The 47,500-nt window shown below is 36.6% G+C and carries 49 protein-coding genes, 2 tRNA genes and 2 rRNA genes (2 of these 53 cut by a window edge); 52 read left to right on the plus strand and 1 reads right to left on the minus strand.

Annotated elements, in window-relative coordinates; genetic code table 11:
- The 11 genes from NSS97_RS00165 to rsmI all read left to right on the plus strand — a co-directional run.
- Positions 1–1,097: ribosomal RNA gene (locus NSS97_RS00165) — 23S ribosomal RNA — on the plus strand; it begins 1,825 nt to the left of the window's first position.
- A 49-nt stretch (positions 1,098–1,146) separates the two neighbouring features.
- Positions 1,147–1,262: ribosomal RNA gene (rrf, locus tag NSS97_RS00170) — 5S ribosomal RNA — on the plus strand.
- 199 nt (positions 1,263–1,461) lie between these two features.
- Positions 1,462–1,641, plus strand: a complete 180-nt coding sequence (locus NSS97_RS00175; protein ID WP_341111187.1) for a sigma factor G inhibitor Gin — start codon at positions 1,462–1,464, stop codon at positions 1,639–1,641.
- A 79-nt stretch (positions 1,642–1,720) separates the two neighbouring features.
- Entirely contained in the window at positions 1,721–3,142 is a 1,422-nt protein-coding gene (locus tag NSS97_RS00180) for an aminotransferase class I/II-fold pyridoxal phosphate-dependent enzyme (protein ID WP_044444389.1), read from the plus strand.
- Position 3,143: 1 nt separating this feature from the next.
- The gene (gene tmk, locus NSS97_RS00185) at positions 3,144–3,770 is read left to right on the plus strand and encodes a dTMP kinase (RefSeq protein WP_002130202.1); all 627 of its coding nucleotides are present in this window, start codon (positions 3,144–3,146) and stop codon (positions 3,768–3,770) included.
- Between the two features lie 35 nt (positions 3,771–3,805).
- Complete coding sequence (gene holB, locus NSS97_RS00190) at positions 3,806–4,789, plus strand: DNA polymerase III subunit delta' (protein ID WP_002009636.1); 984 nt, start codon at positions 3,806–3,808, stop codon at positions 4,787–4,789.
- Positions 4,790–4,794: 5 nt separating this feature from the next.
- Positions 4,795–5,622, plus strand: coding sequence for a PSP1 domain-containing protein (locus NSS97_RS00195; RefSeq protein WP_002009637.1), 828 nt, complete (start codon positions 4,795–4,797; stop codon positions 5,620–5,622).
- Positions 5,623–5,636: 14 nt separating this feature from the next.
- Positions 5,637–5,987 carry a DNA replication initiation control protein YabA gene (yabA, locus tag NSS97_RS00200; RefSeq protein WP_002009639.1) on the plus strand — a complete coding sequence of 117 codons (351 nt, stop codon included), beginning with the start codon at positions 5,637–5,639 and terminating at the stop codon, positions 5,985–5,987.
- A 120-nt stretch (positions 5,988–6,107) separates the two neighbouring features.
- On the plus strand, positions 6,108–6,848 hold the full coding sequence (locus tag NSS97_RS00205; RefSeq protein ID WP_002029328.1) for a tRNA1(Val) (adenine(37)-N6)-methyltransferase: 741 nt from the start codon (positions 6,108–6,110) through the stop codon (positions 6,846–6,848).
- Positions 6,835–7,125, plus strand: coding sequence for a GIY-YIG nuclease family protein (locus NSS97_RS00210; RefSeq protein ID WP_002130207.1), 291 nt, complete (start codon positions 6,835–6,837; stop codon positions 7,123–7,125). Before NSS97_RS00205 ends, NSS97_RS00210 begins: the two co-directional genes overlap by 14 nt.
- Positions 7,094–7,969 carry a 16S rRNA (cytidine(1402)-2'-O)-methyltransferase gene (gene rsmI / locus NSS97_RS00215; RefSeq protein ID WP_002130208.1) on the plus strand — a complete coding sequence of 292 codons (876 nt, stop codon included), beginning with the start codon at positions 7,094–7,096 and terminating at the stop codon, positions 7,967–7,969. Before NSS97_RS00210 ends, rsmI begins: the two co-directional genes overlap by 32 nt.
- 20 nt (positions 7,970–7,989) lie before the next feature.
- Here rsmI and NSS97_RS00220 read toward each other — a convergent pair whose 3' ends face one another.
- Complete coding sequence (locus tag NSS97_RS00220; protein ID WP_000843037.1) at positions 7,990–8,274, minus strand: AbrB/MazE/SpoVT family DNA-binding domain-containing protein; 285 nt, start codon at positions 8,272–8,274, stop codon at positions 7,990–7,992.
- Positions 8,275–8,793: 519 nt separating this feature from the next.
- On the opposite strand from NSS97_RS00220, the gene metG reads away from it, so the two are divergent.
- From metG to dusB, 41 genes are all read left to right on the plus strand, one after another.
- Entirely contained in the window at positions 8,794–10,776 is a 1,983-nt protein-coding gene (metG, locus tag NSS97_RS00225) for a methionine--tRNA ligase (RefSeq protein WP_002009643.1), read from the plus strand.
- A 165-nt stretch (positions 10,777–10,941) separates the two neighbouring features.
- Positions 10,942–11,709 carry a TatD family hydrolase gene (locus NSS97_RS00230; protein WP_002009645.1) on the plus strand — a complete coding sequence of 256 codons (768 nt, stop codon included), beginning with the start codon at positions 10,942–10,944 and terminating at the stop codon, positions 11,707–11,709.
- Positions 11,710–11,969: 260 nt separating this feature from the next.
- Positions 11,970–12,527, plus strand: a complete 558-nt coding sequence (gene rnmV, locus NSS97_RS00235; RefSeq protein WP_002029323.1) for a ribonuclease M5 — start codon at positions 11,970–11,972, stop codon at positions 12,525–12,527.
- Positions 12,524–13,402, plus strand: coding sequence for a 16S rRNA (adenine(1518)-N(6)/adenine(1519)-N(6))-dimethyltransferase RsmA (gene rsmA, locus NSS97_RS00240; protein ID WP_002091590.1), 879 nt, complete (start codon positions 12,524–12,526; stop codon positions 13,400–13,402). The genes rnmV and rsmA overlap by 4 nt, the downstream gene beginning before the upstream one ends.
- Positions 13,403–13,519: 117 nt before the next feature.
- A complete protein-coding gene (gene yabG / locus NSS97_RS00245) occupies positions 13,520–14,383 on the plus strand; it encodes a sporulation peptidase YabG (protein ID WP_044444390.1) in 864 nt (287 codons plus the stop codon).
- Between the two features lie 238 nt (positions 14,384–14,621).
- On the plus strand, positions 14,622–14,885 hold the full coding sequence (gene veg, locus NSS97_RS00250) for a biofilm formation stimulator Veg (RefSeq protein ID WP_002009653.1): 264 nt from the start codon (positions 14,622–14,624) through the stop codon (positions 14,883–14,885).
- 91 nt (positions 14,886–14,976) lie between these two features.
- Positions 14,977–15,156, plus strand: coding sequence for an acid-soluble spore protein SspF (gene sspF / locus NSS97_RS00255; protein ID WP_002094215.1), 180 nt, complete (start codon positions 14,977–14,979; stop codon positions 15,154–15,156).
- 196 nt (positions 15,157–15,352) lie between these two features.
- On the plus strand, positions 15,353–16,222 hold the full coding sequence (gene ispE, locus NSS97_RS00260) for a 4-(cytidine 5'-diphospho)-2-C-methyl-D-erythritol kinase (RefSeq protein ID WP_012260164.1): 870 nt from the start codon (positions 15,353–15,355) through the stop codon (positions 16,220–16,222).
- Between the two features lie 54 nt (positions 16,223–16,276).
- Entirely contained in the window at positions 16,277–17,125 is an 849-nt protein-coding gene (gene purR, locus NSS97_RS00265) for a pur operon repressor (protein ID WP_002091587.1), read from the plus strand.
- A 123-nt stretch (positions 17,126–17,248) separates the two neighbouring features.
- On the plus strand, positions 17,249–17,623 hold the full coding sequence (locus NSS97_RS00270; protein ID WP_000869819.1) for a RidA family protein: 375 nt from the start codon (positions 17,249–17,251) through the stop codon (positions 17,621–17,623).
- Between the two features lie 152 nt (positions 17,624–17,775).
- Positions 17,776–18,069: a septation regulator SpoVG gene (gene spoVG / locus NSS97_RS00275; protein ID WP_000454042.1), complete on the plus strand. Its 294-nt coding sequence runs from the start codon at positions 17,776–17,778 to the stop codon at positions 18,067–18,069.
- Positions 18,070–18,394: 325 nt separating this feature from the next.
- Positions 18,395–19,774, plus strand: coding sequence for a bifunctional UDP-N-acetylglucosamine diphosphorylase/glucosamine-1-phosphate N-acetyltransferase GlmU (glmU, locus tag NSS97_RS00280; RefSeq protein WP_002091584.1), 1,380 nt, complete (start codon positions 18,395–18,397; stop codon positions 19,772–19,774).
- Positions 19,775–19,792: 18 nt separating this feature from the next.
- Positions 19,793–20,746: a ribose-phosphate diphosphokinase gene (locus NSS97_RS00285; protein ID WP_002091580.1), complete on the plus strand. Its 954-nt coding sequence runs from the start codon at positions 19,793–19,795 to the stop codon at positions 20,744–20,746.
- A gap of 72 nt (positions 20,747–20,818) precedes the next feature.
- Positions 20,819–21,379, plus strand: coding sequence for an aminoacyl-tRNA hydrolase (gene pth / locus NSS97_RS00290; protein ID WP_087943057.1), 561 nt, complete (start codon positions 20,819–20,821; stop codon positions 21,377–21,379).
- 70 nt (positions 21,380–21,449) lie between these two features.
- Positions 21,450–21,674, plus strand: coding sequence for an anti-sigma-F factor Fin family protein (locus NSS97_RS00295; protein ID WP_002091576.1), 225 nt, complete (start codon positions 21,450–21,452; stop codon positions 21,672–21,674).
- Positions 21,675–21,779: 105 nt separating this feature from the next.
- Positions 21,780–25,310, plus strand: a complete 3,531-nt coding sequence (gene mfd / locus NSS97_RS00300) for a transcription-repair coupling factor (protein ID WP_002130216.1) — start codon at positions 21,780–21,782, stop codon at positions 25,308–25,310.
- Between the two features lie 135 nt (positions 25,311–25,445).
- Positions 25,446–25,982, plus strand: coding sequence for a stage V sporulation protein T (gene spoVT / locus NSS97_RS00305; RefSeq protein WP_002009670.1), 537 nt, complete (start codon positions 25,446–25,448; stop codon positions 25,980–25,982).
- A gap of 231 nt (positions 25,983–26,213) precedes the next feature.
- The gene (locus tag NSS97_RS00310; protein ID WP_044444392.1) at positions 26,214–27,815 is read left to right on the plus strand and encodes a putative polysaccharide biosynthesis protein; all 1,602 of its coding nucleotides are present in this window, start codon (positions 26,214–26,216) and stop codon (positions 27,813–27,815) included.
- Positions 27,816–27,827: 12 nt separating this feature from the next.
- The gene (gene mazG, locus NSS97_RS00315) at positions 27,828–29,288 is read left to right on the plus strand and encodes a nucleoside triphosphate pyrophosphohydrolase (protein ID WP_002009675.1); all 1,461 of its coding nucleotides are present in this window, start codon (positions 27,828–27,830) and stop codon (positions 29,286–29,288) included.
- Between the two features lie 14 nt (positions 29,289–29,302).
- On the plus strand, positions 29,303–29,578 hold the full coding sequence (locus NSS97_RS00320) for an RNA-binding S4 domain-containing protein (protein WP_002009677.1): 276 nt from the start codon (positions 29,303–29,305) through the stop codon (positions 29,576–29,578).
- Between the two features lie 58 nt (positions 29,579–29,636).
- Positions 29,637–29,945, plus strand: a complete 309-nt coding sequence (gene yabP / locus NSS97_RS00325) for a sporulation protein YabP (RefSeq protein ID WP_001059101.1) — start codon at positions 29,637–29,639, stop codon at positions 29,943–29,945.
- Positions 29,942–30,595, plus strand: coding sequence for a spore cortex biosynthesis protein YabQ (yabQ, locus tag NSS97_RS00330; RefSeq protein WP_002091573.1), 654 nt, complete (start codon positions 29,942–29,944; stop codon positions 30,593–30,595). The genes yabP and yabQ overlap by 4 nt, the downstream gene beginning before the upstream one ends.
- Positions 30,592–30,951 carry a cell division protein DivIC gene (gene divIC, locus NSS97_RS00335; RefSeq protein ID WP_002091572.1) on the plus strand — a complete coding sequence of 120 codons (360 nt, stop codon included), beginning with the start codon at positions 30,592–30,594 and terminating at the stop codon, positions 30,949–30,951. Before yabQ ends, divIC begins: the two co-directional genes overlap by 4 nt.
- Before the next feature lie 87 nt (positions 30,952–31,038).
- The gene (locus NSS97_RS00340) at positions 31,039–31,524 is read left to right on the plus strand and encodes a S1 domain-containing RNA-binding protein (protein ID WP_002009683.1); all 486 of its coding nucleotides are present in this window, start codon (positions 31,039–31,041) and stop codon (positions 31,522–31,524) included.
- Between the two features lie 159 nt (positions 31,525–31,683).
- Positions 31,684–31,757, plus strand: a tRNA-Met gene (locus NSS97_RS00345).
- Positions 31,758–31,770: 13 nt separating this feature from the next.
- Positions 31,771–31,842: transfer RNA gene (locus NSS97_RS00350), tRNA-Glu, on the plus strand.
- A gap of 261 nt (positions 31,843–32,103) precedes the next feature.
- Positions 32,104–34,575 (plus strand): stage II sporulation protein E, encoded by a 2,472-nt coding sequence (gene spoIIE / locus NSS97_RS00355; RefSeq protein ID WP_002091571.1) that lies wholly within the window; start codon positions 32,104–32,106, stop codon positions 34,573–34,575.
- A 203-nt stretch (positions 34,576–34,778) separates the two neighbouring features.
- Complete coding sequence (gene tilS, locus NSS97_RS00360; RefSeq protein WP_002107305.1) at positions 34,779–36,209, plus strand: tRNA lysidine(34) synthetase TilS; 1,431 nt, start codon at positions 34,779–34,781, stop codon at positions 36,207–36,209.
- A complete protein-coding gene (hpt, locus tag NSS97_RS00365; RefSeq protein ID WP_002124550.1) occupies positions 36,206–36,748 on the plus strand; it encodes a hypoxanthine phosphoribosyltransferase in 543 nt (180 codons plus the stop codon). The genes tilS and hpt overlap by 4 nt, the downstream gene beginning before the upstream one ends.
- 85 nt (positions 36,749–36,833) lie before the next feature.
- Positions 36,834–38,735, plus strand: a complete 1,902-nt coding sequence (ftsH, locus tag NSS97_RS00370; protein WP_002091565.1) for an ATP-dependent zinc metalloprotease FtsH — start codon at positions 36,834–36,836, stop codon at positions 38,733–38,735.
- A gap of 222 nt (positions 38,736–38,957) precedes the next feature.
- On the plus strand, positions 38,958–39,746 hold the full coding sequence (locus tag NSS97_RS00375) for a type III pantothenate kinase (protein WP_002009692.1): 789 nt from the start codon (positions 38,958–38,960) through the stop codon (positions 39,744–39,746).
- 6 nt (positions 39,747–39,752) lie between these two features.
- Positions 39,753–40,628, plus strand: coding sequence for a redox-regulated molecular chaperone HslO (gene hslO, locus NSS97_RS00380; RefSeq protein ID WP_002009693.1), 876 nt, complete (start codon positions 39,753–39,755; stop codon positions 40,626–40,628).
- Between the two features lie 117 nt (positions 40,629–40,745).
- Positions 40,746–41,669 (plus strand): cysteine synthase A, encoded by a 924-nt coding sequence (gene cysK / locus NSS97_RS00385; protein ID WP_002130221.1) that lies wholly within the window; start codon positions 40,746–40,748, stop codon positions 41,667–41,669.
- Between the two features lie 223 nt (positions 41,670–41,892).
- Positions 41,893–43,290, plus strand: coding sequence for an anthranilate synthase component I (trpE, locus tag NSS97_RS00390; RefSeq protein WP_044444394.1), 1,398 nt, complete (start codon positions 41,893–41,895; stop codon positions 43,288–43,290).
- Between the two features lie 5 nt (positions 43,291–43,295).
- A complete protein-coding gene (pabA, locus tag NSS97_RS00395) occupies positions 43,296–43,883 on the plus strand; it encodes an aminodeoxychorismate/anthranilate synthase component II (RefSeq protein ID WP_044444395.1) in 588 nt (195 codons plus the stop codon).
- Entirely contained in the window at positions 43,877–44,749 is an 873-nt protein-coding gene (gene pabC / locus NSS97_RS00400) for an aminodeoxychorismate lyase (protein ID WP_044444396.1), read from the plus strand. The genes pabA and pabC overlap by 7 nt, the downstream gene beginning before the upstream one ends.
- Positions 44,724–45,584 carry a dihydropteroate synthase gene (gene folP, locus NSS97_RS00405; protein ID WP_002167275.1) on the plus strand — a complete coding sequence of 287 codons (861 nt, stop codon included), beginning with the start codon at positions 44,724–44,726 and terminating at the stop codon, positions 45,582–45,584. Before pabC ends, folP begins: the two co-directional genes overlap by 26 nt.
- A complete protein-coding gene (gene folB / locus NSS97_RS00410) occupies positions 45,585–45,947 on the plus strand; it encodes a dihydroneopterin aldolase (protein WP_044444397.1) in 363 nt (120 codons plus the stop codon).
- On the plus strand, positions 45,944–46,459 hold the full coding sequence (gene folK / locus NSS97_RS00415; protein WP_002130229.1) for a 2-amino-4-hydroxy-6-hydroxymethyldihydropteridine diphosphokinase: 516 nt from the start codon (positions 45,944–45,946) through the stop codon (positions 46,457–46,459). The genes folB and folK overlap by 4 nt, the downstream gene beginning before the upstream one ends.
- Entirely contained in the window at positions 46,411–46,614 is a 204-nt protein-coding gene (locus NSS97_RS00420; protein ID WP_002009706.1) for a helix-turn-helix domain-containing protein, read from the plus strand. The genes folK and NSS97_RS00420 overlap by 49 nt, the downstream gene beginning before the upstream one ends.
- Positions 46,615–46,637: 23 nt before the next feature.
- Positions 46,638–47,500, plus strand: partial view of a tRNA dihydrouridine synthase DusB gene (gene dusB, locus NSS97_RS00425; RefSeq protein WP_341111204.1) — the 5' portion only. It continues 136 nt past the right edge of the window; the window shows 863 of its 999 coding nt (coding positions 1–863); its start codon is at positions 46,638–46,640; its stop codon lies beyond the right edge, outside the window.

A 47,500-nucleotide genomic window follows, 5' to 3' on the forward strand; every position in this document is an offset into this window, starting at 1 on the left:
AGCCGTAAGGCGAAGTATAGGGGCTGACACCTGCCCGGTGCTGGAAGGTTAAGGAGAGGGGTTAGCGTAAGCGAAGCTCTGAACTGAAGCCCCAGTAAACGGCGGCCGTAACTATAACGGTCCTAAGGTAGCGAAATTCCTTGTCGGGTAAGTTCCGACCCGCACGAAAGGTGTAACGATTTGGGCACTGTCTCAACCAGAGACTCGGTGAAATTATAGTACCTGTGAAGATGCAGGTTACCCGCGACAGGACGGAAAGACCCCGTGGAGCTTTACTGTAGCCTGATATTGAATTTTGGTACAGTTTGTACAGGATAGGCGGGAGCCATTGAAACCGGAGCGCTAGCTTCGGTGGAGGCGCTGGTGGGATACCGCCCTGACTGTATTGAAATTCTAACCTACGGGTCTCATCGACCCGGGAGACAGTGTCAGGTGGGCAGTTTGACTGGGGCGGTCGCCTCCTAAAGTGTAACGGAGGCGCCCAAAGGTTCCCTCAGAATGGTTGGAAATCATTCGTAGAGTGCAAAGGCATAAGGGAGCTTGACTGCGAGACCTACAAGTCGAGCAGGGACGAAAGTCGGGCTTAGTGATCCGGTGGTTCCGCATGGAAGGGCCATCGCTCAACGGATAAAAGCTACCCCGGGGATAACAGGCTTATCTCCCCCAAGAGTCCACATCGACGGGGAGGTTTGGCACCTCGATGTCGGCTCATCGCATCCTGGGGCTGTAGTCGGTCCCAAGGGTTGGGCTGTTCGCCCATTAAAGCGGTACGCGAGCTGGGTTCAGAACGTCGTGAGACAGTTCGGTCCCTATCCGTCGTGGGCGCAGGAAATTTGAGAGGAGCTGTCCTTAGTACGAGAGGACCGGGATGGACGCACCGCTGGTGTACCAGTTGTTCTGCCAAGGGCATAGCTGGGTAGCTATGTGCGGAAGGGATAAGTGCTGAAAGCATCTAAGCATGAAGCCCCCCTCAAGATGAGATTTCCCATAGCGTAAGCTAGTAAGATCCCTGAAAGATGATCAGGTTGATAGGTTCGAGGTGGAAGCATGGTGACATGTGGAGCTGACGAATACTAATAGATCGAGGACTTAACCATATAATATGAAGCAAATGTTATCTAGTTTTGAAGGAATATACCTTCATAGTTTGGTGATGATGGCAGAGAGGTCACACCCGTTCCCATACCGAACACGGAAGTTAAGCTCTCTAGCGCCGATGGTAGTTGGGACCTTGTCCCTGTGAGAGTAGGACGTCGCCAAGCAAGATAAAAACACAAGTCTTTTGACTTGTGTTTTTTTGTTTTTAAACAGTACATGAAAGAAGTAAAGGGAATACATAAGTAATACAAACACGTTGCCCAAGAATAAATCATATTATATAAAAAATTGATGTATATTTTCCGGAAATTTGTTAAGGAATAGAGGTATATAATATGTTTATTTAAAAAGGGAGGAAAGATTATGAAATTACCAAGTGAAATTTGCATCGTTTGTGAGAAAAAAAGAGGGGAAGGAATATATGTATATAATAATTTAATATGTTACGAGTGCGAAAGAAATCTGGTGAATACTGAGACAACTGACCCGAAGTATATACATTATTTAAAACAACTGCGAAAATTAGAAGTATCATATTTTTAAATAGGCATTATGCCTATTATTTTTTTTGCCCTAATATCTGTATAATAGATACAGAATGAATAATAAGGAAGAGATATATATGAATCAAAATCGTATGCCTTTATATGAGGCGCTAATGGAATTTAAAGAAAGGCGACTACTATCTTTTCATGTTCCGGGTCATAAGAATGGTTTAAACTTCCCTCAGAAAGCTTCAGGGGGGTTTAAGGACATATTATCAATTGATGTAACAGAGTTAACAGGATTAGATGATTTACATAGCCCGTTTGAATGTATAGATGAAGCACAGCAATTATTAGCTGAAGTATATGGCGTGCACAAAAGTTATTTTTTAATTAATGGTTCAACAGTTGGGAATTTAGCAATGATTTTGTCTTGCTGCAGCGAACATGATATTGTCCTCGTACAAAGAAATTGTCATAAATCGATCATTAATGGTTTGAAATTAGCAGGGGCTAATCCGGTCTTTTTAAATCCATGGATTGATGAATTACATAACGTACCAGTAGGTGTTCATGATGAAATTATTAAGGAGGCAATTACAAAGTATCCAAATGCAAAAGCACTTATTTTAACACATCCTAATTACTATGGTATGGGAATTGATTTAGAGGCAAGTATCGCTTACGCACATGCACATAAAATTCCTGTTCTAGTAGATGAAGCCCATGGGGCGCATTTTTGTATAGGGGACCCCTTCCCGAAGTCAGCATTAGTTTATGGTGCGGATATTGTGGTTCATTCCGCACATAAAACATTACCTGCGATGACAATGGGATCTTATTTACATATAAATAGCCGTTTGGTGAGCGAAGAAAAAGTTTCCTCCTATTTAAGTATGCTACAATCTAGTAGCCCATCGTATCCAATTATGGCTTCTCTTGATATAGCACGTTTTGCAATAGCAGTTATAAAGGAAGAAGGTCATGATGAAATCGTTGAGTTTTTACGCCGATTTAAAGAAGGATTGCGATCTATCCCACAAATAGCTATTTTACAATATCCATCGCAAGATGAATTAAAAGTTACGGTGCAAACTCGCTGTCAGTTATCGGGGTATGAATTACAGTCTGTATTTGAAAAAGTCGGTATATATACGGAAATGGCAGATCCATATAACGTCCTATTTATATTACCGTTACAAGTAAATGAGGGTTATATGAAAGCTATAGAGATCATTCGATTAGCTATGCAGCAATATAAGGTAAAAGACAAGACAGCATCAATTCGTTATACTTATAAAGGGGAGATTTCCCCTTTACCGTATACGTATAAACAATTAGAGAGATATGAAACGAAGTTAGTATCTATAGAAGAAGCCGTTGGTATGATAGCTGCAGAAATGGTGATTCCGTATCCACCTGGAATTCCATTGATCATGTATGGAGAGAGAATTACTCAAGAACATACAAAGCAAATTACTCATTTAGAGAAAACAGGGGCTCGTTTTCAAGGTAGTACGAAATATATGAACGTGTATGATATAGAAAGTAGGTTTTAGGATGAAGGGATTATTTGTAACAATTGAAGGGCCAGAAGGTTCGGGTAAAACAACATTAATTAAAAGTTTATTACCATATTTTGAGCAAAAGGAACAAAAGGTAATGGCGACCAGAGAACCAGGTGGTATTGCAATTTCTGAAGATATTAGAACAATTTTACATAAAAAAGAGTATACGATGATGGAAGCACGTACAGAGGCGCTCTTATATGCTGCTGCACGTAGACAACATTTAGTGGAAAAAGTTATGCCAGCACTTGAGGAAAACTATCTTGTACTATGTGATCGTTTTATAGATAGTTCTTTAGCATATCAAGGATATGCAAGAGGCTTAGGTATGGATAAAGTATTTGAAATTAATCGTTTCGCAACGGAAGATTGTATGCCTAGTTTAACAATCTATTTAGATATTGAGCCAGAGGTAGGTTTAGCACGAATTGGAAAAGATGCAGGACGTGAAGTAAATCGACTAGATATGGAAGATATCTCTTTCCATAAACGTGTGCGTGAAGGGTATTTACAAGTTGTAGAGCGTTTCTCTAATCGCATTGTATTAGTAAATGCTGATCAACCAATGAAAAAACTTATAGAAGAAGTTGTTCAGATTATAGAAGATAAATTGTTATAATAGAAGGAAAGAATGAAATAAGTGAGGTATGCAGTATGATAAATACGTGGGAGCAGCTTTCTGCTATACAGCCCATCGGTGTCAAAATGTTGATGAATAGCATTGCAAAAGAGCGTATATCCCACGCTTACTTGTTAGAGGGAGGGAAAGGAACTGGGAAGTTCGCCACAGCAATTCAAATGGCAAAAAGTTTTCTCTGTTCACAAAGAAATGGTGTAGAGCCTTGTCATGTATGTACGAATTGTCGCCGAATTGATTCAGGTAACTACCCAAACTTACATATTGTAAAACCAGATGGATTATCTATTAAAAAACAGCAAATTCATGATTTACAAGAAGAGTTTTCAAAAACAGGATTAGAAGCAAATAAAAAAGTATATATTATTGAGCATGCAGATCGTATGACAGCAAATGCAGCGAATACGCTCTTAAAGTTTTTAGAAGAACCAAGTAGTGATACAACAGCTATTTTACTTACTGAACAAAGTCATCAGATTTTAAATACAATCTTATCTCGTTGTCAAGTTGTTACGTTTAGGCCGTTGCCTACAGAATCTTTAATTAAGAGGTTAGAGGAAGAAGGTATTACAGTCTCTTTATCTACACTTGCTGCGCAGCTTACAAATAGTTTTGAAGAAGCTTTATTAATGTGTAATGATGAATGGTTTGCACAAGCGAGAGCTTTAGTGATAAAATTATGTGAAGCGCTCGAAAAAGATAAGGCCTCTATTTTTTTTGTACAAGAAAAATGGGGGAAGCACTTTGGAGAGAAAGAACAATTACAGCAAGGCTTAGATATGTTACTCCTTATTTATAAGGATTTATTATATGTTCAACTTGGAGAAGAAGATCGTCTTGTTTTTCATGAGCAGAAAGAGATGTTTGAATCCTTTTCTTATGCTCAGAAGCGCATTGTATCAGCTCTCTTTAATATATTAGAGGCAAAAAATAGAATCAACGCTAATGTAAATGCGCAGCTTGTGTTCGAACAGTTAGTGTTGCGGTTGCAGGAGGGATGACCGTTTTGTATGATGTAGTAGGTGTTCGCTTTAAGAAGGCCGGAAAGGTATATTACTTTGATCCAAATCAGTTCGATATCTCAGAAAATGAGTTTGTAATTGTAGAAACGGTAAGAGGTATTGAGTACGGAAAAGTAGTTATTACCAAAAAGCAAGTTGATGAAAATGACGTTGTATTACCGCTAAAAAAAGTTATTCGTATTGCAAATGAAAATGATCGTACCATTGTTGAAGAGAATAGGCATGCTGCGAAAGAAGCATATCAAGTTTGTCAACAAAAGGTAGGAGAACATAATCTTGATATGAAGCTTGTAGATGTAGAGTATACGTTCGATCGTAATAAGATTATTTTTTACTTTACTGCGGATGGTCGGATTGATTTCCGGGAACTAGTGAAAGACTTAGCGGCAATTTTTAGGACAAGAATTGAGCTGAGACAGATCGGCGTTCGTGACGAAGCAAAAATGCTTGGTGGTATTGGTCCATGTGGTCGTATGCTTTGTTGTTCTACTTTTTTAGGAGATTTTGAACCTGTATCCATTAAAATGGCAAAAGATCAAAATTTATCATTAAATCCTGCAAAAATCTCTGGTTTATGTGGTCGCTTAATGTGTTGCTTAAAATATGAGAATGATGAATATGAGGCAGCAAAGGAACAACTTCCTGATTTAGATCAACGTATACAAACACCGCACGGTACTGGCCGTGTTATCGGATTAAATATTTTAGAAAGATTAATTCAAGTGGAACTAGTAGACAAGGAACGGATAGTAGAATATACGTTAGATGAATTAATGAATAAAGGGGTCGTTTCGAGTCAAACCACAGATTAATGAGGTGGGTGCTTGTGGAGAAAAAGGATATTTTTGCATCGGTTTCTAGTATGGAAGAGCAAATTGGACATTTATACAAACAGTTGGGAGAATTAAAACAACATCTTGCAGAATTATTGGAAGAAAACCAACATATAAAAATGGAAAATGAAAATTTGCGACATCGTTTTGAAGAAGTGCAGAACAAGGAAAAACAAAAAACTCAAAAACGCAAAGAAATGAAGGCGAAGACAGATATTGGTGAAGGCTACGATAATCTAGCGAGACTATATCAAGAAGGTTTTCATATTTGCAATCTACATTATGGAAGTGTACGTAAAGAGGGAGATTGTTTATTCTGTCTGTCATTTTTAAATAAAAAGTGAGATTACCTTTCCAATATAATTGGAAAGGTAATTTTTTATACATGAGAGTAGAATGAAATTTATTTTTACATTAATAGAAGATGAAATAGGGTAGGTTAAGTGTAAGAAAGGGAGCAATATATGAATTTATATGAAGATGAGCGTTTAGATTACTTATTAGCGCAAGATATGAAGATTGTACAAAGTCCATCAGTATTTAATTTTTCTTTGGATGCTGTTTTACTTGCAGATTTTGCTTGGGTGCCAATTCAAAAAGGTAATTTACTTGATTTGTGTACAGGTAATGCAGTTATCCCTCTTTTATTAAGTACAAGGACAAAAGGGAAAATTACAGGTGTAGAAATTCAAGAGCGCTTATATGATATGGGAATAAGAAGTGTTCAATACAATAATTTAGCAGAAAGAATTCATTTAATCCATGGAGATTTGAAAGATATGCCGGAGAAACTTGGACGTCATCAATATGATGTTGTAACATGTAATCCTCCTTATTTTCAAACACCACAAACTTCTGAGAAGAATATGAATGAACATTTAGCGATAGCTCGTCATGAAATTATGTGCACACTAGAAGATGTTGTATACGCAAGTAGTCAGCTAGTGAAACAGGGTGGGAAAGTAGCATTTGTACATCGTCCAGGTCGTTTGCTCGACATCGTCACATTAATGCGTAAATACAAAATTGAACCGAAACGTGTGCGATTTGTTTATCCTAAGGCTGGTAAAGAAGCGAATACATTGTTAATTGAAGGAATTAAGGATGGGAATGCAGATTTAAAAATCTTACCACCTCTTTTTGTATATGAAGAAAACAATGAATATACAAAGGAGCTTCGTTCAATTTTATATGGAGAAGAATAAGCATTGTTTTTATGTGGTGGAGTGTTCTGATGGAAGTTATTATGCTGGATACACAAATCATATAGAAAAACGGATTCAGACCCATAATAGTGGAAAAGGTGCTAGATATACACGCGCTAGACTTCCAGTTGTTTTAAAATATGTAGAGGATCACGAGGATAAACGAACGGCTATGCAAGCTGAGTATCACTTTAAGCAGTTAACGAGGAAAAAAAAAGAAGAATACATGCAAAAAGGAGAACGCTATGTGGCAGCAAAAAAGCTTTCAGCAAAATGAAAAGGGAGTTTTATATTTAGTACCGACTCCAATCGGAAATTTAGAGGATATGACATTTCGTGCAATCCGAATTTTAAAAGAGGCAGACATTATTGCAGCGGAAGATACAAGGCAAACGAAGAAACTTTGTAATTACTTTGAAATTGAAACACCAGTTATGAGTTATCATGAGCATAATAAAGGAGTAAGTGGACGGAAAATTTTAGATAAGTTAGAAGAAGGTAAGACTGTAGCCATTGTGAGCGATGCTGGTATGCCATGTATTTCAGATCCTGGTTATGATATCGTTGTAGAGGCTGTAGCAGAACAATATCATGTTATTCCGCTTCCTGGGGCAAATGCAGCCCTTACAGCATTGATTGCATCAGGACTTGAGACAAAACATTTTTATTTCTATGGTTTCCTGCAAAGAAATAAAAAGGGACGTAAGCTTGAATTAGAAAAACTACGCTATATTCCAACTACAATGATGTTTTATGAGGCGCCACATCGTTTAGATGATACTTTAATCTCTATGCAAGAAGTATTAGGAAATAGGGAAATCGTATTATGTCGTGAGCTAACGAAAAAATTTGAAGAGTTTATTCGTGGAACAATTGAAGAAGCGATTGAGTGGACGAAGCAAAATGAAGTTCGTGGTGAGTTTTGTATTTTAGTAGCAGGTTCAACAGAAGAACCTACTCCAGAAGAACAATGGTGGGAAGCTATTTCAGTATATAATCATATTGAACATTATATAAATGAAAAAGGTATGAATTCAAAAGAAGCGATAAAAATAGTCGCTAAAGACCGAGATTTGTCGAAACGCGACGTATATCAAATCTATCATGTGGATAAAAAATAAGCTTCTCATAATTGAGAAGCTTATTTTGCTGTTTCGATATAATCTTGAAGTTCGTTTAAGACTTGTTCAGCGCCTTCTTTACTTAAGATAATTTTACCTTCAGCTAAAGATAGGTTACCATCAGATACTTCACCAGTTACTTGGCAAGTCATGTTTGGTTTATATTTCTTTAAGATGATTTTTTCATCATCAACGTAGATTTCAAGAGCATCCTTTTCTGCAATACCTAAAGTACGGCGTAATTCGATTGGAATTACTACACGACCTAATTCATCAACTTTACGAACGATACCAGTAGATTTCATAATTCTTTTCCTCCTAAATAAATAGTTTATAAGTTTCGAGTCTATTTTTTGATTCGTCATTTTTCGACAAAATACCCTATGGACATATGATACCAATCATTTACATTTCCGTCAATTATTAAATTCTATATTTTTAAAAAAGATTTATAGATTTTTATACTTCTTATATATGATAGAATGTAAGTCATTTCTACAATTGTTTTGTATTATTTTTTGTAATGTTTATACTTTTCGGGAAATATATTGTATATTTTTTTGAATATGAGTAATAGATGATAAAGATATCGAGCATTAACTCGTTTTTATCCCGCTATTTGTGAGCAGTAAGACTCCCACTTCAAAATTTAGCCGGAGCAAAGAAGTTAAGTGGGAGATCAACTGCTCGTAAAAGCCCGATTGGTGTGGGCTAATAATCCATGGGGGATGAACCCTCTCCACGGATTAAAGTTTCACTTTATATATGAGTTTTTGATATACTGTTTATAAATACATATGAGGTTATTCGGGAGGTCCAAAACGATGAAAGAGGAAAATAAGTCCTTTTATATTACTACCCCAATTTATTATCCAAGTGGAAAGTTACACATTGGACATGCTTATACGACAGTAGCAGGAGATGCGATGGCACGATATAAGCGTATGCAAGGATACAATGTTCATTATTTAACAGGAACTGATGAGCATGGACAGAAGATCCAAAAGAAAGCAGAAGAACTAAATGTTACACCACAGGCATATGTGGATAACATTGTATCAGGGATTAAAGAACTTTGGGAGAAGATGGATATCTCTTATGATGATTTTATTCGTACAACTGAAGATCGTCATAAAGATGTTGTTGAGAAAATCTTCAAGCAGCTAGTAGATCAAGGCGATATTTATCTTGATGAATATGAAGGTTGGTATTCTGTACAAGATGAAACATTCTATACAGCGCATCAATTAGTAGATCCAATTATGGAAGGTGACAAAGTAGTTGGTGGAAAAAGCCCAGATAGTGGTCACGCTGTAGAACTTGTTCGCGAAGAGTCTTATTTCTTTAGAATGGGTAAATATGTAGACCGACTATTAAAGTTCTATGAAGATAACCCACATTTCATTCAGCCGGAGTCCCGTAAAAATGAAATGATTAATAACTTCATTAAACCAGGATTAGAAGATTTAGCTGTTTCTCGTACTTCATTTGACTGGGGAGTTCGTGTTCCAGGTAACCCAAAACACGTTATTTACGTATGGGTAGATGCGTTGTCTAATTACATTACTGCATTAGGATATGGAACAGAAAATGAAGAGAAGTATAAAAAATTCTGGCCAGCAGATGTCCATTTAGTTGGGAAAGAAATCGTTCGTTTCCACACAATTTATTGGCCAATTATTTTAATGGCTTTAGATTTACCACTTCCGAAGAAAGTCTTTGCTCATGGCTGGATTTTAATGAAGGATGGAAAAATGAGTAAGTCAAAAGGAAACGTAGTAGATCCAGTTACACTAATTGATCGTTACGGATTAGATGCATTGCGTTACTACTTACTTCGCGAAGTTCCATTTGGATCTGATGGAGTATTCACACCAGAAGGATTTGTTGAACGAATCAACTTTGATTTAGCGAATGATTTAGGTAACTTATTAAATCGTACAGTAGCTATGATTGATAAATACTTTAACGGGGAAATCCCTGCATTTAAAGCAAATGTAACTGAGTTCGATGAAACGTTAGTGACATTTGCCAAAGATACATTGAAAAAAGTAGAAGAGGCAATGGAGAATATGGAATTCTCTGTAGCGCTAAGTTCCATTTGGCAATTAGTTAGCCGTACGAACAAATATATTGATGAAACGCAACCGTGGGTATTAGCGAAGGATGAGAATGATCGCGAAAAACTTGCGTCTGTAATGGCCCACTTAGCTGAGGTACTTCGTCAAACAGGTATTATGCTTATGCCATTCCTAACAGTAGCACCAAGTAAGATGTTTGCTCAACTTGGACTTACTGAAGAGGCGCATAAATCTTGGGAAAGCCTATCTACAATTGGATGTATTCCAGCTGGAACAAAAGTAGAAAAAGGAAACCCAATCTTCCCTCGTTTGGAAATGGAAGTAGAAGTGGGGTATATTAAAGAACAAATGCAAGGTTCTGCTCCTAAAGTAGAAGAGAAAAAAGCAGAAGAACCAAAGGCAGAAGAAATTACAATTGATGATTTCTTTAAAGTAGAATTACGAGTAGCTGAAGTAATATCCGCTGAACCTGTGAAAAAAGCAGATAAGTTGTTAAAAATTCAGCTTGATTTAGGTACAGAGAAGCGCCAAGTGGTTTCTGGGATTGCTAAATTCTATTCCCCAGAAGAACTAAAAGGTAAAAAGGTTATTTGTGTAACGAATTTAAAACCTGTAAAATTACGTGGTGAATTATCACAAGGTATGATTTTAGCAGGTGAAGAGAATGGCGTATTGTCATTAGCATCAATTGACCATAATTTACCAAATGGTACAAAAATCAAGTAATTGAGACAAGAAAAGAGATGTTTCACGTGTAACATTGGTGAAGCGTCTTTTTTCTTTTTACATTCCGTTTTTTGCATTAAAATTGAAGTATTGTTATCGTTAAGTTAGAAAGAGTGTAGTTTTTCTATGAGAGAATTGATTTCAATATAAAAGGAGTTATTTATTATGTTGTTTGATACACATTCACATTTAAATGCAGAGCAATTTGAAGAAGATTTACAAGAAGTTATCGCGAGAATGAAAGAAGCGGGAGTTACATATACAGTTGTTGTTGGATTTGATGAAGTAACGATAAAGAAAGCAATTGAATTAGCAGAGGCTTATGATTTTATTTACGCTGCAGTTGGATGGCATCCTGTTGATGCAATCGATATGAAAGAAGAACATTTAGCTTGGTTAGAAGAATTAGCGGCTCATCCTAAAGTAGTTGCAATTGGGGAAATGGGATTAGATTATCACTGGGATAAGTCTCCAAAAGAAATACAGAAGGAAGTATTCCGTAAACAAATTGCATTAGCGAAAAAGGTGAAATTACCGATTATTATACATAACCGCGATGCAACTCAAGATATTGTTGATATCCTAGAGGAAGAGAATGCAGCTGAAGTAGGGGGCATTATGCATTGCTTTAGCGGTAGTGTAGAAGTAGCACAGCGATGTGTCGATATGAACTTTTTAATTTCATTAGGTGGGCCAGTAACATTTAAAAATGCCAAGAAACCGAAAGAAGTTGCTATGGAGATTCCGTTAGAAAAATTATTGATAGAGACAGATTGCCCGTATTTAACACCACACCCATTTCGAGGGAAACGAAATGAACCTAGTTATGTAAAACTGGTAGCAGAAGAAATTGCGAATTTAAAAGGAATTTCTTATGACGAAGTAGCGCAAGTAACAACAAAGAATGCCAAATCCTTATTTGGTGTTGAATAAAAAAGAATGGGGAGTCCCATTCTTTTTTTGTTTTTTGAGAAGAGAGATAGTAGAAGTGATAAGAACCCACTATTTACTCATAACATAAGTGTAGAAATATTGCGGATAAATTAAGATGGAGATAGAAGTGTTACAATAAGGATAGTGAACAAAGATTTTTCTCTTCTACTTTTTAAAATGTACGATTGGGAAAATAATAATGGAAAAGTCGTCATTTTTTTGTTTTACTAAGTAGAGATGAAAAGAGTGTGGAGGCAAGCATGAAAATTAAAGAGATTATCGTTGTAGAAGGTAAAGATGATACAGTTGCGATTAAACGTGCTGTTGATGCGGATACAATCGAAACGAACGGTTCAGCAATCGGTGATCACGTTATTGAGCAAGTTAAATTAGCGCAGCAAAAACGAGGCGTTATTATTTTCACAGATCCGGATTATCCTGGAGAGCGTATTCGAAAAATTATTTCTGACAAGGTTCCTGGATGTAAGCATGCTTTTTTAACGAAGGAAGAAGCACTTGCTAAAAGGAAAAAAGGTGTTGGAATCGAACATGCTTCTAATGAGTCGATTCGCCGTGCTTTAGAGAATATACATGAAGAAATGGAAGCTTACACAAGTGAAATTAGTTGGAGTGATCTAGTCGATGCGGGCTTAGTGGGCGGAGAAATGGCAAAGAGTCGCAGAGAAAGAGTGGGTAAGCTATTAAAGATTGGTTATACAAACGCAAAACAGTTACATAAACGTTTACAAATGTTTCAGGTTTCAAAGGAATCATTTGCAGAAGCTTATAAGCAAGTAATACAGGAGGAAAAAAAATGAAGGATATCGCAACACCAAATCGTACGAAAGACATTGTTGAAAAGTATGGATTTTCATTCAAAAAAAGTTTAGGACAAAATTTTTTAATTGATACGAATGTATTAAATCGTATCGTTGATCACGCAGAAATCGGTTCAGAAAGTGGCGCAATTGAAATTGGACCAGGTATTGGTGCGTTAACAGAGCAATTGGCGAAGCGTGCTAAAAAAGTAGTGGCTTTTGAAATTGATCAGAGATTATTACCAATTTTAGACGAGACGTTAGCTCCATATAGCAACGTTACAGTTATAAATAAAGATGTACTAAAAGCAGATGTACATGAAGTGTTTAGTGAACAATTTGAAGAAGGACAAGATGTAATGGTAGTAGCTAACTTACCATACTATATTACAACGCCAATTTTATTTAAATTGCTTGAAGAAAAATTACCGGTTCGTGGATTTGTTGTTATGATGCAAAAAGAAGTTGGGGATCGTTTAGCTGCTAAACCAGGAACGAAAGAGTATGGTTCTTTATCAATTGCCATTCAGTATTATACAGAGGTAGAAACAGTTATGACTGTACCGCGTACAGTGTTTGTGCCACAACCAAATGTTGATTCTGCGATTATCCGTCTTCTAAAGCGTCCTAAACCAGTTGTAGAAGTGACAGATGAAACTTTCTTCTTTGAAGTAGTACGAGCGAGTTTCGCACAGCGTCGTAAAACTTTAATGAATAATTTATCAAATAATTTAAATGGTTTCCCGAAAGATAAAGAGCTGTTGGATCGAATTTTGACAGAAGTAGGAATTGATCCGAAGCGAAGAGGCGAAACGCTATCTATCGAAGAGTTTGCAACATTAAGTAATGCATTAATTCTTCATAAATTGTCATAAGAATATGAAAGGGACAGTTCAACTTGAGCTGTCCCTTTTGTCACCTTTCCTTTCCTAAATTCATACTTTAAAAACAGGTAAGATGGCCTAACGAGTTTGGAGTTTGGAGGTAGGAGAATGGATTTACATGTTGGAGAATTAGTTGAACGATATTCTCATAATAGGGATATTCTTTTTCGTATTATAGAAATAAAAGGCGATATGGCAATATTATTTGGAGAGGAAATTAGACTTGTGGCGGATGCACCACTTGCAGATTTAGTTAGTATAGATCAACGAGAACATAAAAATAGAGTGAAGCGTGAAAAAGAAACGATGGAGCGTACTTACCGGTTGTTTCAGCAAGATTACGTGTTGATGAAAAAAAGACATGAACATAATTCAACTGGTGGATATACAAGTGAAGTGAATTATTTTCAAATGCCAGGACGTGTATTGCATATAGATGGAGATCCTTTATATTTGCGCAAGTGCTTAGATTTATATAATAAAATAGGCGTTCCTGTTCAAGGTATTCATTGTAAAGAAACGGAGATGCATGAAAAGATAGTAGACTTAATAGATCATTTTCGCCCAGACATTTTAGTTATTACAGGACATGATGCATATACAAAGTCAAAAGGAGTTATGGGAGATTTAGCAGCATATAGACATTCTAGACATTTTGTACAGGCCGTTCGAGAAGTGCGGAAAAAGTATCCATCGTTAGATCAACTCGTTATTTTTGCTGGGGCTTGTCAATCACACTTTGAGGCGTTGATTCGGGCAGGTGCTAATTTTGCTAGTTCACCGTCTAGAATTAATATTCATGCTCTAGATCCTGTATATGTAGTTGGCAAAATTAGTTTCACTTCATTTATGGAAAGAGTAAATGTATGGGACGTTGTGCGTAATACAATTACTGGCGAAAAGGGACTAGGCGGAATTGAAACAAGAGGGATTTTACGAACAGGATTGCCCTTTCAACATTATGACGAATGAGCAAGGTACATACGTATCTTGCTTTTTTATGTGGAAATGATTTAAATGAGTCTGGATAAAAAGCGGCAAGAACGTGCAGACTATACAATGATACTTTTAGAATATAGTATTTCTTCTATCTATTTGAACGCATGATGCTTTTATAATGATATTGTCTGTGAATTGCGGTTAATAATTGGGATAGATATATCGTGTTTTAAGTGTTCAATCTAAATTACAGCGAGGTGTAGCAAAGTATATGTCAAAACGTTTAGATGAAATTAAAAGCGAATTAGATCACCATCTTGGACAGAGACTTATGTTAAAGGCAAATAGTGGGAGAAGAAAAACTGTGGAGCAATCAGGTGTACTTGCAGAAACGTATCGTTCTGTGTTTGTTGTACAATTAGACCAGCAAGAAGATGCATTGCAACGTGTATCTTATAGTTATGCAGATGTTTTAACAGAGACAGTAGAGCTAACATTTTACGATGAATCTCAAAATGAAGTATTTTATAATTAATGTATTTTTTGTTACATATATTCCCATAAATGAAAAGCTATATTATTTTGCATACTAATTATACCGTAGCAAAATAAGGAGGGACTCTGCATTGAGTAGACGAAGAGGAGTCATGTCAAATCAATTTAAAGAAGAGCTTGCAAAAGAGCTTGGCTTTTATGATGTTGTTCAGAAAGAAGGATGGGGCGGAATTCGTGCGAAAGATGCTGGTAATATGGTGAAACGTGCTATAGAAATTGCAGAACAGCAATTAATGAAACGAAACCAGTAGTTGTAAGATACTTTCTATGCTACGGTAGCCGAGGAGAGATTCCTCGGCTTTTTGCACGCTAAAAGGTGCCATCATTTGACATAAGTAGTTTCATTCTGAATGCTTTTCGATATAATTAGGGAAGTGTCATCGTCTTACTATAAATTTATGGTAAAATAAACGATAAAAGATTGAGTACATAGAGTGGGTGAATAGATTGAAGCTACTAGTGAAAGCACCAGCAAAGATTAATCTGTCGTTAGATGTACTGGGAAAAAGACAAGATGGATATCATGAAGTGAAAATGATTATGACAACAATCGACTTGGCAGATCGTTTAGAGCTAACGGAATTAGCAGAAGACCGTATTGAAATTTTGTCCCATAATCGGTATGTCCCAGACGACCAACGCAATTTAGCTTATCAAGCAGCGAAATTATTAAAAGTGAAGTTTAATGTAAAAAAAGGTGTGTCTATTACTATTGAAAAAACGATTCCAGTAGCCGCTGGATTAGCAGGTGGAAGTAGTGATGCAGCAGCGACATTACGTGGCCTTAATAAGTTATGGAATTTAGGGCTAACAATCGATGAATTAGCAAAGCTTGGCGCAGAGATTGGGTCAGATGTATCGTTCTGTGTATATGGTGGAACTGCTATTGCCACTGGAAGAGGAGAAGAAATTGAACATATAAAGACTCCGCCTTCTTGTTGGGTTGTTTTAGCAAAGCCCCACATTGGTGTATCTACTGCTGACGTGTACGGAAATTTAAAATTAAATCGTGTTACTCATCCAAATGTAGATAAAATGGTTGAAGTCATTAACCATGGCGATTATAAAGGAATTTGTGATACTGTTGGTAACGTTTTAGAAGATGTGACGTTTGCGATGCATCCCGAGGTTGCACGTATTAAATCACAGATGAAACGCTTTGGGGCAGATGCCGTATTAATGAGTGGAAGTGGCCCAACTGTATTTGGTCTTGTACACCATGATTCGCGAATGCACCGCATATATAACGGGTTAAAAGGATTTTGCGAGCAAGTATATGCAGTGCGTTTATTAGGAGAGCGAGAAACGCTTGAATAAAGACGTATAATACGTTATGATTTGTTTAGAATATTCGTGATTTGAGGTGAGAGTATGAAAATTAGACGAAGTACAAGATTGGTCGATCTGACGTATTACTTGTTACAAAATCCTCGTCAGCTAGTTTCTCTCACTTTTTTTGCTGAAAGGTATCAATCGGCTAAATCTTCCATTAGTGAAGATTTAGTTATTATTAAGCAAACGTTTGAACAACAAGGTGTCGGCACATTGCAAACGGTACCAGGAGCAGCAGGAGGAGTGAAATATATTCCTTATATAAGTGAAGAAGAGGCAAATCTGATTATTAACGAGCTTTGTAGCTTATTTGAAAACCCAGACCGTATTTTGCCTGGCGGTTACTTATATATGACGGATCTTTTAAGTAATCCTCGCCAGATTAATGGCGCAGGTCGTTTATTTGCTTCTGTTTTTGCTAGGCAACCAATTGATGCGGTTATGACGGTAGCGACAAAAGGAATTCCGCTTGCTTATGCAGTAGCGAACTACTTAGATGTACCGGTAGTAATTGCGAGAAAAGATAATAAGGTAACAGAAGGACCCACTGTTAGTATTAACTATGTATCAGGTTCCTCTAAGCGAATCCAAACGATGACTTTAGCAAAGCGTAGCCTTCCAGAAGGGTCCAATGTTTTAATTATTGATGACTTTATGAAAGCTGGCGGAACCATTCAAGGTATGATGAGCATGCTAGAAGAGTTTAAAGCTAATGTTGTTGGGATTGGCGTATTAGTAGAGTCTACGGATATTGAAGAAAGACTTATTAATAACTTTGTATCATTAATTCGTCTGTCAGAAGTTGATGTGAAAGAAAAAGCGATTCAAGTGGAAAAGGGGAATTATGCACTTGCACCATTTGATAAAGGGCTTGTAGAGGCTGAGTAAAAAGGTAAAGCAGATAGCTTTACCTTTTTTTATTCCTATTTATAAATTACAAAATAGATGGACAAACTGCCTTTGGTACACTATTTTTAAAGAGTAAAAATAAATAATAAAAGGGTGAAAAGTATGAAAGTTGTTCAAACAAGCAAAGCACCACAGGCAATCGGACCATATTCACAAGGGATTATTGTGAATAATATGTTCTATAGTTCAGGACAAATTCCGTTAACGGCAAGTGGAGAACTTGTAACAGGAGATGTAACAGTACAAACAGAGCAAGTATTTGAAAATTTACAAGCGGTATTAGCAGAAGCAGGTGCTTCATTTGATACAGTGGTAAAAACAACAGTATTCTTGAAGGATATGGATGATTTTAATGCTGTTAATGAAGTATACGGTTCTTATTTCTCTACTCATAAACCAGCGCGTTCTTGTGTACAAGTAGCAAAATTACCGAAAGATGTTTCTGTTGAAATCGAAGTAATTGCCCTAGTTAAGTAACTCTTTGTAAGCGATAACCTCTACTAATCCTTATATTCAACTACAATAAAAATTTTTATCTTAAAAATTTTTAAAAAATTAAAGGGAAAATAGAAAATTTGTGGAATTTATACAAATATATCGCTTATTTAGAAAAGGGTGGTGAACACAAGATGGAAGTGACTGACGTAAGATTACGCCGCGTAAACACAGAAGGCCGCATGAGAGCAATTGCCTCTATTACTCTAGACCATGAATTTGTTGTTCATGATATTCGTGTAATTGATGGTAATAATGGATTATTTGTAGCAATGCCAAGTAAACGTACTCCAGATGGAGAATTCCGTGACATTGCACATCCAATTAATTCTAATACACGCTCTAAAATTCAAGATGCGGTTTTAACAGAGTATCATCGTTTAGGCGAGTTAGAAGAGGTTGAGTTTGAAGAAGCAGGTGCTTCGTAAAATTCGAATGAAAAGGGCTTTTGAAAGAAAGTCTTATAATTTTGTAGCAAACTCCTGTAAGCATTTACAGGAGTTTGTTTTTTTTTTGAATAATACACGTTTCTAATTATAAAAATTCATATTTTGAAAAAATAAAGATGAAAAACTTCTAATTTTTTCAAAATCATTTAAAATAGTATAGCTTATTCCTTAAAAAAGATACTAAAGAGTAAAACATCTTATAAGAATTATGGTAAAATTTAATAGTTATAATGTGTTTCTTGAAATATATGATGATTTAGGATAATATCGTTAATGGATAAATAGGTTGCGATGGAGGGTCTATATGTCAAACAGATTTGCAGTGATTCTAGCTGCAGGTAAAGGCACACGTATGAAGTCCAAGCTATACAAAGTGCTGCATCCTGTATGTGGAAAACCAATGGTACAACATGTAGTCAATGAAGTATCTCAATTAGGATTGCAGAAACTTGTAACAGTCGTTGGACATGGTGCTGAAAAGGTACAAGAACAGCTAGGAAACGTAAGTGAGTTTGCATTACAAGCAGAACAACTTGGTACAGCTCATGCTGTCGATCAAGCTGCAAGTGTACTTGCAAATGAAGAGGGAACAACTTTAGTTATTTGTGGTGATACACCTCTAATAACTGCTGAAACGATGGAAGCATTGCTTCAGCAACACGAAGAAGCGGGAGCAATGGCGACGGTACTAACAGCGTACATAGAAGAGCCTGCTGGATATGGCCGTATCGTTCGTAATGAGAATGGTCATGTTGAAAAGATTGTTGAGCATAAGGATGCAAATGAAAAAGAATTAGCTATTAAAGAAATCAATACAGGTACGTATTGTTTTGATAATAAAGCTTTATTTGCTTCACTTTCTAAAGTTTCAAATGATAATGTACAGGGCGAATATTACCTTCCGGACGTTATTGAAATTTTAAAAAATGAAGGTCATATTGTATCAGCTTATCAAACAGAGCACTTCGATGAAACGTTAGGTGTTAACGACAGAGTCGCTCTATCGCAAGCGGAAATTATTATGAAAAATCGTATCAACAGAAAGAACATGGTAAATGGTGTTACAATTATTGATCCAAGTAACACATACATTTCTGCGGATGCAATTATTGGTAGTGATACAGTTCTTCACCCAGGAACGGTTATTGAGGGGAACACTGTAATTGGTTCTGATTGTGAAATTGGACCGCATACAGTAATTCGCGATAGTGAAATTGGAGATCGTACGGTAATTCGTCAATCTACTGTACATGACAGCAAACTTGGTACAGAAGTATCAGTTGGTCCATTTGCACATATTCGCCCAGATTCAGTTATTGGAGATGAAGTGCGCGTTGGAAACTTCGTAGAAATTAAAAAAACTGTTTTTGGTAATAGAAGTAAAGCTTCACACTTAAGTTATATCGGGGATGCACAAGTTGGAGAAGACGTGAATCTTGGTTGTGGTTCAATTACGGTGAACTACGACGGCAAGAATAAATTTAAAACTGTAATTGGTAACGGGGTATTTATTGGATGTAATTCAAACCTTGTTGCTCCTGTAACAGTTGAAGATGGTGCTTATGTGGCAGCAGGCTCTACAATAACAGAGAATGTTCCATCAAAAGCATTATCAGTAGCACGTGCACGTCAAGTTAACAAAGAAGACTATGTTGATCAATTGCTGAATAAGAAAAAATCATAATGTGGAGGGTTAATCTAGATGTCGACTCAATATCTAAATTCTAATTTGAAAGTATTCTCTTTAAACTCTAATAAGGAACTTGCTGAGCAAATCGCAAAGCATATTGGAGTAGGACTAGGAAAATGTTCTGTTGATCGTTTTAGTGATGGAGAAGTTCAAATTAACATTGAAGAAAGTATCCGTGGTTGCGATGTATTCATTATTCAATCTACAAGCTTCCCAGTAAACGAACATATCATGGAATTACTTATTATGATTGATGCATTAAAACGTGCATCTGCAAAAACAATTAATATTGTTATTCCTTACTATGGTTATGCGCGTCAAGACCGTAAAGCGCGTTCTCGTGAACCAATTACATCGAAACTTGTAGCAAACTTGCTTGAAACAGCAGGTGCAACTCGTGTAATCACTCTAGATTTACATGCTCCGCAAATTCAAGGATTCTTTGATATCCCGATCGACCACTTAATGGGTGTACCGATTCTTTCAGACTACTTTGAAGCAAAAGGCCTTAAAGATATCGTAATCGTATCTCCTGATCACGGTGGTGTAACGCGTGCTAGAAAAATGGCGGATCGCCTAAAAGCGCCAATCGCTATTATTGATAAGCGTCGTCCTCGTCCGAATGTATCAGAGGTAATGAACATTATCGGTAACATCGAAGGCAAAACAGCAATTTTAATTGATGACATCATTGATACAGCTGGTACAATTACATTAGCGGCAAACGCTCTTGTTGAGAACGGTGCTTCTGAAGTATATGCTTGCTGTACACACCCAGTATTATCTGGTCCAGCAATTGAGCGTATTCAAAATTCGAATATTAAAGAGTTAGTTGTAACGAACTCTATCGTATTACCAGAAGAGAAGAAAATTGATAAAGTACATGAACTTTCAGTTGCTCCATTAATCGGAGAAGCAATCATTCGTGTATACGAAGAAGAATCTGTAAGTGTATTATTCAATTAATTGGATAGAATGAGACGTAACCAAGCTTGGTTACGTCTTTTCGTATCGAAAAAAGAAAGTAGTGGTACAAGAATGAAATTAATAGTAGGACTTGGGAACCCAGGTAGAGAATATGAATTAACAAGGCATAATATTGGATTTATGGCAATCGATGAACTTGCAAAACGTTGGAGTATTTCTTTGAATGAACAAAAGTTTAAAGGGGTATTTGGCGCAGGCTTTGTTAATGGGGAAAAAGTAATCTTACTAAAGCCACTTACATATATGAATTTATCTGGGGAAAGTATCCGTCCACTCATGGATTATTATAAAATTGATGTCGAGGACTTCATTGTTATGTACGATGATTTAGATATTCCTGTAGGTAAATTACGCCTTCGCATGAAAGGTAGTGCGGGTGGACATAATGGTGTGAAATCAACAATTTCACATTTAGGAACACAAGAATTTCAACGTATCCGCATGGGAATCGATCGTCCGAAAAATGGGATAAAAGTAGTGGATTACGTATTAGGACGTTTTACATCTGAAGAAATATCTGGCGTTAATCAATCCATTGAAAATGCAGCAGATGCATGTGAGGAATGGTTAAATAAACCTTTTCTCCAAATCATGAATACTTTTAATAGCTAAGCGCACAATCTGGAATATTTTATTTTGTTTTATCCCATACTAGTAGCAATTGGATATTTAGGAGGCTAGTATGGAAGGTTATTATTACTGTAGACATTGTGGAAGTAATGTGGGCTCCATTATCGCAGAAAAAGTATATAGCGACGTTTTGTTTCAACTAACAGAGCAAGAAGTAGTGGATATGATTCATTTTCATGAGAATGGAAATATATATATAAAAACGATTTGTGAATCGTGTCAAGAAACGCTCGCATCTTATCCTGAGTATTATGAATATGAAAAATTTCTGCAATAAAATGTTGTCGCTTTGGCATGTCCAAAGCATTTTTCTGTTTTCTTTTTCCAAAATATTTGCATAAAATATAGTAACTTGCTCTTTATGTTGAGAGGAGTTTTGAAAATGATAGGTTTATTAGAGCAATTTTATAAAAATGAAGAAATACAATCGGTTATTAATGGGCTAGAAGATGGGTTGAAAGAACAACTTGTATCGGGTATGGCAACATCCTCTCGTTCATTATTAATGGCAGCTTTATATAAAAAGACAAAGCAATCACAACTTATCGTGACGCACAATTTATACCAAGCACAAAAAGTACATGAAGATTTAGTGGCGTTACTTGGTGAAAAAGATGTTTGGCTATATCCGGTAAATGAATTGATAGCATCGGAGGTTGGTGTTGCAAGTCCAGAATTGAAGGCACAGCGTATTGAAGTGTTAAATCGCTTAGCTGCAGGAGAGAATGGGATTATTGTAGCGCCAGTTGCAGGGCTGCGTAGGTTTTTACCAATAAAAGAATTATGGAAGCAAAGGCAAATTGAAATCAATCTAGGGCAAGAGATTGATTTAGATGCACTCTTGCATACTTTACATCATATTGGCTACGAGCGTAAGTCAATGGTAGAAGCTCCAGGAGAGTTCAGTTTACGCGGGGGAATATTAGATATTTACCCATTAACGGAAGAATTACCGTTTCGTATTGAATTCTTCGATACAGAAGTCGATTCTATTCGATTGTTTGATGTGGATGAACAGCGTTCTCAAGATAAAAAGGAAAGTGTTAAGTTCGGTCCAGCAACAGAGTTTTTATTTTCACAGGAAGAATTGAAATCGGGAATTAAGCATCTTGAAGAAGGTTTGACTAAGACGATGCAAAAGCTTTCCGATGATAAATTAAAGACTACTGTGCTTGAGACGGTTAGTCATGAAATTGAAATGTTGAAAAACGGGCAGAGTATAGAACAAATGTTTAAATATTTATCTATTTTCTATAAAGAACCTGCTAGTCTGATAGATTATTTACCAGAAAATGGTGTTGTAATTTTAGATGAGATTTCCCGTATTCAAGAAACAGCATCACATCTTGAAACAGAAGAAGCGGAATGGTATATCTCACTTCTTGGCGAAGGAACAATTATTCAAGATTTATCTTTCTCCCACTCGTTTGAGGAGTTTCTTCATAATAAAAAAAGAAGTTTTGTATATTTAACGTTATTCTTACGCCATATAGCACACACACATCCTCAAAATATTGTAAATGTGACATGTAAAACGATGCAAGATTTCCACGGACAGATGCATTTGTTAAAAACTGAAATTGATAGATGGAATGAAGGTAATTTTACGACCGTTGTGCTTGGAACAGATGATGAACGTGTAAAAAAACTACAACATATTTTAAGTGATTATGATATTGATGCAGACATTGTAGAGGCGACAGATATCTTATTGCCTGGAAGGTTACAAATTGCTGTAGGTGATTTACATGCAGGCTTTGAAATGCCGATGCAAAAGTTTGTTGTCATTACTGAAAAGGAGCTTTTTCATAAGAAGGTTAAAAAATCACAACGTAAGCAAAAGTTATCTAACGCTGAACGTATTAAAAGTTATTCGGAATTAAAAGTTGGAGACCATGTAGTTCACGTAAATCATGGTATAGGTAAATTTTTAGGTATTGAGACATTAGAGATTAATGGTGTTCATAAAGATTATTTAAATATTAAATATCAAGGTAATGATAAGTTATACGTTCCAATTGAACAAATTGATCAAGTGCAAAAATACGTAGGGTCTGAAGGTAAGGAACCAAAAGTTTATAAATTAGGCGGAAATGATTGGAAGAAGGTCAAAACGAAAGTTGAAAAATCTGTACAAGACATTGCAGATGACCTAATTAAATTATATGCCGAGCGTGAAGCCTCAAAAGGTTATGCATATACACCAGATACGGCAGAGCAACAAGAGTTTGAATCTTTATTCCCATATCAAGAGACAGAGGATCAATTACGTTCTATTGAAGAGATTAAGAAAGATATGGAACGCGGACGTCCGATGGATAGGCTTCTTTGTGGTGACGTAGGATATGGAAAGACGGAAGTAGCTATTCGTGCGGCATTTAAAGCAATTATGGATGAAAAACAAGTTGCGATTTTAGTACCAACAACAATCCTTGCACAACAACACTATGAAACAATTCGAGAGCGTTTTCAAGATTATCCGATTAATATAGGGTTACTAAGTAGATTCCGTACACGAAAACAACAAAATGAAACGATTAAAGGTTTAAAAGATGGAACGGTGGATATTGTAATCGGAACGCATCGTATTTTATCTAAAGATGTTACTTATAAAGATTTAGGACTTCTTATTATTGATGAAGAACAAAGATTCGGCGTTACACATAAAGAAAAAATTAAACAATTGAAAGCAAATGTTGACGTGTTAACATTAACGGCAACTCCGATTCCACGTACACTTCATATGTCTATGCTTGGTGTGCGCGATTTATCTGTTATTGAGACACCACCAGAGAATCGTTTCCCAGTACAAACATATGTAGTAGAGTATAATCCAGCGTTAATGCGAGAAGCGATAGAGCGAGAGTTAGCAAGAGGCGGTCAAATTTACTTCCTATATAACCGTGTGGAGGATATTGAAAGAAAAGCAGATGAAATTTCGATGTTAGTTCCAGATGCTCGTGTAACATACGCACATGGGAAAATGAATGAAGGTGAATTAGAGTCTGTTATGCTATCGTTTTTAGAAGGGCAGCATGATGTTCTTGTAAGTACAACAATTATTGAGACGGGTGTAGATATTCCGAATGTAAATACATTAATTGTATTTGATGCAGATCGTATGGGATTATCGCAGTTGTATCAGCTTCGTGGTCGTGTTGGGCGTTCTAATCGCGTCGCGTATGCATACTTTGCATACAAACGTGATAAAGTGTTATCGGAAGTTGCAGAGAGGCGTCTGCAAGCAATTAAAGAGTTTACAGAGCTTGGATCTGGTTTCAAAATTGCGATGAGAGACTTATCAATTCGTGGTGCGGGTAATTTGTTAGGGGCAGAACAACATGGATTTATTGATTCTGTCGGATTTGATCTATATTCTCAAATGTTAAAAGATGCAATTGAGCAACGTAGAGGAACAGACGGAGTTGAAAATACCGTTAATGTTGAAATTGATTTAGAAGTAGATGCATATTTACCGGATGCGTACATTTCAGATAGTAAACAAAAAATTATGATGTATAAACAATTTAGAGGTATTTCTGCAATTGAAGATATTGAAGAGTTGCAGGAAGAGATGATCGACAGATTTGGTGATTATCCACAAGAAGTTGGTTATTTATTACAAATTGCAAACATTAAAGTGTTGGCAATGAAAGAAAAAATTGAGTTAATTAAGCAAAATAAATTTGAAGTAACATTCCTGTTTTCTGAACAAGCGAGCCAAAATATAGATGGTGGAAAATTATTCATGCTAGGAAGTAGTTTTGGCCGTATGATCGGTCTTGGTATGGAGGGGTCACAATTGAAAATTGTGATGAAAACGAATGGATTAGAGACGTCGAAATGGTTAACAATTGCTGAAAATTTATTAAAAGGCTTGCCAGATGTAAAAAAAGAAGTAATAAATGCCTAATATAAGATAAAAAATACAATTCGACGTGCATAGAAGAACTAATGTGTAAAATACTATGTTTAATAGTTGGTGATTTTTACATGAACAGGTAAATTCACCACTTTGATCATCAGTAGAAAGTGAGGCAGCATTAGAATGAAAGCAACTGGAATCGTACGTCGAATTGATGATTTAGGCAGGGTAGTAATTCCGAAGGAAATTCGTAGAACTTTACGTATTCGTGAGGGAGATCCACTAGAAATATTTGTTGATCGCGATGGAGAAGTGATTTTGAAAAAATATTCTCCAATTAGTGAACTAGGTAATTTTGCAAAGGAATATACGGAAGCTTTATACGATAGCTTAGGACATAATGTGCTTGTATGCGATCGTGATTCTATTATCGCAGTAGCAGGCGCATCTAAAAAAGAATACTTAAATAAAAGTGTTGGCGATTTAATTGAGAAGACAATGGAAGAGCGTAAGTCTGTAATTATGACAGATGAAAGCGAAATTTCAATTATTGATGGAGTAACAGAAAAAGTGAGCTCTTATACAATTGGCTCGATTATTGCAAATGGAGATCCAATCGGAGCTGTCGTTATCTTCTCTAAAGAGGCTATTATAAGTGAAGTAGAGCATAAATCAGTAAATACAGCTGCAAGCTTTTTAGCGAAACAAATGGAGCAGTAGCGAAGTGTAATTTCTATAAGTAGCAATCTTTCCTAATTATGATATTTCTATTTGAGAAATTAACTATTTGGAGATATAAGTATATTGAACGAAGGTAGCGCTTTGCTACCTTTTTTCATTGAATATTTTTGCTGTTGAAAGAAGTCAGTGAATGTAAGGAATATGAAGGAGAGCCAGTTTTTCTTTGTGATATAATACGAGGGGTGAGAATAGAAAAAGGAGTTTTCTTGTATGGAAGCGAAGAAGTACCAAGCCTTTTGGCGTGGGGCTATTATATTAACAATCGCAAGTTTTGTTACGAAGGTATTAAGCGCTTTTTACCGTATTCCATATCAAAATATAGCGGGTGATGTTGGTTTTTATATTTACCAACAAATTTATCCGTTTTATGGATTTTGTTTGATTTTAGCTACTTATGGGTTTCCCATTATTATTTCAAAAATGGTCGCAGAAAGATTAGAACGAGGAAAACAAAAAGAAGCAGAAGAAATTATTTGTGTATCTTTTTGGTTTTTATTAGGAATTGGATTTATAGGGTTTTTCACATTATTCTTTGGGGCCGAAACAATTGCATCGGCTATGGGCGATATACATTTAGATAAATTATTACGTGTTATTTCGTTTTCATTCCTACTAATGCCATTTTTATCTGTAGCGAGAGGATATTTTCAAGGTTTCAATAATATGATGCCGACGGCTGTTTCGCAAGTAATTGAACAAACGATTCGTGTTTCTATTATTGTATTTTTATCACTATTCCTTATTGCTCATGGATTTGATTTATATACAGTTGGTGCGGGTGCCATGCTAGGTTCAATTGCAGGCGGGCTTATTGGGATTATCGTACTTTTACTTTATATGCGTCATGATTTCCATGCTATTTTCTTCAAAGGATGGAAGGGAATTAGAAATAAAAAAGGGATTGTTCGAATCCTTTTTTGGCAGGGATTAGCGATTTGTGTTAGTAATTTAGTCCTTATTTTTATACAAATGGCGGATTCTATTTCCTTGTATACTTTGCTTATTCGTGCGGGAGAGCAAGTTGAAAATGCAAAGGTACTAAAAGGTGTTTATGATAGAAGTATCCCACTTATGCAATTAGGTACTGTTGTGACAACTTCTTTCTCATTGTCACTTATTCCTATTATTACAGCGGCGAAAGAAAGAGGAGATCTTTCATTTATTCAAGAAAAGGTAAAGTTAGCAATGAAAATAACATTTGTTATTGGATCTGCAGCTGCTATTGGATTAACTTGTATTATTCAACCTACAAATATTATGTTGTTTGAAAATAGTGATGGATCAGATGTGTTATCGATTTTATCTTTATCTATTTTATTTAGTTCATTGTCAATTACAACTGCTTCCATTTTGCAAGGAGTGGGACAAACATTAAAACCAGCAATATTCGTTGTATTTGGAGGTTGTTTGAAGTTAGTTTTAAACTATATATTAATGCCGTATTTTGGTGTAAAGGGAGCTGCAATTGCAACTTTAGTTGCGCTTATTGTAATTGCCTTGCTAAATAGTGTGTTACTTATGCGAGCTGTATCGGAGCCGCTTATTGATAGGCGGAATATGTTAGGTGTAGCTATTAGTGGTATCGGTATGGGGTTTGTATTAATAATCTTTATGCGTATGTTGCGAATGTCCGGATTAGTAATTGATACAGGACATAGAGGAATTGCGGCGCTTGAAGCGCTGTTAGGTGTAGCTATCGGTGGATTAGCATATATGTTTTTAATTTTAAAATTACGTGTATTTACAAAAGAAGAATTAGGAACCGTTATGAAACAAGAGAAAAAAGAAGGTTCATTGAAGAAGAGTGGATAGAGGTGACTGGTTGTGAGTGGAATCATTACTATTTTAGGATTAGGTGCTGGTGAGTTAGATCAGTTAACAATGGGTGTATATCGAAAGATAAAAGAAGCAGACCATATGTTTGTTAGAACGAAGGAGCACCCAGTTATAGAAGAATTGGAGAAAGAAGCTATAAAGTATACGGCCTTTGATAATGTATATGAGGCACATGATACATTTGAAATCGTATATGAAACAATTGCGAATACATTGCTAGAACAAGCTAAAGGCGCAGAAATTATTTATGCTGTTCCAGGTCATCCGCTTGTAGCAGAAAGAACAGTTCAGCTACTTTTGGAAAAAGGAGAAGCAGCAAATATTGAAGTGCGAATTGAAGGTGGACAAAGTTTCCTTGATCCGATGTTTGCAAGTCTAAAAATTGATCCGATTGAAGGGTTCCAATTAATTGATGCTACATCATTTGAAAGAGGACAATTAGAATTACGTCAACATTTAATCTTTTGCCAAGTGTATGATGCATTCGTTGCTTCAGATGTGAAGCTAACGTTAATGGAGATTTTGCCAGATGATTACGAAGTGTATATCGTAACAGCTGCAGGGACTTCATTCGAGCAAGTGAAAAAGGTATCGTTATACATGTTAGATCACGAAACAGAATTAAATAATTTAACGAGTGTGTATGTACCGCCAGTTAAGGAACGTGCGTCCTTATATCAGCAGTTTGATGTGCTTAGAGCAATTATTGCTGATCTTCGTGGACCGAATGGTTGCCCATGGGATAAAAAGCAAACTCATCAATCTTTAAAGAAATACTTAATTGAAGAAGCGTATGAAGTGCTAGAAGCAATTGATGAAGAGGATGATGATCATTTAGTAGAAGAACTAGGTGATATATTATTACAAGTTATGCTTCATGCCCAAATTGGAGAGGATGAAGGTTGGTTCTCTATAGATGATATTATTCGGACTTTAGCTGAGAAAATGGTTCGTCGTCATCCGCATGTGTTTGGGGATACGGATGTAAATAATGCTGATGAAGTGATTGCAAATTGGGAAGAAATTAAAAAACAAGAAAAGGGATTCGTGAAAGAATCTGTTTTAGCGGGTATTCCAAAAAGCTTGCCACAACTAATGCGTGCTTATGAAATTCAGAAGAAAGCTGGAAAGGTTGGATTTGATTGGGTTGATGTGCAGCCGATGATAGAGAAGGCCTTAGAAGAATGGCAAGAATTCCAACAAGAAGTTGTAAACATGGATGAGAAAAAGATGCTAGGTGAATTTGGTGATTTACTATTTGCATTTGTGAATATAGCTCGTCATTATAAATTAGATCCAGAAGAAGCGTTACGTTCAACTAATGAGAAATTTATGGATCGCTTTTTATACATGGAAGCAAAAGTAGCTGAAATGAATAAGGAAATGCAAGATTTATCATTAGAACAGTTAGATATTTTATGGGAAGAGGCAAAACAAACAGAGCGTTAATAGGGGGATTTGATATGCGTCTAGATAAATTTTTGAAAGTATCACGTTTAATTAAAAGAAGAACATTAGCAAAAGAAGTGTCTGACCAAGGAAGAATTTCGATTAATGGCCAAGTGGCAAAAGCGAGTTCAGATGTGAAGGTAGAGGATGAATTAACAATTCGTTTCGGGCAAAAAATAGTAACTGTGAAAGTAAATGAATTGAAAGAAACAACTAAAAAAGAAGATGCAGCAAACATGTATAGTCTCGTTCGTGAGGAAAAGGTGAAAGCGGAAGAAGGCTTGTTCTAAAATAGGTTAGCCCTTCATACATTACTATTAGCTAGTATAAAGCTATGGGGGGATTTTCGTGAATAATGGTTACTCACCTATGTCTTCTAATCAACAAAATGTTTCGGTAGAGCATGATATTATTATGCGTGGCAGGCGTGTAATTGATATTACCGGTGTAAAGCAGGTAGAGAGTTTTGATAGCGAAGAGTTTTTACTCGAGACTGTAATGGGTTTTTTAACAATTCGTGGTCAAAATTTGCAAATGAAGAATTTAGATGTAGAAAAGGGTGTTGTATCAATTAAAGGGAAAGTTCATGAAATGCTGTATATTGATGAGAACCAAGGGGAGAAAACTAAAGGCTTCTTTAGTAAGTTGTTTAAATGAGCCTAACAATTCAGTTGTATACAATGCTTTCGATGATTGGAATGGGTGCTTGGATTGGAGCTTCTTTAGATACATACCAACGGTTTTTAAAACGCCAAGAGCGTAAACGTTGGCTTGTATTTATACATGATATACTATTTTGGATTGTCCAAGCATTATTCGTTTTTTATGTATTACTGCGTGTAAATGAAGCCGAACTACGTATATATGTATTTTTGGCGTTACTATGTGGTTTTGCAGCATATCAAAGCTTATTGAAAGCACTATACATGAAGATGTTAAATTTTCTCATCTATATTTTTGTACAAACAACACAATTTTTTGTTCGAATTATACAGCTACTCATGATAAAACCTGTTATTATTATAGCACAGCTATTTATTGCATTTATATTATTCTTATTTCGTATACTGCTTTCAATTGGACATGTGTTATGGAAAATGGTGATTTGGATATTACTTTTCATATGGAAAGTTTTTTTCTCGCCTGTTCGGTTTATTGCTTCGCTCATATGGAAACTTCTCCCTAATCGTGTTAAACTTTTTATAATGAAGCATGTAGGGTTCCTGCAATATGTAGCAAAATTGAAGGGACATATCTTCCAATTATGGGTGCGTATAAAAAAGAAGTTAGGGGGACCTCGGAAATGAGGGAACTGAGACAAAGAACAATCGACAAACAGAGTCCAAATCCTGTTAAAGAACATATAATACAAACGGATGAGAACAGGAAGCGACTTTATCGCCGTTTAGCGGTTTTTCTTGTCTTTGCTTTTACAATTATTGCTAGTATTAGTGTGACGTTTTATCAACAAAACAGTTCCATTAAAGCAAAAGAAGCAAAAGTTAAGGACATGAAAAAAGAACTGGATTCATTAACGAAAAAAGAAAAGAATCTAAAAGATGAAGTTCAAAAGTTGAATGATGAAGAGTACGTTTTAAAGATTGCTAGAAGGGATTATTTCTTCTCCGGAAAAGGGGAGATAATTTTTCCTGTTTCTAAGTAGAGTATGTCTTATTGACACTGTATTTTAGGATTATATATAATAAAGTAAAATTTGACTTTTTAACCACTAAGGAGGAGCATTTTTTTTATGTCAATCGAGGTAGGCAGCAAGTTACAGGGTAAAGTAACAGGTATTACAAATTTTGGGGCTTTTGTGGAGCTGCCAGAAGGCTTAACAGGTCTTGTTCATATTAGTGAAGTTGCTGATAATTATGTGAAAGATATTAACGATCACTTAAAAGTAGGCGACCAAGTAGAAGTAAAAGTTATCAATGTTGAAAAAGATGGCAAAATTGGCCTATCTATTAAGAAAGCGAAAGAACGTGAAAAAACAGAAGGAGATCGTCCACGCGGTGAATACCAACGTGGTGGTGATCAACAACGTTCTGGACGTCCACAACGTAATAATCGTTCTTCCAACAGAGATAACCGCGGTGGCGGTAACGAACGAGCTCCAAAAGAAACATTTGAGCAAAAGATGGCACGCTTTTTAAAAGATAGTGAAGATCGTTTAACTTCTTTAAAGCGTAACACAGAATCTAAACGTGGTGGCCGTGGCGCACGTCGCGGATAATAAGTCCGTTTAATTCTTAACATATAGAGAGGTACCCAGAGTAATTACTCGGGTACTTTTTTATGTGAGAGAATATATTTTTAAAAAAGTTTTTGAGATGTATTGACTTTAAAATATATCTGATGTAATATACTAATTGTCCGTTAAATACGACGACATGGCGGTGTAGCTCAGCTGGCTAGAGCGTACGGTTCATACCCGTGAGGTCGGGGGTTCGATCCCCTCCGCCGCTATATTTAATTTAACGGCCCGTTGGTCAAGTGGTTAAGACACCGCCCTTTCACGGCGGTAACACGGGTTCGAATCCCGTACGGGTCATCTAAAAAGATCATGCAAATTTGCATGGTCTTTTTTTGTTAAATATAAATTAAGACGTACAATACTTCTACAAAATCACCCTATATTTTCTGAACATTCTTTCAACTTACTTTAAATAAATTAAATACTATGTATATATGTAGATTTATTTCGAATAAAAAGTCGAACGATTATAAAAGTCAAAACTGTTGTTTTGACAAAAAAACCAATAATCATCTTTTATAATAACAGTAATTAAACTATGCAGGTGGTGTTAAAAATATGCCTAAAGCAGGAAGGAATACTATGAATACAAGTGCATTGGCGATGAATGAAAGTCAGCTTGGAACAATAAAGTGGACGAGTAAGTTGCGAATGAAGTTTGAAAAAGTTTTCTTTAGATGGGGATTCATTATTGCTGTTATTGGTTTTCTTTTGGGACGAGCATATATATTAACAAACATTTTACCGTTTGCATTGCCGTTTTTTGCTGCTGTTTATGTTATGAAGCGAGATAAAATGCCGCTCGCGTTCTTAGCCCTAATGGGGGGAGCACTTTCAGTTTCAATAGATAATTTATTTTTTACTTTTGCATCTATCTTTACCTTCTTTATTTATAATATCTTCTTTAGTCGGTTTACACGTAAAACTGTTGGACTTGTACCATTCCAAGTATTTATCTCCGCATTAACCGCACATTTAGTTGTTGTATATTTTGCACAGCAAACCGTCACCATGTATGATCTGCTCGTCAGTACGATCGAAGCGGGGCTTAGCTTCGTATTAACGATGATATTTTTACAAAGTGTTCCGCTTTTAGTGGAAAGGAAAGGGAAGCAACAAGCGTTAGAAACAGAAGAAATTGTTTGTTTGATTATATTACTAGCATCTGTTTTAACGGGCACAACGGATTGGTTTGTTTATGATGCTTCTATTCAACATATTTTCACTAGATATTTAGTATTAGTATTTGCCTTTATTGCAGGGGCAGCTACAGGGTCCACGGTAGGAGTTGTCACTGGGTTAATATTAAGTTTAGCAAATGTGGCGAGCTTGTCTCAACTTAGTCTCCTTGCCTTTTCAGGATTGCTTGGGGGATTGTTAAAAGAAGGGAAGCGTATAGGAGTTAGTTTAGGTTTATTAATTGGTACAAGCTTAATTACATTATATGTAGACAAGCAAACAAGTATTGTAACAACTTTAATTGAATCTGGTGTAGCGATTGTTTTCTTCTTATTAACACCGAAGCTTGTTATGGATCGTATTGCTAAATTTATGCCGGGTACACAGGAACATTCACAGGATCAACAACAATATTTAAGAAGAGTGCGCGATGTTACAGCAAACAAAATCAATCAATTTGCTAATGTATTTGCTGCTTTGTCTAATAGCTTTTCTGTATACGGGTATGTGGAGGAGGAAGATAAAGAAACAGAAGCTGATTTATTTTTAAGTACAATTACTGCAAAAACATGTCAAACATGCTTTAAGAAGGATCAATGTTGGGTAGTTAATTTTGATAAAACATACGATTATATGAAACAAATAATGAGTGAAACAGAAGAAGGAACGCTGCAGCATAATCGGAAGTTAGTTCGTGAATGGGACAAGCATTGTGTGAGAGGGAAGAAAGTAACGGATTTAGTAGCGGGTGAATTAGATCACTTCTATGAGGGGCAGAAATTAAGAAAACAAATGAAGGAAAATCGTAGAATTGTAGCGGAGCAATTACTAGGTGTATCAAAAGTGATGGAGGATTTCGCTAAGGAGATACAACGAGAAAGAGAGAACCATCAAGCGCAGGAGGAGCAAATTTTACAAGCGTTTCGTGATTTTGGTGTCGAAGTGGAGCATGTTGATATTTATTGTTTAGATAGAGGAAGTATTGATATTGAAATGTTGATTCCGGCTGCATCTAATGAACATGGGGAATGTGAGAAGTTGGTTGCTCCAATGCTTTCAGATATTTTAAAAGAGAATATCGTCGTTAAGCATGAAGAGAAATCCTCATATCCAAATGGGCACAGTTTAATATCATTTGGTTCAGCGAAGACATATTCTCTTGATACAGGATTGGCCACAGCTGCAAAAGGTGGTGGGTTTATTTCAGGTGATTCCTACGCGATGATGGATTTGAGTGTTGGTAAATATGCACTTGCGATTAGTGATGGTATGGGAAATGGACAAAGGGCTCATATGGAGAGTAGGGAAACGGTAAAATTATTACAAAAGATACTTCAATCAGGTATTGATGAAGAAATAGCGATTAAGTCCATCAATTCGATTCTTTCTTTAAGGACGACAGAGGAGATGTATACAACGCTTGACTTGGCTATGGTAGATTTGCGGGATGCGAGTGCGAAGTTTTTAAAGATTGGATCGACGCCGAGTTTTGTTAAACGCGGAAATAATATTTTGAAAATTGAGGCAAGTAATTTGCCGATGGGAATCATTGAAGATGTTGAAGTTGATGTGGTTGGTGAGCAATTAAAAACGGGTGATCTTCTTATCATGATGAGTGACGGCATCTTTGAGGGAGCGCAACATGTGGAGAATCACGAATTATGGATAAAACGTAAAATTAAAGAACTACAAACAGAGGACCCACAGGAAATCGCTGATATTATTATGGAAGAAGTAATTCGCTCTGGTGATGGTTATATAAATGATGATATGACTATTGTGGTGGCGAAAGTAAAGAAAAATATGCCGAAGTGGGCTACGATTCCAATAGTAGGAATGCAGGCGCAATAAAATAATCAAAAAACCTAGGTAGATGCCTAGGTTTTTTTGATTAAAAAGGTAATGTGATTACTTTGTTAAATATACAGGAGGGATGTAAGATAAAAATATGGATTTTGTACATCTTTTTTTTGCACAATGTTTGTAAAAGTTGTACCATTATATACAAGGTAACTAATGTTGTTGTTCTTGTTTAATGAAAGGTGATTGCGAAGTTGAAAGATGCATTTGTTGAAAAAGTAGATGACTTTGTAAAGCAGCATGATGTATTAAAGAAACATTCAACAATTGTTGTAGGGGTTTCTGGTGGTCCTGACTCTTTGGCTCTTTTATATTATTTGTTAGAAAAAAGGGCAGAAAAACAGCTAGAAATTGTAGTAGCACATGTGGACCATATGTTTAGAGGTAATGAATCTTATGAGGATTTACAGTTTGTACAGGGTCTCTGCAAAGAGCTAGGAGTTATTTGTGAAACGCTAAGGATTAATGTGTCGCAATATCAACAGCAATATGGAATGAATGCACAAGTTGCAGCTAGAGAATGCAGATATGCATTTTTGGAAAGAATAATGAAGAAATATGATGCGAGATATGTAGCTCTTGGTCACCATGGAGATGATCAAGTAGAGACGATTTTAATGCGCCTTGTACGAGGGAGTACTCCGAAAGGATACGCAGGAATTGCAGTGAAGCGATCTTTTCATAATGGATATTTAATTAGGCCGTTACTTGGGGTAACTAAGGAAGAAATTGTTGATTACTGTAATAAATTAAAAGTTATTCCGCGTATAGATCCGAGTAATAAAAAAGAAGTATATACAAGGAATCGATTACGTAAATATGTCCTTCCTTATTTGAAAGAAGAAAATCCACAAATGCATGAGAAATTTCAAAAATTTAGCGTGCAGATGCAAGAGGATGAGGCTTATTTGCAGGAATTAGCTTTTGAGAAAATGAATAAAGTAATTACAAAAAAAAGCGATAAACAAATTAGCTTATCAATTCCTGCCTTTGAATCCATGTCTATGCCTTTACAAAGAAGAGGGATTCAACTAATATTAAACTATCTTTATGAATATAAGATTCCATCTTCGCTTTCTTCTATACATATTGACAAGGTGATTGAATTTTTTAAGCGGGCACAACCTTCAGGTTCACTAGATTTTCCAGGTGGTTTGAAAATTGTTCGCACATACGAAGAATGTGGTTTTGGATTTAAACAAGAAATTGTTTCTCCTTTTTCGCAAGATTTATCAGTACCTGGGACAATTATATTGCCGAATGGGGATAAACTTGTAACAGAGGTGAGCGAAGATATACCGAGTAACATGAATGAAACAGTATTTGTTGCTAAGTATAATGATATATCGTATCCACTTCGTATTCGGTCTAGGGAAAATGGAGATCGCATGTCAATGCAAGGTATGGATGGTACAAAAAAGATAAAAGCTGTTTTTATCGAAGCGAAAGTACCAAAAGAAAAAAGAGAAGAATGGCCGATCGTTTGTGACGCAAGTGGAAATATTATTTGGGTACCCTTGTTGAAACGATCTGCGTTTGCTACTTCGAAAGAGCTAGCAAAGAAGGGTAAATACATGATTATTCACTACAAAAGCAAGGAGTCTTCCGGGAGGATAATGAAATGATGAATCAAGATATCGAAAAAGTATTAATTTCTGAAGAACAAATACAAGAAAAGGTGCACGAACTAGGTGCAGTTATTGCAGAGGATTACAAAAATACAGTACCTCTTGCGATTGGTGTACTAAAGGGTGCAATGCCATTTATGGCAGATTTATTAAAGAGAACAGATACATATCTTGAAATGGATTTTATGGCTGTATCTAGCTACGGTCACTCTACAGTTTCGACAGGCGAAGTAAAAATCTTAAAAGATCTTGATACTTCGGTAGAAGGTCGCGATATTTTAATCGTTGAAGATATTATTGATAGCGGTCTTACACTAAGCTATTTAGTGGATCTGTTTAAATATCGTAAAGCGAAATCTGTAAAAATTGTTACTTTATTAGATAAGCCAACAGGCCGTAAGGTTGATCTGAAAGCAGATTATGTTGGATTTACTGTTCCTCATGAATTTGTTGTAGGATATGGATTAGATTATAAAGAGCAGTACCGTAATCTTCCTTATGTAGGAGTATTAAAACCAAGTGTTTACTCAAATTAATTAAATATAGGCGTTACAATTGTATAGGAAATTTTTTTTATGTTACGATTTACTATAGTGTTTATGCCGTGAGAGGAGGTTAGGAATGAATCGTATCTTCCGTAATACCATCTTTTATTTACTGATATTCTTAGTAGTAATTGGAATCGTGAGCTATTTTAATGGTTCGACGCAAAAAACGACATCAGTTAGCTACGATAAATTCATTACTCAACTTGAAAAAGGTGAAGTGCGTAATGTGCAGCTTCAACCGAAAAATGGTGTGTTTGAGGTAAAGGGACAATTCAAGACTTCTAGCCAAGGAGAACAATTTGTTACTTATGCACCAAATACTGAGGAATTACAAAAGAAAATTAATGATAAAGCGCAAGGGGCTGAAGTTAAGTATCAACCAGCAGAAGAAACAAGTGCTTGGGTAACGTTCTTTACTTCTATCATTCCGTTTGTCATTATTTTCATTTTATTCTTCTTCTTATTAAACCAAGCTCAGGGCGGCGGTAGCCGTGTTATGAACTTCGGGAAAAGTAAGGCGAAGCTATACAATGATGAAAAGAAAAAAATTCGTTTCAGAGATGTTGCTGGAGCGGATGAAGAGAAACAAGAACTTGTTGAGGTAGTTGAATTCTTGAAAGACCCTCGTAAGTTCGCTGAAGTTGGTGCCCGTATTCCGAAGGGTGTTCTATTAGTGGGACCTCCAGGTACAGGTAAAACTTTACTAGCACGTGCTGTTGCAGGTGAAGCAGGCGTTCCGTTCTTCTCTATTAGTGGTTCTGACTTCGTAGAGATGTTCGTCGGTGTCGGTGCATCCCGTGTACGTGATTTATTTGAAAATGCAAAGAAAAATGCTCCTTGTATCATTTTCATTGATGAAATTGATGCAGTAGGACGTCAACGTGGCGCGGGTCTTGGCGGTGGTCATGATGAGCGTGAACAAACGTTGAACCAATTGCTTGTTGAAATGGATGGATTCGGTGCAAACGAAGGTATTATTATCATCGCTGCGACAAACCGTCCTGATATTCTTGATCCAGCGTTATTACGTCCAGGTCGTTTTGACCGTCAAATTACAGTAGATCGTCCAGATGTAAATGGTCGTGAAGCTGTACTTAAGGTACACGCTCGTAATAAACCGCTTGATGAGAATGTCAATTTAAGAGCAATTGCAACTCGTACACCAGGATTCTCTGGTGCCGATCTTGAAAACTTATTAAACGAAGCTGCTTTAGTAGCTGCGCGTCAAGATAAGAAGAAAATTGATATGAGTGACATCGATGAAGCGACGGATCGTGTTATTGCAGGTCCAGCTAAGAAAAGTCGCGTTATCTCTGAAAAAGAACGTAATATCGTTGCATTCCATGAGGCTGGCCATACTGTAATTGGTGTTGTCCTTGATGAAGCAGATATCGTTCATAAAGTAACAATTGTCCCTCGTGGTCAAGCTGGTGGATATGCGGTAATGCTTCCGAAGGAAGATCGTTACTTCATGACAAAACCAGAGTTACTTGATAAAATCACTGGTTTACTTGGTGGTCGAGTAGCTGAGGAGATTGTATTTGGTGAAGCAAGTACAGGTGCTCACAACGACTTCCAACGTGCGACTGGTATTGCAAGACGTATGGTTACAGAATTCGGGATGAGTGATAAGCTTGGACCGATGCAATTTGGTAGCTCACAAGGTGGTCAGGTATTCTTAGGAAGAGACTTCCATTCAGAACAAAACTACAGTGATGCAATCGCGCATGAAATTGATGTGGAAATGCAAATAATTATTAAAGACTGTTATGCTCGTGCGAAACAAATTCTTACTGAAAAACGAGATAAGCTTGATATTATCGCGAAAACGTTACTTGAAGTAGAAACATTAGATGCAGAGCAAATTAATCATTTATATGATTATGGCAGATTACCTGAGCGTCCAACATCTTCAGATGATGTGAAAGTAAACATCAATATGAAGAAAGACGATGAAGATACAGAAGATAAGTAAGAAAAAAAGGAGTGACAATAGTCGCTCCTTTTTTTTGTGGAATGAATTTAAGTGGCAAAAAAAATTGAATGAAACTAGTATTAAAAATTGAAATAGAGAGTAATCTTTTTGTACAATGATGAGTATAGAAAAACTGATTATATAAGTATGTGTGATATGATGTTTTTATAAGTTTTATACATACTGCGCAAATATAGATTAAATAAGATAAGTGGTGAGAATATGATTTTTGTATTGGATGTAGGGAACACAAATGCGGTACTAGGTGTGTTTGAAGAGGGAGAACTTCGTCAGCATTGGCGCATGGAAACAGATCGTCATAAAACAGAAGATGAGTATGGGATGCTTGTAAAGCAGTTACTTGAGCATGAAGGTCTTTCTTTTGAAGATGTGAAAGGTATTATTGTGTCTTCAGTCGTACCGCCAATTATGTTCGCTTTAGAGCGTATGTGTGAAAAGTATTTTAAAATTAAACCGCTTGTAGTGGGGCCTGGGATAAAAACTGGCTTGAATATTAAATATGAAAATCCACGTGAAGTAGGCGCGGACCGAATTGTAAATGCAGTAGCAGGAATCCACTTATATGGAAGTCCGCTTATTATTGTTGATTTTGGTACGGCTACTACATATTGTTATATTAACGAAGAGAAGCATTATATGGGTGGCGTCATTACGCCAGGAATTATGATTTCGGCAGAGGCTTTATATAGCAGGGCAGCAAAGCTTCCTCGTATTGAAATTACAAAACCGGGTAGTGTTATCGGGAAGAATACAGTAAGTGCAATGCAATCAGGTATTCTTTATGGATACGTTGGACAAGTGGAAGGTATTGTTAAGCGTATGAAGGAAGAAGCTAAGCAAGAACCGAAAGTTATTGCAACAGGTGGATTAGCAAAATTAATTTCAGAAGAATCAAATGTAATTGATATTGTAGATCCGTTTTTAACGTTAAAAGGTTTGTATATGTTATATGAGCGTAATGCAAATTTACAACATGAGAAGGGTGAATAAATAAGTATGAAAGATTATTTAGTAAAAGCGTTAGCGTTTAATGGAGAGGTTCGTGCTTATAGTGTACGTACAACAAATACAGTAAGTGAGGCGCAAAAGCGTCATGATACATGGAGAACAGCTTCAGCGGCACTTGGTCGTTCTTTAACTGCGGGTACAATGATGGGTGCTATGTTAAAAGGCGAGCAGAAGTTAACGATTAAAGTAGAGGGTAACGGTCCGATTGGTCCTATCTTAGTCGATGCTCATGCAAATGGGGATGTACGTGGTTATGTAACGAATCCGCATGTTGATTTTGAAGGAACGGAACAAGGAAAATTACGTGTATATCAAGCGGTAGGTACAGAAGGATTTGTAACGGTAATTAAAGATATCGGTATGCGTGAACCGTTTATTGGTCAATCTCCCATTGTTTCAGGAGAACTAGGGGAAGATTTCACATATTATTTCGCGGTTTCTGAGCAGACACCTTCTTCTGTAGGTGTTGGTGTTCTTGTAAATGGAGATGATAGCGTATTAGCGGCGGGTGGATTCATTCTTCAAATTATGCCAGGTGCGCAGGAAGAAACAATTTCATTTATTGAAGAGCGTCTTCAACAAATCCCGCCAGTATCACAATTAATCGAACAAGGTCTTTCTCCAGAAGAATTACTGTATGAAGTGCTTGGAGAAGATAAAGTGAAAGTGCTAGAAACAATGGATGTTCAATTTAATTGTACATGTTCACGTGAGCGTATTGAAAGTGTGCTAATTAGTTTAGGTAAAGCGGAGTTAGAACAAATTCGTGCAGAAGAAGAAGAGACGGAAGTTCACTGTCACTTCTGTAATGAACGACATAAATTCGCTAAAGAAGATATTACAAGTCTAATTGAGAAGCTGTAATAAAGAAGTTTAGGTGGAGAATCAGCCGCCCAAATAGATTGACAAACAGGGAATTTTCTGACAAAATCTAAATATAGATAAAACCAATAAAAATACTCGGTGTTAGGAGTGACAGGAATGCGAGTGGCACAATCAGTTTCAGAATTAATCGGGAAAACGCCGATCGTTAAGTTGAACCGCATCGTAGAATCAGACAGCGCAGATGTATACTTAAAATTAGAATTTATGAATCCGGGGAGCAGTGTTAAAGATCGTATCGCGTTAGCTATGATTGAAGATGCTGAAAATAAAGGATTATTAAAAGAGGGCGATACAATCATTGAGCCGACAAGTGGTAACACAGGTATTGGCTTAGCGATGGTAGCAGCTGCTAAAGGATATAAGGCAATTTTAGTAATGCCAGAAACAATGAGTATTGAGCGTCGTAATTTATTACGCGCTTACGGTGCTGAATTAGTATTGACTCCAGGACCTGAAGGAATGGGCGGAGCAATTCGAAAGGCAACTGAATTAGCAGAAGAACATGGGTACTTTATACCACAACAGTTCCAAAATCAAGCGAATCCAGAAATCCATCGTATAACAACAGGCCCAGAAATTGTTGAACAGATGGGGGATCAATTAGATGCTTTTATCGCAGGTATTGGTACAGGTGGAACAATTACAGGTGCCGGTGAAGTGCTGAAAGAGGCTTATAAAGATATCAAAATTTACGCGGTAGAACCTGCGGATTCACCAGTATTATCTGGTGGAAAGCCAGGACCACATAAGATCCAAGGAATTGGAGCGGGGTTTGTTCCGGAGACATTGGATGTAGAGGTATATGATGAAATTATTCAAGTGAAAACGGAGCAAGCGTTCGAATATGCGAGAAGAGTGGCTAAAGAAGAAGGTATTTTAGTTGGTATCTCTTCGGGAGCAGTCGTTTATGCAGCGACAGAAGTTGCGAAGAAATTAGGTAAAGGGAAAAAGGTACTTGTTATTATCCCAAGTAACGGTGAACGTTATTTAAGTACACCACTTTATCAATTTGAGTCATAAGTGAATGTGATTTGAAAAGCATCCTTAAAAAAGGATGCTTTTTCTTTTTTGATTGGAAAAAGGAAAAGAGTGAATGACTAGAAAACTTCATGTAAAATAAGAAGTAGTATAATTAATTTATTTTCACTAGCCCTCAAGTATAATCATTCTCTATATAAATAATTTTATGTAGTTTGATTTGATTGGCTTAAGAGGGTGGGATAACAGAAGACGGGGTGTTGATATGCAAAGAAGAAAATCTTTAGCGCTTTCTATTCCATATCAGTTAGATTTCTTTAAGCAATATAAATTTCTTTCTCAGGATAAGCCGCAACATATTTTGTTAGAAAGTGGACGTGGTGGTCGTTATAATATTGTTGGGCTGGATCCAGTAGCGGTAATTCAGGGTAAGAATGAGACGTTACATATAAGTGAAAGTGGTAAGGAAACAATAAAGCGAGGGAATCCGTTAGATTTAATGCAAGCGTATATGGAGAAATGGAAAACGGATTATAATCCGGAGTACCCACCTTTTCAAGGTGGGGCAATTGGATACTTTAGTTATGATTGTATCCGTTATATTGAAAAACTTTCGTCTCTTGCGAAGGATGATATTAATATACCTGACATATTCTTTTTGTTATTTGATGACGTGTTTGTGTATGATCAACAGGAGAGAGTATTATGGATTATTACGCATTATGTAGATGAGTGTGAAGAGGCAGAAGAACGATTAAATGAATGGAAGGGTCTTTGGATGAAAGAAGCCCCCGAAGTGACTATGCCGTTTGAATCTCCTGAAAAGAAAAATGAAGCAGTCGCTTTTACGGAAGAGGGCTTTATGAAGGCCGTTGAACGTATTCAAGAATATATTGGAGCGGGTGATGTGTTTCAAGTAAACTTGTCGACAAGACAAGAAAGAACATTACAAACACATCCACTAGAAATATATACAAGTCTTCGTGAAATTAATCCATCTCCATATATGGGTTACTTGGAGTTTGGAGATTTTCAAATTGTTAGTGCTTCGCCTGAATTGCTAATTAAAAAGCAAGGAAAAGAAGTGAGTACAAGACCGATTGCTGGTACGCGCTCTCGAGGAGCAAGTGAGCAAGAGGATGAAGAATTAGCGAAAGAATTAATTGAAAATGAAAAGGAAAGAGCAGAGCATGTAATGCTTGTGGATTTAGAACGAAATGACTTGGGCCGGGTTTGTAAATATGGCACTGTTGAAGTAGATGAATTTATGGTAATTGAAAAGTACTCACACGTTATGCATATTGTTTCTAATGTGCGTGGTGAGGTGGAAGCAGATAAAGATGCTTTCGATTTGGTGAAGGCTGTATTTCCTGGTGGGACAATTACCGGTGCCCCGAAAATACGTACGATGGAAATTATTGAAGAATTAGAACCTGTTCGCCGAGGAATTTATACAGGGTCAATTGGTTGGATTGGTTATTCTGGAGATACGGAATTGAATATTATAATCCGAACACTACTTGCTAAAGATGGACAAGCGCATGTGCAAGCTGGAGCGGGTATTGTAATTGATTCAAATCCAAAAAATGAATATAAAGAGTCGTTAAAAAAAGCAATCGCTTTATGGCGTGCAAAAGAAAGTAGCGAAGAAACGGTTAGGTGAGAGAAATGATATTAATGATTGATAATTATGATTCTTTTACATTTAATTTAGTGCAGTTTCTTGGAGAACTTGGACAAGAGCTTGTTGTTAAGCGTAATGATGAAGTGACTATTTCGGATATTGAGAATATGAAACCAGATTTTTTAATGATTTCGCCAGGTCCATGTAGTCCTAATGAGGCGGGAATCAGTATGGAGGTTATTAAATATTTTGCAGGTAAGCTTCCGATTTTTGGGGTCTGTCTTGGACATCAATCAATTGCGCAAGTATTTGGAGGGGATGTTGTCAGGGCAGAGCGTTTGATGCATGGAAAAACATCTTTAATGCATCATGATGGGCAGACGATTTTTTCTGATATCCCAAATCCATTTACCGCGACACGTTATCACTCTCTTATCGTTAAAAAAGAGACGTTACCGAATTGTTTAGAGATAACATCTTGGACTGAAGAAGGTGAAATTATGGCGCTTCGTCATAAAACGTTGCCGATTGAAGGGGTACAATTCCATCCGGAATCTATTATGACTTCTCACGGGAAAGAATTGCTACAGAATTTCATTCGCAAATATAGCCCAAGTGTGAAATCGTGTTAATTTACGTAAATGGCGCGTATGTAGAAGCGAGTGAAGCGAAAATTTCTCCTTATGACCACGGTTACCTATATGGACTTGGGGTTTTTGAGACATTTCGTATTTATAATGGTCATCCCTTTTTATTGGATGATCATTATGAACGCTTAATGGATGCGCTCGATATATTGCAAATCAAATGGACAATGACAAAAGATGAAGTGATGCTTATTTTAAAGAATCTACTTGTTAAGAATGGGTTAAAGCATGCATATGTGCGCTTAAATGTATCGGCGGGTATAGATGAAATAGGATTACAAACGGAAGTATATGAAGAACCGTCTGTTATTGTTTTTATAAAATCTTTAGCATCTCCAGGGAATGTAGTGGAAAAAGAAGGAGTTATTTTAAAACAAGTGAGAAATACACCAGAGGGTGCATTTCGCTTGAAGTCCCATCATTATTTAAATAATATTTTAGGGAAACGCGAAATTGGAAATGTTGTGAATAAGGAAGGTATTTTTCTTACCGAAACAGGTTATGTTGCAGAGGGTATTGTTTCGAATCTCTTTTTTGTTAAAGGAGATATTTTATATACTCCTTCATTAGAAACAGGGATTTTAAACGGAATCACTCGTGCGTTTATTATAAAGGCTGCTGAAGAGCTAGATATAGAAGTAAAGGAAGGTTTCTTTACAAAAGATGAATTGCTTTCAGCGGATGAAGTGTTCGTAACGAACTCTATTCAAGAGATTGTCCCCCTTTATCGTATAGAGGAGAAAGATTTCCCGGGTAAAGTGGGAGTGGTTACAAAAAGACTTATGGATCTTTATGGAGTGCAGAGAGAGAAATTGTGGAGCAGAAATGAATTGCGAAGAGGAGATGTGTAGTTTGAAGTGGGATTATGATTTGCGCTGCGGCGAATATACATTGAACTTAAATGAAAAGACATTAATTATGGGGATTTTAAATGTAACGCCAGATTCATTTTCTGATGGTGGGAGTTACAACGAAGTAGATGCTGCGGTGCGACATGCGAAAGAAATGAAAAGTGAAGGTGCCCATATTATTGATATTGGCGGCGAATCTACCCGCCCGGGTTTCGCTAAAGTTTCAGTAGAAGAGGAAATAAAGCGAGTTGTTCCAATGATTCAGGCAGTGTCAAAAGAAGTAAAGCTACCTATTTCTATTGATACGTATAAAGCTGAGGTTGCGAAACAAGCGATTGAAGCTGGTGCTCATATTATTAATGATATTTGGGGAGCGAAGGCGGAACCGAGGATTGCTGAAGTTGCAGCCTATTATGATGTGCCCATTATCTTAATGCATAACCGAGATAATATGAATTATCGCAATTTAATGGCCGATATGATTGCTGATTTGTATGAAAGTATTAAAATTGCTAAAGATGCTGGTGTGCGAGATGAGAATATTATTTTAGACCCAGGTATCGGTTTTGCGAAAACACCTGAGCAAAATTTAGAAGCGATGCGCAATTTAGAACAGTTAAATGTACTTGGTTACCCAGTTCTCTTAGGTACTTCAAGAAAGTCCTTTATTGGCCATGTGTTAGATTTGCCAGTGGAGGAACGTCTTGAAGGAACGGGAGCTACCGTTTGTCTTGGTATTGAAAAGGGCTGTGAGTTTATCCGTGTTCATGATGTGAAAGAAATGGCGCGTATGGCTAAGATGATGGACGCGATGATTGGTAAGGGGGCAAAGTAATTGGATAAAATTTATATCCATGATATGGAGTTTTACGGTTATCATGGTGTATTCCCAGAAGAAAATAAATTGGGTCAGAGATTTAAAGTGGATTTAACGGTGGAGTTGGATTTAAAACGTGCAGGAGAAAGTGACGACTTAGAGTATTCTGTCAATTACGGGGAGCTTTTCGAACTATGTAGAAAAGTGGTTGAAGGTAGAACGTATAAGCTTGTAGAGAGTATCGCTGAAAATATCGCTACAGATATATTGAAACAGTATGAGAGTATTTCACAGTGTACAATTAAGGTAATTAAACCGGATCCGCCGATACCGGGACATTATCGTGCTGTAGCGGTAGAAATTACGAGAGAACGTCCATGAATAATATAGCGTACATTGCATTAGGTTCCAATATTGGGGAGCGTTATACTTATTTAACTGAAGCAATTCAGTTTTTAAATAAAAACCAGCATATCCAAGTTGATGATGTTTCGTCTGTATATGAAACTGATCCGGTTGGCTATACTGACCAAAATTGCTTTTTAAATTTAGTTATAAAAATTTCTACCAATTTATCACCGCAAGAATTATTGAAAGTAACACAAAAGGTAGAGAATGACCTAGGAAGAAAAAGGGAAATTAGATGGGGCCCGAGGACCATCGACCTTGACATTTTACTATATAATCAAGAAAATATTGAAGCAGAGAATCTGATTGTTCCGCATCCGCGGATGTTTGAAAGAGCTTTTGTTATCGTTCCGTTGTTAGAGATTAATCAAGATATAAAACAAAACATTTCACGTTCACAAGTAGAAGAAATGAAAAGGCGAGAGGGAGTAACGGTATGGAAGCAGAAAAATGGGGAAGACGCATTCGTGCTTTTCGAAAGCTAAAAGGCTATACGCAAGAAGGTTTTGCGAAAGAATTAGGGGTATCTGTATCGGTTTTAGGTGAAGTTGAGAGGGGCAATAGATCACCTTCCCAAGATTTTGTAGTAGAAGTCGCTAAAACATTAAACGTTTCAATAGACGAATTGATGCCGAAGTGACCGTAAAGGAAGGAGTAAGTCGGGTGTTAAAGATTGCAAATATTGAGATGAAAAATCCAGTTGTACTAGCACCGATGGCGGGAGTGTGTAACTCTGCATTCCGTTTGACGGTAAAGGAATTTGGTGCAGGTTTAGTTTGTGCTGAAATGGTAAGTGATAAGGCAATATTACTTAATAACAAAAGAACATTAGATATGTTATATATCGATGAGAGAGAAAAGCCATTAAGTTTACAAATTTTTGGTGGAGAGAAAGAAACTCTTGTAGATGCTGCGAAATACGTAGATAAATATACGACAGCAGACATTATTGATATTAATATGGGGTGCCCAGTACCGAAAATCACTAAGTGTGATGCAGGAGCAAAGTGGCTTTTAGACCCAAATAAAATATATGAGATGGTAGCGGCGGTTGTAGATGCTGTTGAAAAGCCAGTTACAGTTAAAATGCGTATTGGTTGGGATGAAGAACATATTTTCGCAATAGAAAATGCTAGAGCTGTTGAGCGTGCTGGTGGACAAGCGATAGCGGTTCATGGGCGTACACGAGTGCAAATGTATGAAGGTAAAGCGGATTGGAATATTATTAAACAAGTAAAGCGGGCTGTAAATATTCCGGTTATCGGAAATGGTGATGTCGAAACACCACAAGATGCAAAGCGTATGCTTGATGAAATTGGTGTAGATGGTGTTATGATTGGTCGCGCTGCTCTTGGAGATCCGTGGATGATTTATCGTACGGTAAAGTATTTAGAGACAGGTGAGTTAATGCCGGAACCAACAGTGCGTGAGAAAATTGATGTATGTATGTTGCATCTAGATCGTCTTATCGATTTAAAGAACGAAAATGTTGCCGTAAGAGAGATGAGAAAGCATGCAGCTTGGTA

The organism is Bacillus sp. FSL R12-0074 (genome assembly GCF_038005725.1).
Taxonomy (GTDB): Bacteria; Bacillota; Bacilli; order Bacillales; family Bacillaceae_G; genus Bacillus_A; species Bacillus_A mycoides.

Coding starts and splice junctions, on each gene's coding strand:
- NSS97_RS00175 (WP_341111187.1), top strand. CDS start 1,462: ATGAAATTACCAAGTGAAATTTGCATCGTTTGTGAGAAAAAAAGAGGG.
- NSS97_RS00180 (WP_044444389.1), top strand. CDS start 1,721: ATGAATCAAAATCGTATGCCTTTATATGAGGCGCTAATGGAATTTAAA.
- tmk (WP_002130202.1), top strand. CDS start 3,144: ATGAAGGGATTATTTGTAACAATTGAAGGGCCAGAAGGTTCGGGTAAA.
- holB (WP_002009636.1), top strand. CDS start 3,806: ATGATAAATACGTGGGAGCAGCTTTCTGCTATACAGCCCATCGGTGTC.
- NSS97_RS00205 (WP_002029328.1), top strand. CDS start 6,108: ATGAATTTATATGAAGATGAGCGTTTAGATTACTTATTAGCGCAAGAT.
- NSS97_RS00210 (WP_002130207.1), top strand. CDS start 6,835: ATGGAGAAGAATAAGCATTGTTTTTATGTGGTGGAGTGTTCTGATGGA.
- rsmI (WP_002130208.1), top strand. CDS start 7,094: ATGTGGCAGCAAAAAAGCTTTCAGCAAAATGAAAAGGGAGTTTTATAT.
- NSS97_RS00220 (WP_000843037.1), bottom strand. CDS start 8,274: ATGAAATCTACTGGTATCGTTCGTAAAGTTGATGAATTAGGTCGTGTA.
- metG (WP_002009643.1), top strand. CDS start 8,794: ATGAAAGAGGAAAATAAGTCCTTTTATATTACTACCCCAATTTATTAT.
- NSS97_RS00230 (WP_002009645.1), top strand. CDS start 10,942: ATGTTGTTTGATACACATTCACATTTAAATGCAGAGCAATTTGAAGAA.
- rnmV (WP_002029323.1), top strand. CDS start 11,970: ATGAAAATTAAAGAGATTATCGTTGTAGAAGGTAAAGATGATACAGTT.
- rsmA (WP_002091590.1), top strand. CDS start 12,524: ATGAAGGATATCGCAACACCAAATCGTACGAAAGACATTGTTGAAAAG.
- yabG (WP_044444390.1), top strand. CDS start 13,520: ATGGATTTACATGTTGGAGAATTAGTTGAACGATATTCTCATAATAGG.
- veg (WP_002009653.1), top strand. CDS start 14,622: ATGTCAAAACGTTTAGATGAAATTAAAAGCGAATTAGATCACCATCTT.
- purR (WP_002091587.1), top strand. CDS start 16,277: ATGAAAATTAGACGAAGTACAAGATTGGTCGATCTGACGTATTACTTG.
- NSS97_RS00270 (WP_000869819.1), top strand. CDS start 17,249: ATGAAAGTTGTTCAAACAAGCAAAGCACCACAGGCAATCGGACCATAT.
- spoVG (WP_000454042.1), top strand. CDS start 17,776: ATGGAAGTGACTGACGTAAGATTACGCCGCGTAAACACAGAAGGCCGC.
- glmU (WP_002091584.1), top strand. CDS start 18,395: ATGTCAAACAGATTTGCAGTGATTCTAGCTGCAGGTAAAGGCACACGT.
- NSS97_RS00285 (WP_002091580.1), top strand. CDS start 19,793: ATGTCGACTCAATATCTAAATTCTAATTTGAAAGTATTCTCTTTAAAC.
- pth (WP_087943057.1), top strand. CDS start 20,819: ATGAAATTAATAGTAGGACTTGGGAACCCAGGTAGAGAATATGAATTA.
- NSS97_RS00295 (WP_002091576.1), top strand. CDS start 21,450: ATGGAAGGTTATTATTACTGTAGACATTGTGGAAGTAATGTGGGCTCC.
- mfd (WP_002130216.1), top strand. CDS start 21,780: ATGATAGGTTTATTAGAGCAATTTTATAAAAATGAAGAAATACAATCG.
- spoVT (WP_002009670.1), top strand. CDS start 25,446: ATGAAAGCAACTGGAATCGTACGTCGAATTGATGATTTAGGCAGGGTA.
- NSS97_RS00310 (WP_044444392.1), top strand. CDS start 26,214: ATGGAAGCGAAGAAGTACCAAGCCTTTTGGCGTGGGGCTATTATATTA.
- NSS97_RS00320 (WP_002009677.1), top strand. CDS start 29,303: ATGCGTCTAGATAAATTTTTGAAAGTATCACGTTTAATTAAAAGAAGA.
- yabQ (WP_002091573.1), top strand. CDS start 29,942: ATGAGCCTAACAATTCAGTTGTATACAATGCTTTCGATGATTGGAATG.
- divIC (WP_002091572.1), top strand. CDS start 30,592: ATGAGGGAACTGAGACAAAGAACAATCGACAAACAGAGTCCAAATCCT.
- NSS97_RS00340 (WP_002009683.1), top strand. CDS start 31,039: ATGTCAATCGAGGTAGGCAGCAAGTTACAGGGTAAAGTAACAGGTATT.
- spoIIE (WP_002091571.1), top strand. CDS start 32,104: ATGCCTAAAGCAGGAAGGAATACTATGAATACAAGTGCATTGGCGATG.
- hpt (WP_002124550.1), top strand. CDS start 36,206: ATGATGAATCAAGATATCGAAAAAGTATTAATTTCTGAAGAACAAATA.
- ftsH (WP_002091565.1), top strand. CDS start 36,834: ATGAATCGTATCTTCCGTAATACCATCTTTTATTTACTGATATTCTTA.
- NSS97_RS00375 (WP_002009692.1), top strand. CDS start 38,958: ATGATTTTTGTATTGGATGTAGGGAACACAAATGCGGTACTAGGTGTG.
- hslO (WP_002009693.1), top strand. CDS start 39,753: ATGAAAGATTATTTAGTAAAAGCGTTAGCGTTTAATGGAGAGGTTCGT.
- cysK (WP_002130221.1), top strand. CDS start 40,746: ATGCGAGTGGCACAATCAGTTTCAGAATTAATCGGGAAAACGCCGATC.
- trpE (WP_044444394.1), top strand. CDS start 41,893: ATGCAAAGAAGAAAATCTTTAGCGCTTTCTATTCCATATCAGTTAGAT.
- pabA (WP_044444395.1), top strand. CDS start 43,296: ATGATATTAATGATTGATAATTATGATTCTTTTACATTTAATTTAGTG.
- folP (WP_002167275.1), top strand. CDS start 44,724: ATGAATTGCGAAGAGGAGATGTGTAGTTTGAAGTGGGATTATGATTTG.
- folK (WP_002130229.1), top strand. CDS start 45,944: ATGAATAATATAGCGTACATTGCATTAGGTTCCAATATTGGGGAGCGT.
- NSS97_RS00420 (WP_002009706.1), top strand. CDS start 46,411: ATGGAAGCAGAAAAATGGGGAAGACGCATTCGTGCTTTTCGAAAGCTA.